Source organism: Pseudomonas sp. SDO55104_S430 (genome assembly GCF_054070595.1).
The window spans coordinates 1-57671 of sequence record NZ_JBSVXG010000007.1; the positions used below are offsets into that span (position 1 = coordinate 1).

The following is a 57671-nucleotide window of genomic DNA, read 5'->3' on the forward strand; positions in this document are numbered from 1 at the left end:
GTATGCACAATCCCGTAGGAGCGAGGCTTGCCCGCGAAGCTTTTAAAGGCTGATCGAGGTCGCCTCAAACCGCACTCGCGGATGAGCAATCCGGTCCTGCGCACGCACCAGCTCCAGCTCATAGCTCGCGCAGGCCTGGGTCTCCAGCAGCACCTCATGCACCGCCGACGCGGCAAACTCGAATGCCGCCAGCAGACTGTCACCCAGCAGCACCCGCGCCAGAAACAAACCGGACGTCAGATCCCCAACGCCAACCGGCTGCCGAGGAAACGCCAGCAACGGACGCTGGAGATGCCAGCTGCCTTCGGCCGTCACCAGCAACATCTCAAAGAACTCCGGGTTTTTCCCCGGATAATCCAGATGTTTGACCACCACCGCCTTCGGCCCACGGGCCAACAGCGCCCGTGCCATGGCCAAGCAATCGAACAGCGACTGCGGCTTGCGCCCGGCAAAGCTGTCGAGCTCCAGCTGATTCGGACACATGAAGTCGGCTACCGCGGCGGCCTCCTCGAGCAGGAAATCACTGACTTCCGCCGGCACGCTGCAACCTTTCTCCGGATGCCCCATCACCGGGTCGCACAAATACAGTGCCTTGGGATTCATCGATTTGATGCGCGCCACACCTGTCAGGATGGCGCGGCCTTGGGCGGCGCTGCCCAGATAACCCGACAACACCGCATCGCAGTTGCCCAGCTCGCCGATCGCCGCGATGCCATCCACCAGATCGGGGATCTGCTGCGGGGACAGCACCTCGCCTGTCCACTGCCCGTACTGGGTGTGGTTGGAGAACTGCACTGTGTTCAGCGGCCAGACATTGACCCCGACCCGCTGCATCGGGAAAACCGCGGCACTGTTGCCAGCGTGGCCGAACACCACGTGGGACTGGATAGCGAGCAGATGGGGCGTGCGTTTCATGCGGTGAGTTTCCGTAAAACGATTGAAATTCGAGCGGGGCAGTATGCGACGAAACGCAGCCTGTACGACAGACCGGCGACGCAGTTAAGCTGACACTCTCATGTTGGAGCACCCTGTTGATGTTGACCCTTGGAAATATTTTCGTGCTGATGCTGTTCGCCACTGCCGGCGCCTGGCTGTGGCACAACCACGGTTTGCGCGAACGCGCACTGGAGCGGGTCAAGCAGCACTGCAGCAACCTGGGAGTGGAGTTGCTGGACGGCAACGTGGCGCTGAAAAAAATCGCCTTCATCAAGGACGGACGCGGCAAGCGGCGCCTGGCTCGCGTATACAACTTCGAATTCACCGTGACCGGCGAGACCCGTCATAACGGCACCATCACCCAGTTCGGCGCCCACAGCGCACAGATCGAACTGGCGCCCTACCCGATGCCTTTCGACGATACGCCGCCGGTGGTGGATGTGGTCAAGCACAGCGCCAATGTGGTCGAACTGAGCCATTGGCGGCAAGAACACAGCAAGTGGCGCCCTTGAATTGAAAGATCGCTGCCAGCGATCTTTTGATTTCACCCCAACCGACAGTCGTCCAACCCTTTCTGCAATGTTTCTACCTCCTGCGGCTCACTGAAAATCAGCTCGATTCGTGAATCCTGCCGCCACTCGCTGGCCTTCCATTCCAGCCCCGAGTTATCCACTGCATTCACAGACTGCCATTCCGCGTCGCTGTGGATAACCAGCTTCGCCCGCCGCCAGGCAAGGCTGGAAAGCCATTGAGCAACCCGCGCTGTATCGAACCGCTGGCTCGGATGCCAGCGCCAGCCAATGCTCCAGCCGCCCTCCTGCACCTGACTCAGGCAAATCGGCTGCGTCGGATCGGTCCACACCGCTGGCAACTGCGCCAGGCCTTTGGGCAGCGCAACGTTATCCACGCCCGCGACAGCCTGAGCAGCCAGACCGGGCAACTGGCTCAATGGCATCGCCGCCTGCTGCGTCCAGTACACCGGCCGTACAGGTAGCTGTTTGATCAGGTGCTGGCGATCTGCCTCGCTGAGGTTTTCCGATTTGTTCATCAAAAGCAGGCCAGCGCTGACCAGCGCATCCTGTTGCGCCTGTGGTAGCGACTTGCCCGAAATGAGAGCCTGAGCATCCAAAACCAGTACACTTGGCAGTACGTTTAGTACACCTTTCCACGGTTTTTCACTCAGTTGCCGGAGCAACTGCACCGGATGCCCAAGCCCGGACGGCTCGATAAACAGCCGATCCGGCCGCGCCTTGCGCAGCAACCGACCAAGCCCGATCTGAAACGGCGCGCCGTTGACGCAACACAAACAGCCCCCGGCCACTTCACCCAGTGCGATACCATCGGCGTCGCTGGTGAGCAATGCTGCGTCGATACCTATCTGGCCGAATTCGTTGATCAGCACCGCCCAGCGCTCACCGTCCGGGCGTTGCGCCAGCAGGTGCCTGATCAGGCTGGTCTTGCCGGCCCCCAAGGGACCTGCGATGACGTGGGTGGGGATGTTCTGCAGCATGATTGAAGGATTCTGAGGAGGTGAAGATGCGGTGGATGGGATTGTCGTTGTTGCTCACGCTGGCGTCCGGCGAAGCACTGGCCCAGGCCTGCGTGGTCCACAGCCAGGCGGAACGGCTCGACGTGAAAGTCTGTCAGCAGAACCGCAACATTCCGGAAAAACTGTTCGCCGACGGCTTCTGCCAGCCCACCCTGGCCGGGCAGAAAGTCGAGGTGCAGTACGTCGATCAGTGCCCAAGCAGCGCGTTCGGTGTGTGCAGCAACGCTCAAGTCGCCAATATGCCTTACCGGCAGGATATTCACTATTACGGCGTCGCCACGGACGCGGCGTACCTCAAGCCCTTCTGTGAAGCTCAGAGCCAGGGAACCTGGCTCAAGCCCTGAGTCCCTCAGGCCGCCTCATCGAACCAGGGACCGAACGGATCCGGCAACAACCGCCAGGCCTCGGCCCCCAGCGCCAATTCCTCGTCGGTCAGCAGGCAATCGTCCAGCTCGGCGGTGAGCTGTTCGAAATCGATGTCCTGGCCGATGAACACCAGTTCCTGGCGGCAATCACCGGCGTCGGCCGTCCAGTTATTCATGATGGTTGCGGTGCTTTCCTCGTCCTGTGGCCACTGCTCCTTCGGCACGAAACGCCACCAGCGCCCGGCATACCCATGGCGCATCATCCCACCGGCCTGGGACCAGCTGCCGGCGTGCTGGGGTTTGCTCGCCAGCCAGAAGAATCCCTTGGAGCGCAGCAGATTGCCGTTGAGCCACGGGCCGTCGATGAAGTTGAAGAAGCGCTGCGGATGGAAGGGACGGCGCGCACGGTAAGCGCGGGAGGCAATGCCGTATTCCTGGGTTTCCGGTACGTGTTCGCCGCGTAGCTCCTGCAGCCAGCCCGGCGCCTGCGCGGCTTTCTCGAAGTTGAAGCGACCGGTATTGAGGATCTTCTCCAGCGGCACTTCGCCCATGACCATGGGGATGACCTCGGCCTGCGGATTGAGTCGTTCGAGGATCGCCATCAGCTCCTCTCGCTGCTGGCTGCCGATCATGTCGATCTTGCTGATCAGGATGACGTCGGCGAATTCGATTTGCTCGATCAGCAGTTCGGTGATGGCGCGCTCATCCTCTTCGCCCAGGGTTTCACCCCGGGACGCCAGGCTTTCCGCTGCCTGGTAATCGGGCAGGAAATTCAGGCCGTCCACCACTGTAACCAGCGTGTCCAGGCGGGCGATATCACTGAGGCTCTGACCCTTTTCATCACGAAAGGTGAAGGTCTCCGCCACCGGCAACGGCTCGGAAATGCCGGTGGATTCGATCAGCAGATAATCAAAGCGACCTTCCCGCGCGAGGTTGCTCACTTCCTCCAGCAAATCTTCGCGCAAGGTGCAGCAAATACAGCCGTTGCTCATCTCTACCAGCTTCTCTTCAGCACGGTTGAGGCTGACATCGCGCTGGACCTCGGTGCCGTCGATGTTGATTTCACTCATATCATTGACGATTACAGCAACACGCAAGTTAGTACGGTTACGTAGTACGTAATTAAGAAGTGTACTTTTCCCTGCTCCAAGAAAGCCCGACAGGACCGTAACGGGCAAACGATTAGGCATTTGGATGTTCCTCACAGGCTCCCGGTCGAAATGTCGGGCTCGCACAATGTTATAGTGTAACTACATATTGTTATAGTGTTACATTGAGTGACCTACATTGTGGACCTGCCATGAACGCACTCACTCTCCCGGACATCGCCGCTCAAGCCACACACCAAATCCTGCCTCTGGAATGGGTTGGCATGTGCGGCATTGCGCTTCCTGTGTTGTTTGACGGCGAGCGTCTGCCCGCCAAAATCGACGCGGGGGTGAGTCTTGATAACGGTGAAGCGCGGGGCATTCACATGTCGCGGATTTATCTGGCGCTGGAAATGCTTGAACACGAGAGCCTTTCGCCGGCTCTGCTGCGACGACTTCTGGAGCAATTCCTCAGCAGCCATGAGGGTCTGTCGAGCAGCGCCTTCCTGAAAATCCACAGCCAATTACTGTTGAAAAGGCCGGCGCTGATCAGCGATCTGTCAGGGTGGAAAACCTATCCCGTGAGCGTCGAAGCCCGTTTGGAAAACGCGATGTTCCACGTGGAACTAAAAATAGAGGTCGCTTATTCCTCGACGTGCCCCTGCTCCGCGGCCTTGTCCCGGCAGCTGATCCAACGGCAATTCGCCGAGGATTTTCCCAACCGAACACTGAATCACGCCGAAGTCCTGGCCTGGCTTGGCTCGCCCAAAGGCATCGTCGCCACGCCCCACAGTCAACGCAGCACCGCACATTTGAATCTGCGCCTGGACGACTATCTGGATAACCTGCCGTTAATCCCGCTGATCAATGATGCCGAAGCGGCCTTCGGCACCGCAGTGCAAACCGCTGTGAAGCGTGCGGATGAACAGGCCTTCGCATTGGCCAACGGCCAGAACCTGATGTTTTGCGAAGACGCCGCGCGACGTTTGAATCAGGCCATGAAACGCTCGCCGGGCATCAGCAGTTTCCACATTCGGGTCGTACACGCCGAAAGCCTCCACGCCCACGACGCGGTCGCTGAGAGTCGCTGGAATCGCGAGATAGGTTCATGATGGCTACCGGCTGCGTTCCGACAAACGTCTAGATGACACCAGCTACCAAATACCTCTAAGGTTTATGGGCATGTGATCGAAGCAGAGAACAATAACCATGATCCAGATCACCCTGCCAGATGGTTCATTGCGTGAATACGATCAGCCGCTGAGCGTGCATGAGATTGCGGCAAGCATTGGCTCGGGACTGGCCAATGCGGCGGTCGCAGGTCGGGTGGATGGCGTGCTGGTGGATTGCGGGTACCTGATTAACGCCAATGCCCGGGTCTCCATCGTGACACCACAGGAGCCCGATGGACTGGAGATACTGCGCCGCTCCTGCGCACTGATGCTGGCGATGGCCGTCAAGCAATTGCATACCCATACGCAATGGCGAACCGGTTCGGAACTGGGGGACGGGTTCTATTGCGAGTTCACGGTCGAGCGACCTCTGACCACGACAGATCTGCTGCCTATCGAGCGGCGCATGCAATCGCTGTCGGCAACCAATCATTCCATTCGCCGACGCCAATCCTCCTTCCCCTCTGCCGACGATCCATCCCTGTACCGCCTCGGCGACACGGATTACCTGACGAAGGGCCCACACGTCCCCACCACCCGTGTCTTGCAGGCATTCGCCCTGGATCACACCAGCGGCACCCTGCAACAACGCATCTATGGCACTTGCTGGTCTAGCCATCAGGAGCTGCAGCAATGGCGTCTGCCACCCCACGTGATGGTGGTCAGCATGGACGACCGTCAGACCCACTACGCCCACAGAATTACCGAACGCCTGCGCCGCAGCGGCGTGCGTGCCCTGGCCGATCTGCGCAACGAGAAGGTCCATCACAAGATCCGTCAGCACAGTCAGACGGTGCCGTATCTGGTGGTGGTCGGAGAGAAGGAAAAGGAAGGCGGGTTTGTCAGTGTCCGCAGTCGTAGCGGGGAGGATCTGGGCAGGATGGAGGTCGAGGCGGTGTGTGAGTGGCTGGGGCAGCCGGGGGTTGGTGGTGTCTGAGATGACGTCTTCGCGGGCAAGCCTCGCTCCTACACGGATACGCTGAACCTGTAGGAGCGAGGCTTGCCCGCGAAGCTCTTAAGCCCGCGGTTTAACGGTCCCGCAATCCTGCCCCAACCACACCGCCCGGCTCTCAAGGCTACCCTTCTGCTGAATCCCCGTGGCATTGAACGTGCCGTTGACCTTGGTGGTGAACTCACGGTCACTGAGGAACGTCGCCACACCCGCACCCTGCGCCTTCGGACAGCTGAAGCGGAATTTCCACTGGTTGCCCGTGCGCTCGGTGATCTGCTGCGTGCAGCCCGATTGCGGGTCGGTCAGCGGGATGTCGTCACTCTTGACCTGTTCCGGCGTCAGGCAGGCGCGAATGCCTTTGCCGCCCATGGTGATGCCCTGCTTCTCCAGTTGTGCGCGCTGTTCAGGGGTCATCTGACTCTGTATCTGACCCAGGATCAGTTGCAGATCCGGCAGGTTCTGGTCATCGACCTTCATGTTGCTGGTGGTCAATTCCCACAACCCCGGCTGCAGCATCTGCGCCTGAGCAGCCACAGGAAGTGCCAAACCCAGCGTAATGGCCAAACCCAGCAGACGAACGTTCATCGTGTAACTCCTGATCAGTAGTGGCCGTTAGACGCCGGCCACGGGCTTCGGTTCATGGGCCAATTAAATAGCGACATTCTGCCCGGAACATGGTCTGTTACGCATTGAATCTTCAGGAGCAAGGCTGCCCCATGGATTATTTCGGACCGCATATTTTCGGTTACACCATCGCGTTGCTGCACACGCTCGGGACCATTGCGGCGATCCATGCCGTGCTGACCGTTCGGACCGCCCAGGGCTCGATCGCCTGGGCCCTGTCACTGATCTTCATGCCCTACCTCACGCTCATTCCCTACCTGGTGTTCGGCCGCAGCACCTTCGACGGCTACATCAAGGCTCGTCGCCAGGCCAATGAACAGATGCGCAAAGCCGTCTCGGAGCTCAACTGGCGGCCCTGGGTGGAAGAAGCGCTCACTGCCCGCGCCTCCAATGCCTACGCGTCGCTACGGGCCATGCCGAAGCTTGGGCGTATGCCGTGCCTGGCCAATAACGAAGTGAAATTGCTGATCAATGGCCGCGCCACTTTCGATGCGATCTTCAATGCCATCAGCCAGGCAAAGGAAGCGGTGCTGGTCCAGTTCTTCATTATTCACGATGACCGCCTCGGCCAGCGCCTGCAAAAACTCCTGCTGGAGAAAGCCGCCCAAGGCGTGACGATCCACCTGCTCTACGACCGCATCGGCAGCCACTCCCTGCCCCACAGTTATGTCCAGGCGCTGCGCGATGGGGGCGTCGAGGTCAAAGCCTTCGCCACACGCAGCGGCTGGCTGAACCGCTTCCAGGTCAACTTCCGCAATCACCGCAAGATCGTGGTCGTCGACGGCATTCTCGGCTTCGTGGGCGGACACAATGTCGGCGACGAATACGTGGGTGAAAAACCGCCTCTGGCGCCGTGGCGCGATACCCATGTGCAGGTCCGCGGTCCGGTGGTCGCCAGCATGCAGGAATCCTTCGCCGAAGACTGGTTCTGGGCCGCCCGCTCCTTGCCGCCGCTGATCCTGCCGGAGGTGTATCCGGACGACGGCGTGCTGTGCCAAATGCTTGCCAGCGGCCCGGCAGACCCCTATGAAACCTGCTCGCTGTTCTTCGTCGAGTCCATTCACGCCGCCACCGAACGGGTGTGGATCACCAGCCCGTATTTCATCCCCGACGAAGCGGTATTCGCCGCCCTGCGCCTGGCCGTGCTGCGTGGGGTGGATGTGCGGATCCTGCTGCCCTCCCGCCCCGATCACAGGATCGTCTACGCCGCCTCCAGCCTCTATGCCTTCGAAGCAGTGCGAGCAGGTGTGCGGGTGTTCCGCTACGAACCCGGCTTCCTGCATCAGAAAGTGGTGTTGATCGACAATGAGATCAGCGCGATCGGCAGTGCCAACATGGACAATCGCTCGTTCCGGTTGAATTTCGAGGTGATGTTGCTGACCGTCGACAGCGGGTTTGCCGCCAAGGTGGAGCAGATGCTCAACGACGATTTCGCTCAGGCCCACGAGATCGCCAAGGAAGAAAGCCGGGAGACCCACCGCCTGCAACAGGTCGGCATGCGGATCGCCCGGCTTATCTCGCCCATTCTCTAACGCGACCTAAGGGTTATAGATGTCGTCCCGAGACCATGGCAGTTCATGGCTGCCATCGGCGTGGGCCTTCACCGCCAGAATCTGGTGCAGGTTGATCCAGCCCTTGGCGAACGCGTACGCGCAACCGGCCAGATACAGCCGCCAGATGCGCAACGCCTGTTCCGGCACCATTTTGGCAGCCGCTTCCAGGTTGTCTTCCAGACGTTCGCTCCAGTGATCCAGGGTGCGTGCGTAATGGAGGCGCAGGCTCTCGACGTCGACAATCTCTAGCCCCGCTTCGCTGATACTGGCGGAGATCATTGACAGATGCGGCAGTTCGCCGTTGGGGAACACGTACTTCTCGATGAATTCACCGGCGCCTCGCCCCACCGGGCGACCATCGGTGTGCTTGGCGGTGATCCCGTGGTTCATAACCAGGCCGCCCTCTTTCACCGCACCGAACAGAATGTTGCAGTACTCCTGCAGGTTGGCGTGGCCGACATGCTCGAACATACCCACGCTGACCACTTTATCGAAACGTCCGTCCTGAGGCAGATCGCGGTAATCGAGCAGCTGCAATTCGACCAGATCTTCCAGGCCTTCTTTTTTGACCCGCTCGCGGGCCAGGGCCAGTTGCTCCTTGCTCAGAGTAATACCGAATACTTTCGCGCCAAACTCACGGGCCGCATACCGTGCCAATCCGCCCCAACCGCAACCCACATCCAGCAGGTACTCACCCGGCTGCAGGCGCAATTTGCGACACAGATGGCGAAACTTGGCTTGCTGGGCTTGTTCGAGGCTTTCGCTGCCGGTCTCGAAATACGCACAGGAATAGGCCATGTCGCTGTCGAGCCACAGCTGATAGAAATCGTTGGAAAGGTCGTAGTGATAGGAAATCGCTGCGGCGTCGGTAGCCTTGTCATGGGCGGTACGAATGGTGTCCGTACCATCGTCCTCATCCAGCAGTGCCTGGCTGAGCTCATCACAGACGCGGATCACGTCACTGATGGAGCCTTCCAGCTCGAGCTTGCCTTCGACAAATGCAGCTCCCAGCGAGTCCAGGCTTGGATGGGTGAACTCGGTCACCATCCTGGGATCCTTCACCACTATCGTAACGCTGGGCGTGGGCCCCAAATTGAACTCGTGGCCGTCCCAGAGTCGCAGGCGAAGCGGAAGCTGCAGATTCTGTAAGGCCGGTGGAAGTTGCGCGAGCATGGAATATCCCCCTGGGTTCAGACGTCTGCTGAGAGGTTAGACCATCCTTGAAAAATAGCTCCCTATCGAATTAATAGCGCATTTCTATGGGTCTGGCGCTACCGTTGGACCCGCGTGAACTCACAAAAATGATCACTCTTACGGTAGATGACTACGGGCGTTATTAACAGTTCGGTAAATTTTTCTTCATTCAAGACTCGTCGTTAAGCTTGAGCAGCGGCTCCTGAAAACGCAGCAAGCGGCCGGCGTTGCCCAGCACCAGCAGCGTGCTGAGGTTATGCAGCACCGCGGCGATCATCGCCCCGGCCGCACCAAGCCAGCCGAACGCGGCGAAAGCAACGATGGCCAGGGTCCATCCCAGACCGATGATCACGTTGACCTGCAGGGTTTTCCGGCACTGGCGGCTCAAGCGCACGCAGGTGCCGAGACGGCGCAGATCACTGCCGATCAGCACGACGTCAGCCGATGCCAGGGCAATGTCCGCGCCGCCTGCTCCCATCGCCACACCGACCACACCAGCCTTGAGGGCCAGCGAATCGTTGATGCCATCCCCCACCACCATAGGCCGAAAACCGTTACCGATTTCTTTCAGCACGCGGTTTAGTTTGTCTTCGGGCAACGCCTGGGCCTCGACATCGCTGATCGCCACCTCCCGCGCCAGCGTGTGCGCCACGCTGTGCCGGTCACCGGTGAGCAACAGTTGCCGGCCCAGGCCAAGCTCGCGCAGCTCGTTCAGAGCAAATCGGGCTTCGGGTTTCACGCTGTCGGCCAGCAACAGCCAGGCGAGGAATTCGCCATTGAGCGCCAGCCCGGCAATCGGGCCGTCGTGTTCGGGAATCGCCGAGGTCGCAATCTTCAATTGGCTGAACAGCTCGGGCCGTCCAAGCGCCGCCTCACCTTGCGGGGTCTTAGCCACCACACCGAGACCTTGGCGCTCGTGAATATCCGTCAGCGGCAGAAACTGCTGCGGAGTCGCCAGCCCAGCGAGCGCCCGGCTGACCGGATGACTGCTGGCCGAACCGAGGCTGGCGGCGAGCCTGAGCACTGGCCCGTGGTCTTTCAGTGGGCTGTCGATAGATTGCAGGCGCAAGGTGCCGTAGGTCAGCGTGCCGGTCTTGTCGACCACCAGAGATGTGAGGTCAGCCAGCTCTTCGAGGAACGCCGAGCTGCGGATCAGGATCCCGTGGCGCGCGGCCACCGCCACCCCGGCGATTGCCGTGGCCGGCGCCGACAACACCAATGCGCAAGGACAGGCCGCCACCAGCACCGCCAGCATCGCCTGGGCGTTGTTGGTGATGAACCAGGTCACTGCGGCCAGCAACAGCACGAGCACCATGTAGCTGCCGGCATATCGTTCCAGCAAACGGGTGATCGGTGGCTTGGAGCGCTCGGCGTTCTGCATCAGGGCGATGACTTTACCGAGGGTCGATTCGCGCCCGGTGCGGGTTACCTCGATGTGCAAAACGCCATCGAGATTGATCGCCCCACCGAACACCGTCGTCCCCGCGTGCGCCTCCACCGGCACCGATTCGCCGGTGATGGAGGCGGTGTCCAGACTCGCCTGGCCGGACAGCACCAAGCCATCGGCCGGCACCCGATCGCCGGCACGCACTTCCACCCGATCGCCAGCCTTCAACGTGCCGTTGTCGACTTCAAAGATGGAGCCATCGGCCTTAACCTTGCGCGCGTGGCTGCGGGTCAATTTGCCGAGCGCGTGAATGGCTTCCTGGGAGCCGATGACACTGCGCTCCTCCAGCACGTGGCCGAAGATCATGATGATCGGCAGCAACGCTGCGGTCAGCAGATCGCCGGTCGCCCAGGCACCCAGCATGGCCAGCGCAATCAGTTGATCGGTGATGCCATGCAGGCTTGGATAACGCAGGCTGAACCACGCCGAACGCATCACCGGCACGGCCACCAGCACGGAGGCAAAACCCAGCAGCAACTGGCTAACGCCGTTCTGCTCGGGCGCCAGCCAGCGCCAGATCAGACCAAGTGCGAGCAGCCCCAGTGCCAGCATGGCCAAGGTCAGTTGACGAGCGGCGCTGCGTTGTTCGGCCGAGGACAACAGGCTCGGTGCAGCGGCGGTTTGCGCAGTCATTGTGCAGCTCCCTGAATGATCAGGCGGGAATCGTCTTTGGGATCGACAGTGGTGACCGAGCCTGCCTGACCGAGAATTTTCGGCATCCGCTCGCGGTAGATTCGCAGCAACATCTGCGGGTCGGTGCCCTGCTGCTGAGCCTTCGCCAGGCTCAGCACGGTGGCAGTGTCGGCGGAGGCTTTGGCCAATCGTTCACTGGCTTGGGCATGGGCGACTTGCAGCGTGCGATCCGCTTGCTCGTTGGCAGACTGGGTGAGTTTCTCGGCCTCCGTTCGCGCGTTGGCCACCGCCTTGTCCGCTTGCTGACTGGCCGTCAGGACCGCGTTGAAAGCGTTCACCGCAGGGCCGGGCAAACTCGATTGCACATCCACCCGCGCCACTTCGATGCCCAGCCCCTGCCCCGTCGCCGACAACTCGGCAAGACGCTGGTTGATGCCTCGCACCAAATCGCCACGCAAACGCTCACGCCTTTGCGCCGCCTGATTGTCCGATCCGATCAGCTCCGGGCGTGCCACGAGGATGGTGTCCAGATCCCGCGCTGCCGTCAGAGCCACGGTGCTACGGGTGACGAGCCGATCCAGTGCCGGCAGCACGTGTTCACCCTGCAACACGAATGCATAGGGATCGGTGACTTTGTAGAAGACCCGCACATCGAGTTGAACCACACCCGCGTCACCTGTCAGCAGATACCCGGAGCCCGCCAGCGCATCGCTGATCGGGGTGGCGAAACTGGCGGCGCGATCGGCTTGTAATGCCGCATCGCTGCGCAGCAGATTGTCCACTCGACGCTCGATCACCCGATCCGCCGCAGGCAGCAAGATGACCTGCTCGAAGGGTCGCGGCCACGCCAACAGCAGGCCGGCATTCTGGATGCGATCGAGCGCACCAAAGTGCAGGACCACCGCGCGATCCTGTGGATCGATCTGCCTTACATTGGAGAAGGCCCATGCCAAGGCGGCCAACGCCGTCACGGCGTACAAGGCAAAAAACGCCAGACGTCCGGCCTGAATCCAGGGGCTGCTCAACTCATGTGTTCCACGTGGAACGCTACTCATGGTTGCGATCCGGACTTGTTGTCGAGGCTCGGCGGGCCATCCACCAGAACGCGGAACGGCGCGGCGTCGGTACGCAGAATCAATTTGGCGCCCGGCGTGACCACCGTGCCCAGGGTATCGAGGGCGCGCAGCAAGTTATAAAGCTGAGGCGAACTGGCGTAGGCGCGACCGTAAATCTGCGCCGCTTCCACCCGGGATTGCGCTTCGATGTCCGCCGCTTTCACTGTGGCATCGGCTTGCACGATTCGGGCATCACGCTCGGCGGCTGAACGGATTTGCGCCGCTTCTCGTTTGCCAATGGCGGTGCGTTCGGTGGCGATGGTTTCACGCTCCGCGCGCATGCGGTCCACCGTTGCGGTGAGGGTCACTGAGGGCAGGGTCAGACGCTCGACGCCCACTTGCAACACACGCACGCCATAGGTGGTCAGCAACTGTTGATCGATCTGCTGGCGAAGCTGCGCTTCGAAGTCGGCGATGCGTACCTGACTGGCATCGGTGTTGACCAGATTGGCCAGGTCGAAACTGCTGGCCGTGGTTTCCAGCGCCGAGCCGACGAAGGTGCGAATCTGCCGCGCCGCTTCATCCGGCTGGTTCTGCACGGCGCGCATGAAGCGCTGCACGTTGTCCGCATCACCCTGAACCTGCCAGGCCACATAAGCCTGAACGATAATGCGCAGACCGTCCCGGGTACCGACATCCTGCAAGCCACTGGAGGTGGTTCGCAGGCGCAGATCGACCGGAATCGCCGCTTCAAAGGGTGCCGGCCAGCGCCAGCCCAGACCGGGCTCGAGCAACACCCGCGACGGGTTACCGAAACGCGTGATCACCGTCGCCTCCCCCGATCTCACCTGTACCAGGCTGGCAGCGGAGACGGCGAATGCCACCAGCAACGCGGCCCAACCCATGCGTCGCCAAGGGAAGGGACCGGCCTCTTGCGGGTCGCCGTGATGATGGTGGTGACCGTGATGGTGGTGATGTCCACCGTGGCCGTGATCATGACCACTGTGGTCGTCGTGATCGTGGCCGTGATCTGAACTGTGCGACTGGCTCAATTGGAGGCTCCTGGCTGAGCGGTTTTACGCGACGATGCTGGGTCAGCCGGCAACGTGAAATTTCGCAGGTCGATGGTCGGCGCATTGCTGCTGCCGCCCAGACGGTGATCGAGTACCAGCAGTTTGGCGTTGGCCAGTCCCTGGGAGAGTTGGCTGAGGTACTGCTCCAGCACGAAGGCCTGGCCCGCATTGGCGTAGGCTTTTTGTTCGGCGCTGAACTTAAGGTCGGCGGTCTGCGCACCAGCATTGATTTCACGCGCGCTGGCCGCGGCCTGATCGCGGGCGATGCTGGCCTGCAATTGCGCCTGATTGGTGGCTTCGGCGGCGGCGCCACGTTCGCGGGCGATCAACGCCTGGGCTCCGATCTGTGCAGCTTGAACACCGTGATAGGCATTGGCGGCGCCGGCCGGTGGATGAATCGCCTCGACGACCGTAGCGAGGATTTCCACACCGCTGTCGAGCTTCTCCAGATCGGCCTGCACCGCGCGGCCGATCTCCTGGGCGAGCCCTACCCGGTCTTCACCGAGCAAACCGTCCAAGGTGCGCGAAGCAAAGTCGTGGACCAGAACGCGACTGGCGGTGCTGCGAATCAGCGTCGGCACATCTGCACTGTTGTAGGTGGCCGCCAGTGCAGCCTGATCGCTCAGGCCGATGCGATAGACGAAACGCACATCCATGTTGACGATCTGAAAACTCTGCTGCTCGCCACGACTGCTCGCGATCACCTGGGATTTGTCGTTCACATGGCTTGCGTCCCACAAGCGATTGGCCGTGATCGGCGCCGGACCTTCCGCAGGTTCGGCCATCACCGGCGCCGTTGTTTCGCCCACGCTGGTGGCCAGTTCGTGGACCACACCGTTTTCGACACTCAGCACCCGGCCCAGCGGCCAGGGCAAACCGGCGTGCAGACCAGGACCGAAGACCATGACCGGTTTGCCGAAACGCTCGTAGATGCCCCGCCCTTGCAGCGGGATTTCGTGAATGCCCGTCAGGGACCAACCGACCACAGCCACCACGCTCATCACCGGAAAAAAAGCGCGGCGCATGTAGGTGAAGGCCCAGATCTGTCGCAGGTCGATGCCGAAGCGGTTGTGCAATTCGTGCTGCAACGCCAGCAACGGCTGGGGCGGCCAACGCAGCATGTCGGCGACAAAACTGCGCGCCAGCAATGTCGGTTCCAATAGCTCACGACGGGGACTGAACAACGACAGTACCGCGCGCAACAACAATTCGGCGGCGACCAGGCCCGGCAACAGGCCGATCAGAACCGCAAGACGTACCGGCCAGATAGCGGATTCGCTGGCGAACAGCAGACACAATGCGCCCAGCACCAGGCTGATGATCGCCACGCGGACCATCTGCGCCAGGGCGCCGGCTTCAGGCCATTGCGCGGGGTTTTCCTGAGCCAGGTGACGTTCCAGCACCAGCAACGCGAACGCCAGCAGCAGCGCGAACGCCGCGCCGACAGCAGCCGACAGGCCCGTTGCCGCGGGCGGCAAGCCGAGGTTCCAGACCTGCTCGACGCTTGCCAGCGCCAGCAAGGCCCAGCCGCCGAGCCACAACGTCGGTGCACCGATCTGCCTGAGCAGGTGAATCCATCGCTGCCCCAGGCGGTCCAGCAGTTGCTCGTACCAACCCACGGGTTCGTCGGTCTCCTGTGGGTCGAGTACAGGCTCAACAGGATTCATCGCCCGCGCCCGCCACTGGCTGACAAACCTGGCTGATTGCAGGGCAGCCCCAACCGCCAGCAGCGCGGCGCTTTGATTGAACAGCAACGCAGGCCAAAGGGATTGCGGCGCAAACAGCCCGACAAAGAAACCCACCACCAGCCCCATGGCCACCATCACACCGCAGCCGATCAGCAGCTGACGCAATCGACGCCCTTGAAAAACCGCCTGCTGAAAACGCGGTAGCTCAGCTACCTGCGTTCCCTCCACTTCGAGATCGACTTGCATACCACCCCAGCGCCCGGACCGTTCACGTTCGGACTATCTAAAGACGGCAAAGCTGTCGCGTTGCTGAAGCTGCGAACGAAAAACGTGATTCAACGAAAAATGAAGAGGTGGCGATAGGAGGTGCGTTTTCCCCTTCTCCAAATGATGGTGATTTATCTGCCGTATTCGCGAGCAAGCCCGCTCCCACATTGGATGTGTGATCGACGCAAATCAAAGGTGGGAGCGGGCTTGCTCGTGAATGCAGGCGACGCGATCTAAATCGGCAAATGCTCCAGCGGCAGCACCCCCGGCGCCTTCACCGTATGGATCGCAAAATTGCTGCGGATATCGCTCACCCCCGGCAACTTGAGCAGGCTTCCGGTCAGAAACCGGTCATAGGCTCGCAGATCCGGCACCACGACCTGCAACAGGAAATCCGATTCTCCCGATACCAGGAACGCCGAAATCACCTCGGGCAATGCCGTCACAGCCTGGCGAAAGGCTTCGGCCTGTTCATCGTTATGGCGCTCGACCTTCACTCCGACGAACACCGTCAAACCCAGCCCCACTTCATCGCGATCCAGATTGGCCTGATAACCTCGAATCACGCCCGCCTCTTCCAGCATCCGCACGCGACGCAAACAGGGAGAGGCGGACAGACCGATCTCGTCAGCCAATTGCACGTTGCTCAGGCGTCCGTCACGTTGCAGCGCGGCGAGAATCTTGCGATCAAAAGCGTCGAGTTTCATGGTTTGGCAGATCCTGATGGTTTTATGTGGATTACGTAGCAGGTTATGCCAATCCACAACCCATTAGAAGCGAACTACGCAAGCACCTGCCCTACCCTTGCGGCATAGACTGCCTCTACCGAATCGACAACGAATGGGGTGCGACATGGCGGGTCTGTGGCTGTTTTTCATGGCGCTGGCGGTGGTTTATCTGCTGCCGGGGCCGGACATGATCCTGCTGCTGCAGACCGGTGCCCGGCAAGGTAAAGGCGCGGCACTGGCCACTGCCGCAGGTTTGGCGATTGCCCGGGGTTGCCATGTCGCACTGGCGGCCTTGGGACTGGCGGCGCTGTTCAAGGCGGCGCCCTGGACTTTCGATGTGGTGCGTCTGGCTGGTGCGGCTTACCTGTTATGGATCGGCATTCAGTGCCTGCGCACGTCCCTGCTGCCAAGCCTGGATAACGCAGACACAGTCAAAGAAAAACCGCGCTACCGGCAGGCGGTACAACGCGGTTTGCTCACCAACCTGCTCAACCCCAAAGCCCTGCTGTTCTGCTCGGTGCTGTTGCCACAATTCATCGATCCACAGGCGGGACCGGTATTAGGGCAATTCGCGGTGCTGGGTATCGTGCTGGTAGCGGTGGGTTTGCTGTTCGACAGCGCTTACGCTCTGGCCGGTGTCGCCCTTGGCCGATGGCTGCAACGCAGTCCATCGGCACAACGTGTGCAGCAGTGGTTATTCGGCAGCCTGTTGATCGGCTTCGCCGTGCGACTGAGCCTTTTTCAACAGGCGTGAGCCCTACCGGGACTTGCGGCGGCGATTGATGAACAACAGCGCCGCTGCGACCACCGCCAGCCCACCACCGATCTGCAAAGGTCTCTTGTAGGGTCGCAGCGCCGAGCGCGCCGCATCGATCGGCTCGGTCACATAGCGCTTGTCGGCATCCTGGAATTTAGGATCCTGGCACTGATGACCGAAATCACCGGCCCATACGACATAAGGACCGTTCTCGACGTAGCGCCGATAGAACGCGCTTTGCTCCTGAAGACTGGTCCCCCACATCGACGCCTTGCACAGCACCGCCGCAAACGCCTGACTGCTGTGGGGCAAATGATCCGCAGCCTTGTTCGCCAGCGCTGTGGCGACGTAGCGGTAATGAAAGCGCTCATCCGGTTTTGCCACGCTGGCGTTCTGTCGCTGCACTTCCCCCTCGGCGATGAAAGGCCCGACTTTCAACTCGGTGGTTTCCAGGCTGTAGTTGCCTTCGAAGGTCGCAAAGTCCGGCGCCATCTCGTAGCCCAGCAACTCCATGCCGTTGAAGCGAGCCAGATACCCGGCCTGGTAATAAGCGGACGCCCGCTTGCTCGGCCACCATTTGGATTCGGCGTCCTGACGCAGTTCTCCATACCACTTGGCCTTGGCCTGCAAATCGGCATTGTCGAAATACGCGGGCGCTTCTTCGTAACGTTCCTCGCGCAACAAACGCCGCCCGAGCAGGTTGCGCAGTTTCGCGGCGACCGGCAGCGGCACATAGTTGTCGCGATCCTGCTGGGTCAGCGCTGGCGGCGCAGGCACCTGAGTGTCGACGTAATGTTTGAGTTCGTCGGTGGTCAGCACCCGCTCGGCAACGGTAGCGGCATCGAACCAGTAGATGTCCTGGCTGCGATAAAGCTGATCGAACGCCTGCAGATAATCCCCGCGTTGCAGCGCAAGAATCGCGCTTTCGCCATCGACACGGCACTTGGGCTGCAAGGTTTCGAACGCCCAGTCCGGCGTGCGTCGTTCACCCCAGGATTCGTTCTGCGGAAAAGCCTGGGCCGCCTTTGCATACGCGGCGGCCGCGGCATTCTTGTCGCCGTCGCGTACTGCCAGTTTGGCGCGCAACCACCAGGCCAGCCCACCATCACCGGCGTGTTCGAGGAACGCCTTGGCACTGGCGTAATCGCCCTGTTGATAATTCATCGCCGCCAGGCGATCGGCATTATCGAGACTTCCTCGGGTGCTGTTTTGCAGGAGCTTGATGAGCTTTTGTTCGCCCGGCGGTTGATCGCCGAACGACCAGCCCAGGCGACTGATCAAACCGGCGGTCACCAACTGCTGTACGGGTTTGCCCTTGAGCAACTCGGCCAATTGATCCTCAGACATGGCTGCCAGATCCGCCATCAACAGCTTCAACGAGGTGTAGCCCACCGTCGAGCCGTAGCGGTTTTGCGTGGCATACAGTTCGATGGCGCTGTTCCAGTCACCTGCGGTGCGGGCCACTCGCGCCTCTTCACCGAGGCTGGCGACACCCAGGCCCAACGGATCACTGAATCCGTCGGCGCTCAGTTGCCGGGCTTGCTCGAAAGCCTTGCGCGATTGCGCGAGCAGGTCTGGCCCCGCCCCTGCTTGCGTACTCATGGCGAACAACGCCCGGCCCAGCGAGTAAGCGGCCCAGGTGCTGCGCAACGTGCGCTGGTCCGCCGGCAAATCCAGAACCTTGTGGAAATACTCCGCCGCCAGCCTGTGGTCACCGGCAGCAAAGGCCACAGCGCCGGCCAGATACAACCGCAGCTCGGCAGGCAGACTTTCTCCCTGAACCTCGACCTGATGTGCATCCATCAATGTGCGCAACTGTTTGACCGACGCCTGCTGTTCCGCGCTCAGACCTTCTTCCTCGGCCTGGCTGCGTTGTTCGACATAGTCAGCCGCTTCCAGGCCATAGGTCACTTCGGCGACTTCTTTCAGTCCGCTGATCGCCTGGCCCAGCCGATTGATCTCGAACCGGAAGTTGCCCTCGGGCAATTCCGCCAACGACTGATTGCGGTTGTCGAGCAAGCGCATCGGAAAGTCGGGGCCGCACGCCAACGCCGAACCCAGTGGCAGACTCAGGCTCAGGCACAGCAATTGGCGGGACCAGTTACGGGTGAACATTCGACTCTCCTTGATCTATGTTTGCGCAGCGCGCCCAGCCGATAGCGCGCTGTCCGCCGGCGCCAATCCGACCTTCGCGCTGGCGGGTGAAGGTAAGCAGATCCGCATCTTGTTGCAATGTATAACCGGCCAGCGCATCGGCGCCTTCGCAATCGCGCACTTTTAATGTGAGGCGTTCGGGCCAGGCGTTGTCCATGTTGCCCTCGTTGCGCAGACCGATGTCATAGAGTCCTTGTTGCGAAGACAGGTTCACCTTGAGTTGGCTTTGCAGCGCGTCACCACGGGCCACGGCGCGCAATGTGGTCAGACTCCAGGCACGGCGGTCGTTGGCCAGTGGCAGGCGAAACCAGATCAGGCCGGCAAGATGAGACGGAGGATCCGTGCGCAACTCGCTGGCGAGCTGGCTGAGTTGTTGAGGATCAGCCATCAGCTCTCGACGTTTACCATCGATTTCGAGGCTGACTTCGCTTTCCACAACAGGCGCACCATTGACGCTCGGCAACAGCGCGACGCCGTAGGCCGGCAGAGCCAGATAGAAAGGTTTCACCGTGATGCGGCTCCAGGCCTTTGCCCATCGACGGGCCTGATCCGGATCGAACAGACCACGACGCGGATCGTTCACCGCATGAACCTGCAGCACACTGCTATCGACTGTTGATAACACCGCGGGCAATTCCGGACTGTCGAGCCACGCTGGCAATGCGGTGATGCTCAGTGGCATCGAGGTGGGGAGCGACGCGCGCAAGTGCGTCAAAAATTCGCGGTAGGCCGGCAGCCGGGCGCTGCCTGCATCGTGGTCGATTTCCACGCCGGCAAGGTTCAGGCCCTGCCCTTGCCAATCGTTGATCAACTGCAAAATCTGCGTGGTGATGTCTTGTTGATCCAGCGCAGGGAGTTGTCCATCGAGGCGAATCACCGCGATCAGCGGGCGACCATCCTGCTTGAGCAGAGCCGGATCAATCCGCGCCCGCGTCCAGCCCACCTTGGGAAAAGCCTGCAAGGCCAACACGCGCAAGGTCGAAAAATCGGCACGGCTCTCGTTCAGTGCCGCGTCATGGTTTGCCGTCCATTGCCGCTGCCAAACGTAGAGTTGCTGGTCCAGCGGTGGTGCGTCTTTGCGCTCGCAACCGCCCAGCAATGCAAGCGCCATCAGCAATGCCGGCAGGCGCAGGTAAAAATGCATAGAACTCCCGATCCCTTCTGTTTGGCCGAGTCGCGAGTCTAACGTAGGTGGGGAATAGAAAGACGGCGCTGATGTGTTCCACGTGGAACGTTCATCAGCGCCGTTTTACATCAGGCTGTTTTTTGCAGGCCAGCCACTGTGCGAGGCATGCCGACAAAACCAGGCAAGTCTTCAACACGGGCCAGCCAGGCGCGGATATTGGTGTAGTCGTCCAGCGATACGTTGCCTTCAGGTGCGTGGGCGATGTAACTGTAGGCGGCAACATCGGCGATGGTCGGTTCGCTGCCCACCAGATACGGCGAGTTGGCCAGTTCGTGGTCGATGACTTTGAGCACGGTGTGGGCGTAGGCGATGACTTCTTCGGCGTTGTAAGGCGCGCCGAAAACCGTGATCAATCGAGCCCGCGCCGGGCCGAATGCGATGGGACCTGCAGCTGCAGACAACCAACGCTGCACTTTCGCTGCGCCAACCGGATCGGCAGGCAACCAGCGACCGTTGCCGTATTTCTGCGCCAGGTAAACCAGGATGGCGTTGGAGTCAGCGAGTACCACGCCTTGATCGTCCAGCACCGGCACTTGGCCGAAAGCATTGAGTGCCAGATATTCCGGCTTTTTGTGTTCGCCCTTGGCCAGGTCAACGAAGATCAATTCAGTCGGCAGTTTAAGGAGCGAGAGCATCAGTTCCACACGGTGGGCATGGCCGGAACGTGGGAAGTTGTAGAGTTTGATGGCTTGCATGGTCGACTCCGCAGTGAGTGGTGTTGTTCGGAAGGATCAGCACCGGATGGCAGCCATCTTCTACCAGCTCCGTGAACAACAGAATCACCAGGGAACGCAATCCATTATTTCAACAGGCGAAATAACCAATCACTCTCGTAAAGCTGGATCTTCCCTCAACGCCTTGACCGTGAAATCGACAAAGCTTCGAACCCGCGCCGGGGCTTTGCGCCCACCCTGATAGACAACATGGATTGGCAACGGTGGCAGTTCAAAGTCGGCCAGGACGATTTCCAATTCTCCGTCCGCGACTTTGCTGGCAACCTGATAAGAAAGTACTCGGGTGTAGCCCAGTCCAAGAGCTGCGGCGTTGATGGCCGCCCGATTTGCTGTCACCACCAACCGAGGATCAGCTCGCACAGAAAGCGGCTCGTCCCCTTCAAGAAACGGCCAGTTCTTGAGCTGGCCAATCGCGGAGGTGCCAATGATTGGCGCCTGAGCCAGATCTTGCGGATGCGTTGGACGGCCATGAGTTTTCAGAAACTCAGGCGAGGCAACGATCACCCGGCGGACCTGGCCCACCCGAATCGCATGTTGATTGCTGTCCGGCAGCTCACCGATGCGCACCGCCACATCGATCCCCTCCTCCACCACGCTGACCACTCGATCAACCAGCAATGCGTTGATCGTGACGTCCGGAAATTGAGTCAGAAATTTCACCATGAGCGGTGTGATGAATAACTCACCAAACAGCACCGGTGCCGTAATCGTCAGTTGTCCGCGAGGCAGGATATGACTGCCTGCCGCCGAATCCTCGGCTTCCTGCACCTCGGCGAGGATCCTGCGGCAGTCTTCGAGAAATCGCTGGCCCGCTTCGCTCAAATGCACACTGCGCGTGGTGCGTGTGAGTAACTGCGTACCAATGCGCTTCTCCAGCCCCGCCACAGCCCGGGTGACGCTGGCCGCCGACATTCCCAGGCGTCGCGCGGCAGCCGAAAAGCCCTGGTCCTGAGCAACGGCAGCGAAGACCTGCATTTCCTGAAAGCGGTCCATCGGCGATCCTCGATTCAGATAAAAAAATCGCAGCCGGTTGGCTGCGATTTTCAGGGTTCGATCAACTGTGGATAACTTATTCCACAGTCACCGATTTCGCCAGGTTGCGCGGCTGGTCAACGTCGGTGCCCTTGAGCACGGCCACGTAGTACGACAGCAGCTGCAGCGGAATGGTGTAGAGGATAGGCGACAGGATGTCGTGGATGTGCGGCATGTTCACCACATGCGTGCCTTCTCCATTGGTCATGCCGGCCTTCTCGTCGGCGAAGACGATCAGCTCGCCACCCCGGGCGCGGACTTCCTGAAGGTTGGACTTCAGTTTTTCCAGCAGCTCGTTGTTCGGCGCGACAGTTACGACCGGCATGTGGTTATCCACAAGTGCCAGCGGACCGTGCTTCAGCTCGCCCGCCGGATAGGCTTCGGCGTGGATGTAGGAGATTTCCTTGAGCTTGAGCGCACCTTCCATTGCCACCGGGAATTGCGCGCCGCGACCGAGGAACAGCGTGTGGTTTTTCTCGGCGAACAGCTCGGCGACTTTTTCCACAGTACCGTCCATGGCCAGCGCCTCGCCCAAGCGGCTCGGCAGGCGACGCAGCTCTTCAACCAGAGTGGCTTCGACGCCGCTGGCCAAGGTGCCGCGAACCTGACCCAGGGACAGGGTCAGCAGCAACAGACCTACCAGTTGAGTGGTGAAGGCTTTGGTCGATGCCACGCCGATTTCGCGACCGGCCTGGGTCAACAGGGTCAGATCGGATTCACGCACCAGAGAGCTGATGCCGACGTTGCAGATGGCCAGGCTGGCGAGGAAGCCCAGTTCCTTGGCATTGCGCAGCGCGGCCAGGGTGTCGGCGGTTTCGCCGGACTGAGAGATGGTGACGAACAGGGTGTCCGGTTGCACCACCACCTTGCGATAACGGAATTCGCTGGCGACTTCGACCTGGCACGGGATACCGGCCAGTTCTTCGAGCCAGTAACGCGCGACCATGCCGGCGTGGTAGCTGGTGCCGCACGCGACGATCTGTACATTGCGCACTTTGGCGAACAGCTCGGCAGCCTGTGGACCGAAAGCCTGCACCAGCACCTGGTTCGGGCTCAGGCGACCTTCCAGAGTACGTTGCACCACGGACGGCTGCTCGTGGATTTCCTTGAGCATGTAGTGACGGAACTCGCCTTTGTCAGCGGCTTCCGCACCGTCTGTGTACTGCACCATCTTGCGTTCAACCGCTTTGCCGGTCACGTCCCAGATCTGCACGCTGTGGCGGCGAATCTCGGCGATATCGCCCTCCTCCAGGTACATGAAGCGGTCGGTGACCTGACGCAGGGCCAGTTGGTCGGACGCCAGGAAGTTTTCACCCAGGCCCAGACCGATCACCAGCGGGCTGCCGCTACGGGCTGCAACCAGGCGATCGGGTTGGCTGGCGCTGATGACCGCCAGGCCGTAGGCACCATGCAGATCCTTGACGGTGGCCTTGAGGGCTTCGGTCAGATCAGGCTGATCCTTGAGTTTGTGGTTCAGCAGGTGTGCGATGACTTCGGTATCGGTGTCCGAGGTAAAGACGTAACCCAGCGCCTTGAGTTGCTCGCGCAGCGCTTCGTGGTTCTCGATGATGCCGTTGTGCACGACCGCCACGCCTTCGGAGAAATGCGGGTGCGCATTGCGCTCGCAAGGGGCGCCGTGGGTGGCCCAACGGGTGTGGGCGATGCCCAGGCGACCGACCAGCGGCGATTGCTCCAACGCTTGTTCCAGCTCGCTGACTTTGCCAGGGCGACGGGCGCGCTCGAGCTTTTCTTCATTGGTGTAAACGGCCACGCCGGCGCTGTCATAGCCGCGGTATTCAAGACGCTTCAGGCCTTCGACCAGGATGGCGGTGATGTTACGTTCTGCGACTGCACCAACAATTCCACACATGTTATTTCTCCTGACTGACAGCCGCGCAAATCAGATTGATGCCGCGGGCCTGTATTTGATCGCGGGCCTCGAGGGGCAGGCGATCGTCCGTAATGAGGGTATGGACACTGCTCCAGGGCAGCTCCAGGTTGGGAATCTTGCGGCCGATCTTGTCGGCCTCCACCATCACCACCACTTCCCGGGCAACTTCGGCCATGACGCGGCTCAGCCCCAGCAGTTCGTTGAAGGTGGTTGTACCGCGAACCAGATCGATGCCATCGGCACCGATGAACAATTGATCGAAGTCGTAGGAGCGTAGTACCTGCTCGGCAACCTGCCCTTGAAATGACTCGGAATGCGGATCCCAGGTTCCGCCAGTCATCAGCAGCACGGGCTCGTGTTCGAGCTCGCTCAACGCATTGGCGACATGCAGGGAATTGGTCATCACCACCAGGCCCGGTTGTTGACCGAGTTCGGGAATCATCGCGGCTGTCGTGCTGCCGCTGTCGATGATGATCCGAGCATGCTCGCGAATCCGCGTGACCGCAGCACGAGCGATGGCTTGCTTGTATCTGGAGACAGGCTGACCGATATCGGCCACCAGTTCCTGAGGCATGGTGATCGCGCCGCCATAACGACGGAGCAGCAAACCATTGCTTTCAAGCGCGGCCAAATCCTTGCGAATCGTAACTTCGGAAGTTTCGAAACGTTTGGCCAGTTCATCCACACTCACTTCACCCTGCTCGTTGAGCAAGGCAAGAATGTTGTGCCGACGTTGAGGTGTGTTGCGCTTGGACATGAGGAAGATAAGTTTCGTTTCGAAAGTTAACAGCACCAATCAAAACCTATCAGTGAAACTTCGTCAAGCGCGGTGCGATAAAAAGATCTGTGGATAAAACGTTCGCGAGCAAGGCTCACACCTACCTCTGACTGTAGGAGCGAGGCTTGCCCGCGAATCGCTTTGATCAGCCTGTGAATAACTTCAGCGATTTCACGGCTGTGGACAACTCAGCCCTTCTTGACCTTCTCAGGCCGTTTCCAGCCATCGATGTTCTTCTGCCGAGCACGACCCACCGCCAACTGATCTTTATCCACATTCTGCGTGATGGTCGAACCTGCCGCAGTGGTTGCACCGGACGAGATATCCACAGGCGCTACCAACGAGTTGTTGGAACCGATGAAAACGTCTTCACCCAGCACGGTTTTCCACTTGTTCACACCATCGTAGTTGCAGGTGATGGTGCCGGCGCCGATGTTGGTGCGTGCGCCAATTTCCGCATCGCCCAGATAGCTAAGGTGACCGGCTTTGGCGCCTTCACCCATGTGGGCGTTTTTCAGTTCGACGAAGTTACCCACATGGGCGCGAGCTTCCAGTACGGTGCCCGGACGCAGCCGCGCGAACGGACCGGCATCGCTGCTCTCGCCCAGGATCGCGCCTTCGATGTGGCTATTCGCCTTGATCACAACGCCTTTGCGCAGGGTGCTGTCCTTGATCACGCAGTTCGGGCCGATTACCACGTCGTCTTCGATGACCACTTTGCCTTCGAGGATCACGTTGATATCGATCAGCACGTCGCGGCCGACGGTCACTTCACCGCGGACGTCGAAGCGTGCCGGGTCGCGCAGGGTCACGCCCTGGGCCATCAGGCGGCGACCGGCGCGCAATTGATAGTGACGCTCCAGTTCGGAAAGCTGCTTGCGATCGTTGGCGCCCTGCACTTCCATAGCGTCGTGTGGTTGTTCGGTGGCCACCACCAGACCGTCCTTGACCGCCATTTCGATCACGTCGGTCAGGTAGTACTCGCCCTGCACGTTGTTGTTCGACAGGCGACCGGTCCATTCAGCCAGGCGATCGGCAGGTACCGCGAGGATACCGGTGTTGCCTTCCTTTATAGCGCGTTGAGCTTCGGTGGCGTCCTTGTGCTCGACGATGGCAGCAACCTTGCCGTCCGCGCCGCGAACGATTCGGCCGTAACCGGTGGCATCGTCCAGTTCGACGGTCAGCAGGCCCATCTGTGTTGGGGTGACCAGTTTGAGCAGGCGTTGCAGGGTTTCGACTTCGATCAGCGGAACGTCACCGTACAGCACCAACACAGTGTCGGCTTCGATGAAAGGAACCGCCTGGGCGACGGCGTGGCCGGTACCCAGTTGTTTGTCCTGAAGGACGAAATTCAGATCGTCCGCGGCCAGGCGTTCACGCACGGCGTCGGCACCGTGGCCGATCACTACGTGGATGCGCTGTGGATCAAGTTGCCGGGCGCTGTGGATAACATGACCGAGCATCGAATTGCCGGCAATCGGATGCAAAACCTTCGGCAAGGACGAACGCATGCGCGTGCCTTGGCCAGCAGCGAGAATTACGATTTCAAGAGACATGACTGGCTACCAATCCTGGGTGGTCAGCGGCTGCGACCAAAGTGAAGAAAACCGGAAAAGAAAAAGGGTAGCCGAGGCTACCCTTTTTAATCAATCACACAACAAGCACGACTTAGTGGCCGAACTTCTTGCGGATCTGCTGGACGGTGCGCAGCTGAGCTGCAGCCTCGGCCAGACGTGCGGATGCGGAGCCGTAATCGAATTCCGCGCCACGCTCATGCAAGGCCTTCTCGGCAGCCTTAACGGCTTCCTGAGCGGAGGCTTCGTCCAGGTCGGCAGCACGTTGCACGGTGTCGGCGAGAACCTTGACCATGTTCGGCTGGACCTCGAGGAAACCACCGGAGATGTAATACACCTCCTCTTCCCCGCCCTGCTTGACCAGGCGGATCGGACCTGGCTTCAGATTAGTGATCAGCGGCGCGTGACCCAGAGCGATACCAAGATCACCCAGTGCACCGTGCGCAATCACCATCTCGACCAGACCGGAGAAGATTTCTCCTTCCGCACTGACGATATCGCAATGGACTGTCATAGCCATCTGATTGCCTCAACCTAAATTAGCGCCCGTTGCCGGGCGCCGGGATTACAGTTTCTTGGCTTTCTCGATCGCTTCGTCGATGCCGCCAACCATGTAGAACGCTTGTTCTGGCAGGTGGTCGTAGTCACCGTTGAGGATGCCTTTGAAGCCAGCGATGGTGTCTTTCAGGGAAACGTATTTGCCTGGAGAACCAGTGAAGACTTCAGCCACGAAGAACGGCTGCGACAAGAAACGCTGGATCTTACGAGCACGGTTTACCAACTGCTTGTCGGCTTCCGACAGCTCGTCCATACCCAGGATCGCAATGATGTCCTTCAGTTCTTTGTAACGCTGCAGAACGTACTGTACACCGCGAGCGGTTTCGTAGTGCTCGTTGCCGATCACGTTCGGGTCCAGCTGACGCGAAGTCGAGTCCAGTGGGTCTACCGCTGGGTAGATACCCAGGGAAGCGATGTCACGGGACAGTACGACGGTGGCGTCCAAGTGGGCGAAGGTGGTCGCTGGCGACGGGTCAGTCAAGTCGTCCGCTGGTACGTATACGGCCTGGATCGAAGTAATCGAACCTTGCTTGGTCGAAGTGATGCGCTCTTGCAGCACGCCCATCTCTTCAGCCAGGGTCGGCTGGTAACCTACTGCCGAAGGCATACGGCCCAGCAGTGCGGATACTTCAGTACCGGCCAAGGTGTAACGATAGATGTTGTCGACGAACAGCAGAACGTCGTTACCTTCGTCACGGAACTTCTCGGCCATGGTCAGGCCGGTCAGAGCAACGCGCAGACGGTTTCCCGGCGGCTCGTTCATCTGGCCATAAACCAGTGCCACTTTGTCCAGAACGTTGGAATCCTTCATCTCGTGGTAGAAGTCGTTACCCTCACGAGTACGCTCACCCACACCGGCGAACACGGAATAACCGCTGTGCTCGATGGCGATGTTACGGATCAGTTCCATCATGTTTACGGTTTTGCCTACACCGGCACCACCGAACAGACCAACCTTACCACCCTTGGCGAACGGGCAAACCAGGTCGATAACCTTGATGCCGGTTTCCAGCAGGTCGTTGCCGCCTGCCTGCTCTGCGAACGACGGCGCAGCGCGGTGGATGCCCCAACGCTCTTCGGTGTCGATCGGGCCAGCTTCGTCGATCGGGTTGCCCAGTACGTCCATGATCCGGCCCAGGGTCGCTTTACCGACCGGTACAGAGATGGCTGCGCCAGTGTTGTTGACGTCCAGACCGCGCTTCAAGCCTTCGGTGGAGCCCATCGCAATGGTACGAACCACGCCGTCACCCAGCTGCTGCTGAACTTCGAGGGTGGTTTCGGCGCCTTGAACCTTCAAGGCGTCGTAGATGCTCGGTACGCTGTCGCGTGGGAATTCCACGTCGATAACGGCGCCGATGATTTGAACGATACGTCCGCTACTCATAGCTGGATCCTCTGAATATTTGAACCGTTAAACCGCGGCAGCGCCGCCGACGATTTCCGAGATCTCTTGGGTGATCGCAGCCTGACGCGCCTTGTTGTAGACCAGCTGCAATTCGCTGATCAAATCACCGGCGTTGTCGGTAGCGTTCTTCATCGCGATCATCCGCGCAGCTTGTTCAGCCGCGTTGTTCTCGACCACCGCCTGGTAGACCTGCGACTCCACGTAACGCACCATCAGGCCGTCAAGCAGCTCTTTGGCGTCCGGTTCGTAGAGATAGTCCCAGTGGTGCTTGAGTTCTTGATCCGGGGTTGCCACCAGTGGAATCAACTGCTCCACGGTTGGCGTTTGCGTCATGGTGTTGACGAACTTGTTGGACACCACGGACAGGCGGTCAATACGGCCGTCCAGATAAGCATCCAGCATCACCTTGACGCTGCCGATCAAATCGTTGATCGACGGCTCTTCACCCAGGTGACTGATAGCCGCGACGACGTTACCGCCGAAGTTGCGGAAGAAAGCCGCACCCTTGCTACCAACCACACACAGATCGATCTCGACGCCGTTTTCACGGTTTACCGCCATGTCCTTGACCAGAGCCTTGAACAGGTTGGTGTTCAAGCCACCACACAGACCACGGTCACTGCTCACTACGACATAACCGACGCGCTTTACTTCGCGGTCGATCATGAACGGGTGACGATATTCCGGGTTGGCGTTGGCCAGATGACCAATAACCTGGCGGATGCGCTCCGCATAAGGACGGCTAGCAGCCATGCGCATTTGTGCCTTGCGCATTTTGCTGACCGCCACTTTTTCCATGGCGCTGGTAATTTTTTGCGTGCTTTTGATGCTCGCAATCTTACTGCGAATCTCTTTTGCGCCTGCCATGTAACACCTATCAGGTTAGCAAGCGGGGGCCTTGCGGCCCCCGCTGCGGCTTACCAGGTTTGGGTGGCCTTGAACTTCTCGATACCGGCTTTGAGGCCAGCGTCGATTTCGTCGTTGAAATCACCCTTCACGTTGATCTTCGCCATCAAATCGGCGTGATCGCGGTTGAAGTAAGCAATCAGCGCTTGTTCAAAGCTGCCGACTTTGGCGTTTTCAACGTCAGTCAGGAACCCACGCTCAGCGGCATACAGCGACAGCGACATGTCGGCGATCGACATTGGCGCGTATTGCTTCTGCTTCATCAGCTCGGTTACGCGCTGACCATGCTCAAGTTGCTTACGGGTCGCTTCGTCCAGGTCAGAAGCGAACTGGGCGAATGCCGCCAGTTCACGGTACTGAGCCAGAGCGGTACGGATACCACCGGAGAGCTTCTTGATGATCTTGGTCTGAGCGGCACCACCCACACGGGATACCGAAACACCGGCGTTCACTGCAGGGCGGATGCCCGAGTTGAACATGGCCGATTCCAGGAAGATCTGACCGTCGGTGATGGAAATCACGTTGGTCGGAACGAACGCGGAAACGTCGCCAGCCTGGGTTTCGATGATCGGCAGTGCAGTCAGGGAACCGGTTTTGCCAGTCACTGCGCCGTTGGTGAACTTCTCTACGTACTCTTCCGAAACGCGGGATGCGCGCTCCAGCAGACGGGAGTGGAGATAGAACACGTCGCCTGGGTAAGCTTCACGTCCTGGTGGACGGCGCAGCAGCAGGGAAATCTGGCGGTACGCCACTGCTTGCTTGGACAGATCGTCATAAACGATCAGCGCGTCTTCACCGCGGTCGCGGAAGTATTCGCCCATGGTGCAACCGGAGTACGGTGCCAGGTATTGCAGTGCAGGAGATTCCGAAGCACTGGCAGCCACGATGATCGTGTTGGCCAGAGCGCCGTTTTCTTCCAGCTTGCGAACAACGTTGGCGATGGTCGATTGCTTCTGACCGATTGCAACGTATACGCAGAAAATGCCGCTGTCTTTCTGGTTGATGATCGCGTCGATCGCCAGAGCGGTTTTACCGATCTGACGGTCACCGATGATCAGCTCACGCTGGCCACGGCCGACAGGGATCATGGCATCGACAGCCTTGTAGCCAGTCTGTACAGGCTGGTCTACCGACTTACGCCAGATCACGCCTGGAGCAACTTTCTCGACCGCGTCGGTCTCGGTGTTGTTCAGCGGACCTTTGCCGTCAACTGGGTTACCCAGTGCGTCGACTACGCGACCCAGCAGTTCCTTACCAACCGGAACCTGCAGGATGCGGCCTGTGCACTTGGCGCTCATGCCTTCAGCCAGACTGGTGTATGCGCCCAATACAACGGCACCTACGGAGTCTTGCTCCAGGTTGAGGGCCATACCGTAGACGCCGCCCGGAAACTCGATCATCTCGCCGTACATTACGTCGGCCAGACCGTGAATCCGCACGATGCCGTCAGATACGCTGACGACAGTGCCTTCGTTACGGGCTTGGGAGGTCACATCGAGCTTGTCGATGCGGCCCTTGATAATTTCACTTATTTCGGAAGGATTGAGTTGCTGCATTGCTCTGCTGCCCCTTCAAACTCAAGATTTCAATGCTTCGGCAAGTTTCGCGATTTTGCCGCGAATCGAGCCATCGATAACCAGGTCGCCGGCGCGGATGACAACACCACCAATAAGGGAGCTGTCTTCCTCGACTTGCAGGCGCACTTCCCGGTTGAGTCGTGCACTGAGAACCTTGGCGAGTTTGTCTTGCTGTTCTTGGTTCAATGCAAAAGCACTGGTCACTTCAACGTCTACCGACTTCTCTTGCTCGGCCTTGTACAGGTCGAACTGAGCGGCAATCTCCGGCAACAGCGAGAGACGGTCGTTTTCGGCAACGACGTGAATGAAGTTCTGCACTTTTACATCAAACTTGTCGCCGCACACGTCAATGAACGTGGCGGCCTTTTCTGCGCTCGTCAGTCGCGGGGCCTTGAGCACACGCTGCATGGTGTCGTCTTGCGACACCGCTGCTGCCAGGCCGAGCATGGCTGACCAATTGGCCAGTTGCTGGTGGGCCTGAGCGTGCTCGAAGGCCGCCTTAGCGTAAGGTCGGGCCAACGTGGTCAGTTCTGCCATGATCGCCCTCGCTTAGATTTCAGCAGCCAGTTTGTTAACCAGCTCTGCGTGCGCGTTTTGATCGATTGTGGCACCCAGGATCTTCTCAGCACCGCCAACGGCCAGGCTACCCACTTGGGCGCGCAGCGCGTCTTTGACACTGTTCAGTTCCTGTTCGATCTCGGCCTGAGCCTGAGCCTTCACACGGTCAGCTTCGACGCGAGCCTGTTCACGGGCTTCGTCGACAATCTGGCTACCGCGTTTCTTGGCTTGCTCGATGATTTCAGCTGCCTGAGCTTTCGCTTCGCGCAGTTGCTGACCCGCTTTTTCTTGGGCCAACTCCAGGTCGCGAGCTGCTCGGCTGGCAGCGTCCAGACCATCAGCGATCTTCTTCTGACGTTCGTGCAGAGCCGCGATGACCGGAGGCCATACGAACTTCATGCAGAACAGTACAAAAATCAGGAACGCAACGGACTGGCCAATCAGGGTCGCATTAATGTTCACGCCAACACCTCGCAGTTACGTTGTCCATCACACCAAATTACCCGGAAGATCCGAGTAATTAGCCAGCGATTTGACCAACGAACGGGTTCGCAAAGGTGAAGAACAGAGCGATACCAACACCGATCATGGTTACGGCGTCGAGCAGACCGGCAACGATGAACATTTTAACTTGCAGCATTGGAACCATTTCTGGCTGACGCGCTGCGCCTTCCAGGAACTTGCCGCCCAGCAGGCCGAAACCAATTGCGGTACCCAGTGCGCCCAGGCCGATCAACAGTGCAACAGCGATAGCGGTTAGACCAACTACAGTTTCCATCTTTCCTCCCGACTTTTACGTCGTATGGTTTAGGTTTTTTTAATTTAAAGCGGTAAAACAAATCGTTTCAGAGGCCTCGTTAAAGGCCCCCTCTCGTTTGACCGAGAGGGACATCAGACTAGTCGAAACTGGTCTTAATGGTTTTCTTCGTGCGCCATCGACAGATAGACGATGGTCAGCATCATGAAGATGAATGCCTGCAGGGTGATGATCAGGATGTGGAACACAGCCCACGCCCACTGCAGAACAACGCCCAGGCCGCTGAGCCAGAGCAGACCGCTGCCGAACATCACAGCAATCAGGATGAACACCAGTTCGCCGGCATACATGTTGCCGAACAGACGCAGAGCCAGAGAGATCGGTTTGGCGATCAGGGTCACGAATTCCAGCAGGAAGTTCACCGGGATCAGCAGGGCCTGAACGAGGATGTTCTTGCTGCCGAACGGGTGCAGGGTCAGCTCGCCGATGAAGCCGCCGAGGCCCTTGACCTTGATGCTATAGAAGATGATCAGTGCGAAAACCGAGAACGCCATGCCCAGGGTCGCGTTCGGGTCGGTGGTCGACACGGCGCGGAACGGGATGTGGGGGTCACCGGAGATCAGGATGGCCAGCTGAGGAATCCAGTCGACCGGTACCAGGTCGACGGCGTTCATCAGGAAGACCCAGACGAAGATGGTCAGTGCCAGCGGTGCAATCACCGGGCTACGGCCGTGGAAGCTGTCTTTCACGCTGCCATCGACGAATTCGACCAGTACTTCAACGAAGTTCTGCAGAGCGCCTGGTTGACCGGAAGTCGCTTTCTTCGCCGCCATGCGGAAAAGAAGAACGAAGATCAGACCCAGTGCGACCGACCAGCCGAGGGTATCGACGTGGAAAGCCCAGAAGCCCATTTCCTTGGCTTCTGCTGCGGTGTGGGCAAAGCCCCAGCCGCCGGTAGGGTGCTGACCGAAAGTCAGGTTCTGCAAGTGGTGCTGGATATAGCCCGAAGCCGTTGTTTCTGCCATGGTTGCCTCAAACGCCCTAAGGTCTCGAAAGTCTTGTTCTCATCAACAGGGGAGCGAACCAGCTGACCGACTGGGTCAGCACGAAGGCACCGAAGACTGCAATCGGCGCCAATGGCTTCACACCTGCAAACACCAGTGCAAACAGCACTGCCGTCAAAATCAATTTCCCTGCCTCGCCGGCATAAAACGACCGGACGATGGACTGGGCTGCTCTGGCGCCGGAAAACCGAAATGCCTTGTGAGCGAAATAAACATTGGGCAGCAAGGCTATCAGGCCTCCGCAAAGTCCCGAATATCCGGCGACGACTCCGTACCATTTCCAAAGCGCCAAAGCGGCGATGAGCAAAACGATAAACTGGGCCATCAACACCGGAAAAACTGCCAGGCGATGGAACGGCAAGCGGTTTGGCGTGCGGGTTTCCATCACTATTGCTCTCCAATGGTCGGCTGCCAGAATTCAATAACTTGGCATAATTTGTGCCGACAAAATGCGCGCAGAGTATAGGGGCGGTTTTGCCCCTATTCAACTGTCAGGTAGTGATTTCCGACTGCGCGCTACATGAGGAAATGTTTCAGCGGATATGAGCAAGTACGCCTTGAAGCTCATCCAGAGAGTTGTAGCCAATCACCAACTGACCCTTTCCCTTCTTACCGTGGCGAATCTGCACCGCAGAGCCTAGGCGCTCGGCCAGACGCTGCTCCAGACGAGCGATATCCGGGTCGGTTTTGGTGGGTTCGACGGGCTCCGGTTTGCCACTCAACCACTGGCGAACCAGTGCTTCAGTCTGGCGCACTGTCAGTCCGCGTGCGACAACATGTCGCGCCCCTTCAACCTGTTGAATGTCCGGCAAACCGAGCAATGCACGGGCATGACCCATTTCCAGATCGCCATGGGACAACATGGTCTTGATGACTTCCGGCAGCGAGATCAGGCGCAGCAGGTTGGCCACGGTCACCCGCGACTTGCCGACCGCTTCAGCAACCTGTTGCTGAGTCAGCTGGAATTCCTGCTGCAGACGCTGCAGGGCAATGGCTTCCTCGATCGGATTGAGGTCTTCGCGCTGGATGTTCTCGATCAGCGCCATGGCGATCGCGGTTTCATCCGGCACATCACGCACCATGGCCGGAATGGTTTCCTGCCCGGCTTGCTGGCTGGCGCGCCAGCGGCGCTCACCGGCGATGATTTCATAGCGACCGCTGCCGATCGGGCGGACCACGATCGGTTGCATGACGCCCTGGGCCTTGATCGACTGCGCCAACTCTTCCAGCGCCTGCGAATCCATGTCGCGTCGCGGTTGATATTTGCCACGCTGGAGCAGATCCAGCGGCAAATGCTGCAACTCGCGGTGATCGGCTTGCGAGGCCTGTTCTTCCAGCGAGCTGATGGTCGGACCACTCAGCAGTGCATCCAGTCCTCGTCCGAGACCTCGTTTCTTGACGGCCATGGGGATTCCTTAAGTTGCCTGAGCGGCGGCGATGCGTGAGTTTTTGCGCTGACGGCGCACCATTTCGCCGGCCAGAGCCAGGTAGGCGACTGCACCGCGGGAGGCCTTGTCATAGGCCAGCGCCGGCATGCCATAGCTTGGGGCTTCGGCCAATCGGATGTTGCGCGGAATGACGGTGTCGTAAAGCTGGTCACCGAAGTGTTCCTTGAGCTGCGCCGACACATCGTTCATCAGGCTCAGGCGCGGGTCGTACATCGTACGCAGCAGGCCTTCGACCTTCAGGTCCGGATTGAGCAGTTCAGAGATGCGCTTGATGTTATCCACAAGGTCGCTCAGACCTTCGAGTGCAAAGTATTCACACTGCATGGGGATAATCACCCCGTCGGACGCGACCAGGGCGTTCAGCGTCAGCATCGACAGCGACGGCGGGCAGTCGATCAAAATGTAATCGTAGTTTTCACGGATCGGCGCCAACGCACTGCGCAGGCGGCTCTCCTTCATCTGCATTTCCAGCAGAACCACTTCGGCCGCGGTCAGGTCACGGTTGGCCGGCAGCAGTTGATAACCGCCGTGTTCGGAAAAATGCATGGCCTGAGCCAGATCGCATTCGCCGATCAGCAGGTCATAGACCGAGTTTTCCAGGCCATGTTTATCCACACCGCTACCCATGGTGGCGTTGCCCTGTGGATCGAGATCGATCAACAACACCCGGCGCTTGGTGGCGACGAGCGATGCTGCGAGGTTGATGCAGGTGGTGGTCTTGCCCACACCACCCTTCTGGTTCGCAATCGCGAATACCTTAGCCATTCTTGCTTGTGTTCCCAATCATGCCGTGCGGCGCAGTATCAGCAGATGGCGTTGGCCTTGGCAACCGGGTACGGCCAGGGCGTGTTCGCTATCGAGGTGGAAATCTGTCGGCAATGCTACCAGTTCATCGGCTGGATGAACGCCCTTCATTGCCAGCCAGCGTGTATCGGCGTCGCCGAGGTGACGAGTCCAGTTGGTGAAGTTTTCCATGCTGCTGAAAGCGCGGGAAATGATCCCGTTGAATGGCTGGGCAGGCTGGAACGCTTCGACGCGACTGTGGATAACTTGCAGGTTATCCAGCTTGAGCTCGAGTTTGACCTGGGTCAGGAACCTGGTTTTCTTGCCGTTGCTGTCGAGGCAGGTCACTTGCGACTCGGGAAACAGGATGGCCAACGGGATGCCCGGCATGCCGCCGCCACTGCCCACGTCCAGCCAGCGACCGTTTTCGATGAATGACATCACGCTCAGGCTGTCGAGCAAATGCCGCGACACCATTTCGTCCGGATCACGCACCGCGGTCAGGTTGTAGGCCTTGTTCCATTTGATCAACAGGGCCAGATAACCCAGCAGCTGCCTGTGCTGGGCTTCCGTCAGCGTGACACCCAGTTGGCGAGCGCCTGTGGATAACTCTTCGGCATGTTGCGAGGTGACCAACGAACTCAAGCGCTTTGCTCCAACTGACGGCCAGCGCCGCGTTTTTTCAAATGAATCATCAACAGCGAAATGGCTGCCGGGGTAACGCCCGGGATACGCGACGCCTGGCCCAGAGTCTCGGGACGAGTCGCACCGAGCTTGCTCTGGATCTCTTTGGAAAGACCGGAGATGCTCGTGTAATCGATATCCACAGGCAGTTTCGTGTCTTCGCTGGCGCGCAGACGGGCGATTTCATCCTGTTGACGGTCGATGTAACCGGCGTATTTGGTCTTGATTTCGACCTGCTCGGCGACCTGTGGATCTTCTGCGCCGTCACCGGTGACGGAGATGAGACCAGCGTAGTCGATTTCCGGACGGCTCAAGAGATTGAGCAAGTTGTATTCGTGGGTCAGCGGCGTGCCGAATTTTTCGGCGATCGCGTCGCCCTGTTCGGTGCCAGGTCGAACCCAGGTACTTTTCAGGCGCTGTTCTTCCAGCGTGATGCTTTCGCGTTTTTTGCTGAATGCAGCCCAACGCTCATCATCGACCAGACCCAACTCACGGCCTTTTTCGGTCAAGCGCAGGTCGGCGTTGTCTTCGCGAAGAATCAGACGGTATTCGGCACGCGAGGTGAACATGCGGTACGGCTCTTGAGTACCAAGGGTAATCAGGTCGTCGACCAGTACGCCGATGTACGCTTCATCGCGACGCGGACACCAGGCGTCTTTGCCCTGTGCACGCAGCGCGGCGTTGGCTCCGGCCAGCAAACCCTGGGCGCCAGCTTCTTCGTAACCGGTTGTGCCATTGATCTGACCGGCGAAAAACAGGCCGCCGATCACTTTGGTTTCCAGGCTGTACTTCAGATCCCGCGGATCGAAGTAATCGTATTCGATGGCATAGCCTGGACGCACGATGTGCGCGTTTTCCATGCCGCGGATCGACTGAACGATCTGCAATTGCACGTCGAACGGCAGCGATGTGGATATCCCGTTCGGATACAGCTCGTTGGTCGTCAAACCTTCCGGCTCGATGAAGACCTGATGGCTTTCCTTGTCGGCAAAGCGATGGATCTTATCTTCGATCGACGGGCAGTAACGCGGGCCGATACCTTCGATCACACCGGAATACATCGGCGACCGATCAAGGTTGGCCGCAATGATTTCATGGGTGCGTGCGTTGGTATGGGTGATCCAGCAGCTGATCTGTTGTGGATGCAACTCTTTGGAGCCCATGAAAGACATCACCGGAATCGGTGTATCGCCCGCTTGCTCGGTCATTACCGAGAAATCCACAGAGCGAGCGTCGATACGCGGTGGCGTACCGGTTTTCAGGCGACCGACGCGCAGAGGCAGTTCACGCAGACGGTGTGCGAGGGCGATCGAGGGTGGATCACCGGCGCGACCACCGGAAAAATTCTGCATGCCGATGTGGATAAGTCCACCGAGGAAAGTGCCTGTGGTCAAAACCACAGAATCGGCCATGAAACGCAGGCCCATTTGCGTGACCACACCACGGACCTGGTCCTGCTCGACGATCAGGTCGTCGGCGGCCTGTTGAAATATCCACAGGTTCGGCTGGTTTTCCAGGATTTCGCGGATAGCAGCCTTGTAGAGAGCACGGTCCGCCTGCGCACGGGTTGCTCGTACGGCCGGGCCTTTGCGGCTGTTCAATACGCGGAACTGGATACCACCTTTATCGGTGGCCAAGGCCATCGCACCACCCAGGGCGTCGATTTCCTTTACCAGGTGGCTTTTGCCAATCCCGCCAATCGCGGGGTTGCAGCTCATGGCACCGAGGGTTTCCACGTTATGCGTCAGCAACAGGGTTTTTACCCCCATACGTGCTGAGGCCAGTGCTGCCTCGGTACCGGCATGACCGCCGCCGATGACGATCACTTCAAAACGGGAAGGGAAATCCACCACGCACCTCGTGCCTGCTTAAGTAGGTAATTCAGGAATAGTTTGGGCTCAGGTTTCTGGACCTGGTCGGCAAGTATAGGGACTTCGCCCTTCCTAAAGAACCCTTTGCACAAAATTTAACCAGTTGTGGAGAAGTCGGAGTTATAGAAATTAAAAAGAGAGAAATTTATAGAATCTTTGTTTTTATGTTTATTTCTAGTGCACCTCATATCTGTGGATAGATTGATGTACGCCTTTATATCCGCTGTGTACAGAGATTCATAACCCTGTGCCCATGTGTCAATGAGGCCCTTGGATAACCGGTTTAAACCTGTGGATCAAAGTGATGGTTATCCACAGAGGCGGTTATGTTCAGTTTTCACGCCCTGTTATCAACCGTCCTCAGCTGCGGTTATTCACAGGGCTTAATCCACAGAAATTCGCTCGAATCATTGAAATCCGAGGCAAAAAAATTTCTCGTACAGGGGAAAAATCGTCGGCTATCGCAAAGAAAGCCATCGAGTCGTCGTCCGAAGGTACGCAGGAGGCTATTGTGGGGATCTGTAACAAAAGCTAATAATATCTATTATCATTAACCAACCCTTCCCTCCTTATGCCCATGCGATCCCACACCTCAGCAATCGAGCGAATTTACGTTCAGCACCATTCGTGGCTGTTTGGATGGTTGAGGGGAAGACTGAATAACCCCTGCGATGCGGCGGACGTTGCCCACGATACGTTCGTGCGAATTCTCGGTTCGCGGGATGCGAGCCAGATTCGGGAGCCGCGGGATTATCTGACGACGGTGGCAAGGGGATTGGTGATCGACCGCTATCGCCGGCGCGCGATCGAGGTGGCTTATCTGGAAACCCTCGCAGCACGCCCCGAGGCCACCCAGATCAGTGAAGAAGACAGGGCGTTGATCATCGAAACCCTGATCGCTGTGGATAAGGCACTGTCCGATCTCGGCGCCCGGGCACGACAAATCTTCATGTTGTCGCAGATCGAGGGGCTGACTTATCAACAGATCGCCACTCAACTGAAGATTTCGCTGACCACCGTGAAGAAACACATGATTCGCGCACTGACCGAATGTTCGATGATCATGGCGGGGCTTTGATGTCTGCCGCACCGGATCGCAAAATCTTCGAAGCCGCTGCCAGCTGGTATGTGCAGTTTCAGGCCGAGCCGCCGACAGCCGCGCAACGTCAGGCGTGGCAGCACTGGCTCGACAGCAGTCCTGCGCATCTGGCGGCGTGGAATCAGATGGAAAGAATCCAGCGCCATATCGGCGGATCTCGCGATCTCTCCCGGCGGGCATTGTCCTCAACCCAACAACGTCGCCAGGTACTCAAACTGCTTCTGATTCTTGCCGGCACCGGTTATCTGGGCTGGAACGTTCAGCAGCACACTTCATTGGGCAATGTCTGGGCGGATTACCGGACCAAAGTCGGCCAGCGACGCAGGATCGAGTTCGCCGATGGCACCCGGATTCATCTCAATACCGGTACCGCCATCGATGTGCTGTTCGATGGCGAGCAGCGATTGATCCGTTTGCGAGAAGGGGAAATTCTCGTCAGCACCGGCAAGCTCGGTGATCAGCGGCCGTTTTTCGTCGAAACCCGCCAAGGGCGAATCAGGGCCTTGGGCACGCGTTTCTCGGTTCGACAGTTATCCGGATCATCGCGAATCGGCGTCCTTGAAGATCGTGTCAGCGTTCAACCAGGCGATCAGCCTGAACAGGCACGCCTGCTGGTGGCCGGCGAAGGTGCGGATTTCGACAGTCTCGGCGTGGGCGCAACCCATCCTTATCGATCAACCGAAGCGGCCTGGATCAACGGGCAACTGATCGTCCTCGATGCCCGCCTGGGGGATGTGATCGCTGAGCTGGGCCGGTACCGCTCCGGAATTCTGCACTGTGACGAAAGCGCGGCGCGTCTGCGTGTATCCGGAACCTTTCGGCTGGACTCGACGGATGCAGTCCTGGCCAACCTTCAAGCCTCATTGCCCGTCAGCGTCAGCTACTTCACCCGTTACTGGGTGTCGATCAAACGAGTCAGCTAACCGACCCGGAAAAAAATCCGCCACAGGGTTATCTTTTTTTCCTGTAACGGCCCTACAGGTAATCGCGATCCACGCGGCTTTTGCCACCTTCAGGGCTTTCCTACTCATGCGACTCCCGATCTTGCGTAAGCGTTTCACTCCCCACTGCATTGCCTACAGTTTGCTGCTGACCAGCGCTGCGAGTTATCCACTGATCATTCCTCACGCCATGGCCGCCGATGCCATGCAGCGCTACGCCATTGCGGCCGGCCCGCTGGATAACGCCCTGAGTCAATTCGCTTCCGCGGCCAATGTGATCCTGTCGTTCTCCCCCCAACAGACTGCGAATCTGCGCACTCAGGGTGTGGTCGGCAGTTACTCGATCGAACAGGGCTTTGCGATTCTGTTGCAAGGCTCAGGATTGCAGGCCGTCCCGCAGGGGCCCGACAGTTACATTCTGCAGCCGCTGCCGGAAGCCGGCTCGCTGGTACTCGGTGCGACCAACATTAATGGTCAGCAACCGAATGACATGAATCTGGATTACTCCGAAGACAAGGGCTACAAGGCGAACGACAGCCGGATCGGCACCAAAACCAGCACGCCGCTGTCGGAAACCCCGCGGTCGATTTCGGTCGTCACCGCTCAACGCATGAAGGATCAGAAATCCCAGACCCTGACTGATGTCCTGGGCTATGTGCCGGGTATCTTCGCGCCGCCGTTTGCCGCGGGGGATAGCCTGGCCGGCGACCTGTTCTACATTCGCGGTTTCAACGCAACGGATTACGGTTATGGCCTGCTGCGCGATGGCTTGCGAGTCCAGGGCAATCGGTACGACACCACCACCGAGCCCTATGGTCTTGAACGGGTTGAAGTGTTCCGCGGACCGTCTTCGCTGCTCTATGGTGAGAACGCGCCGGGCGGACTGGTCAATCTGGTAAGCAAGCGCCCCACCGCTGCACCTCAGGGCGAGATTCAACTCAGCTATGGTTCGAACAACCGCCGGCAGCTGGGCGTCGATGTTTCCGGACCGCTGAACGACAACGAAAACGTGCTCGGTCGGGTGGTGATGCTGGGGCGCAACGCTGACACCCAGACCAAACATGTGCCGGACGATCGCATCTACATCGCCCCTTCCCTGACCCTGAATTTCGATGACTTCAATACCTTGACCCTGCTGGCCAGCTACCAGAAGGATCACACCAATATGGAGCTCGGCCTGCCGGCCGCCGGCACCTTGCTGAAGAACCCCAACGGCAAGTTATCCAAGGACACCATGCTTGGCGATCCGGACTGGAATACCTTCGAGCGTGAAACCTGGAGTACCGGTTACGAATTCAGTCACAGCTTCAATGATGACTGGCAGTTCCGGCAGAACTCGCGCTACATGCAGTCACGCATCACCCGCCATGAGACCTGGCCAGGCAACTTGAACAACGCGGGTTTCGGCACGCGTGTGAACATGACCGCCTACGATCGCTTCAACAAATCGATGGTGTACTCGCTGGATAACCAGCTGGAAGGCAAATTCCAGCTGGGAGGGCTGGAAAACACCGTGCTGTTTGGTGGCAGCTTTGACCGCACCTCATTCAATCAGGACTGGAATGCCGGGCTGGTGGGGCCGATCGATATCTACAACCCGGTGTACCTGCGTGATCCGACGACGCCGATTGCTGTGCAGAACACCTTGCTGGAACAGCAGATGAAGGGCGTTTATGCACAGCTTCAGAGCAAGTATGACCACTGGCTGTTCCTGCTCGGTGGCCGTCAGGACTGGGTCGACAGTGATTTCCGCGACAAGGTGGCCAGCGCCGGTAACATCAGCTCCGAGGACAAGAAGTTCACTTACCAGGGCGGCGTGATGTACCAGTTCGACAACGGCCTGACCCCGTATGTCAGCTATTCCACAGCCTTTGTCCCGGTTCAGCAGATCTCCAATGCCGGCCAACCATTGGACCCGATCACCAGCAGCCAATATGAAGTAGGGCTCAAATACGAACCTGTCGGTTGGGACACCGCCTTCACCGCGTCTGTGTATGACCTGCGCAAGAAAGACGACACCTATTTCGACGCGACCACATCCACCTATCGCCAGGTCGGCGAAAGCCGTTCCAAGGGTGTCGAACTTGAACTCAACAGCAACCTGACGCCGAACCTCAATGTGACGGCAGCCTACACCTACACCGATGCGCGGATTACCAAGGATTCGCCAACCTCACTGGTCAAGGATCATCAAATGACCGGCGTGCCGCGCAACCAGGCTTCGGTGTGGGCCAAGTATCGTTTTCTTGAGAGCAGCCTCAAGGGACTGTATGTGGGCGGCGGGATTCGCTACTTCGACAGCGCATTCGCCTACACCTCGCCTTCCCTGTACGGAAAACTCGATGCTGGCGATGTCACTTTGGTGGATGCGGCCATCGGTTATCAGATCGATCGCCATTGGACCGTGGACCTGAATGCGAAAAACCTCTTCGACAAAGAATACGTGTCAGGTTGTAACGATGCGGGCCGCTGTTACTGGGGTGAAGACCGTACCTTCCTGGGATCAGTCTCTTACAACTGGTAAGTCGCAAAAAGCGAGCTGTGGATAACTTCTCCACAGCTCGCTCTGTCATTTGCCAATGCAGAAACTGGAAAAGATTCGCCCGAGCAAATCATCGGAGCTGAATGCACCGGTGATTTCTCCCAGAAATTGCTGCGCCTGGCGCAAATCTTCGGCCAACAACTCTCCGGCACCTGCCAGGGTCAGCTGGGAACGGCCGTGCTCAAGCGAATCGCTGGCGTGGCGCAATGCCTCGAGGTGACGCCGACGGGCACTGAAGCTGCTTTCCGAAGTCTGTTCATAACCCATGCAGGCCTTGAGGTGATCGCGCAGCAGTTCCAGACCGTCCCCTGCAGATTTAGCGCTCAGACTGATGGTGACATGGCCATCGTCGCTGACATCCAGGGCAATGGCTTCCCCGGTCAGATCGGCTTTGTTGCGGATCAGTGTGACTTTCGCAGGGTCCGGACGGGTTTCGAGAAACTCTGGCCACAGCGCAAAAGGATCGAGTGCTTCGGGCGCCGTCGCATCGACGACCAGCAAGACGCGATCTGCCTCGCCAATGGCTTTCAATGCCCGCTCTACACCGATCTTTTCCACATGATCATCGGTATCGCGCAAGCCTGCCGTATCAACAACGTGCAGCGGCATGCCGTCGATGTGGATATGTTCGCGAAGAACGTCTCGTGTCGTGCCTGCAATTTCGGTGACGATCGCAGCTTCGCGGCCGGCCAATGCGTTGAGCAGACTCGATTTGCCGGCATTCGGTCGACCGGCGATCACCACCGTCATGCCATCACGGAGCAACGCGCCCTGTCCTGCTTCACGGATCACTGTGGACAACTCGCCACGTACCTTGTCGAGCATGCTCAACACATGGCCATCGGCAAGGAAGTCAATTTCTTCTTCCGGGAAGTCGATTGCCGCCTCAACGTAGATGCGCAAGCCGATCAACTGTTCTGTGAGGTTATGCACACGCGCTGAAAAAGCGCCTTGCAGCGAACGCAGAGCATTACGCGCAGCCTGTGCAGAACTGGCTTCGATCAGGTCGGCGATGGCTTCAGCCTGGGCCAGGTCGAGTTTGTCATTGAGGAATGCGCGTTCGCTGAATTCGCCGGGGCGGGCCAGACGGCAACCCAGTTCGAGGCAGCGAGTGAGCAGCATATCCAGAACAATCGGCCCGCCATGGCCCTGCAGTTCCAGCACGTCTTCGCCGGTAAACGAGTTCGGCCCCGGGAAATACAGCGCGATTCCCTCGTCCAGCACTTCGTCGTTTTCACCCAGGAACGGACCATAGTGGGCAAATCGCGGCTTGAGTTCGCGGCCGGTGAAGGCTTGGGCCGCAACGCTGGCCAGCGGCCCGGAAATACGGACGATACCGACACCGCCACGGCCTTGAGCGGTGGCGACAGCGGCGATGGTTTCGCGGGGAGCACTCATAAACCGGTATCCAGACAAAAAAGACAGATAGCAAAACGCCCCACTAGGGGGCGTTTTGAGTGGTTATCCACAGTGTAAATCAGGCAGCTGCTTTGGTAGCCGCTTCGATCTTACGAGTGATGTACCACTGTTGGGCGATCGACAGGCAGTTGTTCACTACCCAGTACAGCACCAGACCGGCCGGGAACCACAGGAAGAAGAAGGTGAAGATGATTGGCATCAGCTTCATCACCTTGGCCTGCATCGGATCCGGTGGAGTCGGGTTCAACTGCTGCTGGATGAACATGGTTGCACCCATGATGATCGGCAGAATGAAGAACGGATCCTTGATCGACAGGTCAGTAATCCACAGCATGAACGGCGCCTGGCGCATTTCCACGCTTTCCAGCAGAACCCAGTAAAGCGAGAGGAAAACCGGCATCTGCACGAGGATTGGCAAGCAACCACCCAGCGGATTGATCTTCTCTTTCTTGTACAGCTCCATCATGGCTTGCGACATTTTCTGCCGGTCGTCGCCATGTTGCTCTTTCAGCGCAGCCAGTTTCGGGGCCACTGCACGCATGCGCGCCATGGATTTGTAGCTGGCAGCCGACAGAGGGAAGAAAAGCCCTTTGATCAGCATGGTCAGGAAGATGATCGACCAGCCCCAGTTACCCACAATGGCGTGGATGTGTTGCAGCAACCAGAAGATCGGTTGAGCGATAAACCACAGAATGCCGTAGTCGACGGTCAGTTCCAGACCTGGGGACAACTCTTTCAACACGGCTTGGCTTTTCGGACCGGCGTACAGAATGGCGCTGGTTTCGGCCTTGGCACCGGGTGCAACGGTCAAAGATGGACCGGTGTAACCGATGATGTAGTTGCCGCGGCTGTCTTTACGGGTCTGGACGATATTGTTTTCGCCCTTCTCCGGAATCCATGCGGTCACGAAGTAGTGTTGCAGCCAGGCAACCCAGCCACCGGTGACGTTTTCTTTTAGCGCGCCCTTGTCCATGTCCTTCATGGACACTTTCTTGTACGGCTCGGAACTTGTCCACAGGGCGGCGCCCAGGTAAGTCGCAGTGCCGGTGGCGGTGCTGGAAGAAGGATCGGAACTGGCGTCGCGCTTGAGTTGCGCGAACATCGCACCCGACCAGGGTTGGGCGCTTTCGTTGTCGATCAGGTAAGTAACGGTCACGTCATACAGGCCACGTTTCAGGGTGAAACGCTTGATGTAGTTGACGCCGTCCTTGCTGAACTTCAGGTCCACGACCAATTGGTCCTGACCATCAGCCAGTTGATAAACCTTCTTCTCCGAGGAGTAAACCGGACGACCGGCAGGACTTGCGTCCGGGCCGTTGGTGCCGATCAGACCGCTCTGAGCCAGATAAGTACGCTCGTTGCCATTGTCGAACAGCTGGAAAGGAATTTCCGGATGGTCCTGGCGACGTGGATACAGCGGCAGTTTCAGCTGGGCGACATCACCACCTTGTGGATCGATGGCGAGATCCAGCACATCCGTTTTGACCTGGATCAGATCGGTGCTTGCAGCGACCGGAGTCTCGGCAGGTGCACTGGTATCGTTTGCGGCGTGTGGAATGTCGTCACTGACGGACGCTTTATTGCCAGTTGCCGTGTCCGGGAGGCCCGGGGCGGTCGTACTGGAAGCAACATTCTGAGTCGGCAGGGCAGCCTGGCCATAATCCTGGTTCCATTTAAGAACCATGACGTAGGACACGATTGCCAGGGCGACGATCAGGATCGTGCGTTTGATATCCATGATTACTCGGCCATCGAAGAAGAACGGGAGGTAGGGATAGGTGGAACCGGGTCATAACCACCGGGATTCCACGGATGACAGCGACCTAGACGACGAAAGGTCAGCCAGCCACCGCGCAGAAGGCCATGATTTTCGATGGCTTCCAACGCGTAGCAGGAACAGCTGGGGTAGAAACGACAGTGACTGGCCATCAAGGGACTAATGGCGTAGCGGTAAAACTGGATCGGAACGAGTGCCAGTTTACGCATCCGGACTGTCTACCCCTACATCTTCGGTTTTGACTGCTGGTACTGGCTTGCTGCGTGCCAGACGTTTCCAGAGCTTGCCGAAATGCTGAATTAATTCAGGGTTTTCTACATCGCCCAAACCTTTGCGCGCGACGATAACGATGTCCCAGCCGACCAGTGAATCCTGGTTCAGGCGAAACGATTCGCGCATCAGACGTTTGAGGCGATTGCGCTCAACGGAGAGCTTTACGCTCTTTTTCCCGATTACCAGCCCGAGACGGGGGTGATCGAGATCGTTGTTGCGCGCAAGGAGCAGGAGATTTTTCCCCGGAACCTTGCCGGTAGGGGAGTCAAAGACTGCCTTGAAATGCCGGGGAGTAAGCAGACGCTTTTCCCGACTGAAGTCCTGACTCACCTCCAGTGCCGGATTATCAAACTGCCAGACGTGCGCGACCTTTGGCGCGACGACGCGACAGGACGGCACGACCGTTCTTGGTAGCCATGCGAGCACGGAAACCGTGGGTACGAGCGCGTTTGATAGTGCTTGGTTGGAAAGTACGTTTCATGTCGTGTTACCTGGTTCGTCCACAACGGGCCGGAATGGCCCCCGTTTTAAGAGACCGGGGATTCTAGAGAAAGCAAGTCCTCAGGTCAATTTCCAACCAACATTTCCTTATAGGCAGTTCGTGACCGGTCTGTTCGTGCTCAATCCGCACATTAGACATAAAAATAAAGAAGGAAAGTATTTAAAGCTTTTCTGTAAAGCTTATAAAAGCTAAGGACGTGTTCATCTGTGGATAACTGGCTCAATACCTTATTATTCAAGCTGTACAGAGAATGACAACTACAGTGGAAAACCGTGACAAGCCTGTGCTGCGCTGTCGGAAAACCTGTGTGTGAAAGACGGGTTTATCCACAGGGTGGTTATCCACCGAGTTTCGCCCCCAGTTGTGCAACGATCTCAGCCTCGGTTATCCACAGAGCTTATGCATAGACCATTGGTCGTCTTTTTGGCGTATAAAGCGTTGATTCTTCTTGGCCGATCACCCACCTTCGTGTGGATAAGTCCGCGTCTGGTCGTTACAATGGCCGCTTGTTTTTGCCTCACCGGCTTTCAACTTAGGGGATGTCCGTGTCAGTGGAACTTTGGCAGCAGTGCGTGGAGCTTCTGCGCGATGAGCTGCCTGCCCAACAATTCAACACTTGGATCCGTCCACTACAGGTCGAAGCCGAAGGCGACGAGTTGCGCGTCTATGCGCCCAACCGTTTTGTCCTGGACTGGGTCAACGAAAAGTATCTGGGCCGTGTCCTGGAACTGCTTGATGAACATGGCAACGGATCGACGCCTGCGCTTTCCTTATTAATAGGAAGCAAACGTAGCTCGGCTCCACGTGCTGCGCCGAATGCGCCACTGGCCGCCGCTGCCGTTGCAGCCCAGGCTCAGGCGGCTTCGGCCCCTGCCGCTCCAGCGCCAGTCGCTGCACCGGCCAAGCGTGCGACGCAAAAGGTTGCCGAGGTCATTGAAGAAGAGCCTTCCCGGGAAAGCTTCGATCCAATGGCTGGCGCCAGCTCGCAACAGGCGCCGGTTCGTGCCGAACAACGCACCGTCCAGGTTGAAGGTGCGCTCAAGCACACCAGCTACCTGAACCGCACCTTCACCTTCGAGAACTTCGTTGAGGGCAAGTCCAACCAACTGGCCCGGGCGGCTGCGTGGCAGGTGGCGGACAATCCCAAGCACGGCTACAACCCGCTCTTCCTTTATGGCGGCGTAGGCTTGGGTAAAACGCACTTGATGCACGCTGTGGGTAACCACCTGTTAAAGAAGAACCCGAATGCCAAGGTTGTCTACTTGCATTCCGAGCGATTCGTGGCGGACATGGTCAAGGCGTTGCAACTGAACGCCATCAACGAGTTCAAGCGTTTCTATCGTTCCGTGGATGCCCTGCTGATCGACGACATTCAGTTCTTCGCTCGCAAGGAACGTTCCCAGGAAGAGTTTTTCCACACCTTCAACGCCCTGCTTGAAGGTGGCCAGCAGGTCATTCTCACCAGTGACCGCTATCCGAAAGAAATCGAAGGCCTGGAAGAGCGCCTCAAATCCCGTTTCGGCTGGGGGCTGACGGTCGCCGTCGAGCCGCCGGAACTGGAAACCCGTGTCGCGATTCTGATGAAGAAGGCCGACCAGGCCAAAGTCGAGTTGCCCCATGACGCGGCGTTCTTCATTGCCCAGCGCATTCGCTCCAACGTCCGAGAACTGGAAGGCGCGCTCAAGCGCGTGATCGCCCACTCGCACTTCATGGGCCGCGATATCACCATCGAGCTGATTCGCGAATCCCTCAAGGATCTGTTGGCGCTGCAAGACAAACTGGTCTCTGTGGATAACATTCAGCGCACCGTCGCCGAGTACTACAAGATCAAGATCTCCGACTTGCTGTCCAAACGCCGGTCGCGTTCGGTCGCCCGTCCCCGTCAGGTCGCCATGGCGTTGTCCAAGGAATTGACCAACCACAGCTTGCCGGAAATCGGCGATGTGTTCGGCGGCCGTGACCACACCACCGTTTTGCACGCCTGCCGCAAGATCAACGAACTTAAGGAATCCGACGCGGACATCCGCGAGGACTACAAGAACCTGCTGCGTACATTGACTACGTGATGACACCAGCGCAGCTAATTAAGGCAAGGGACTAGACCATGCATTTCACCATTCAACGCGAAGCCCTGTTGAAACCCCTGCAACTGGTCGCAGGTGTCGTCGAGCGCCGTCAGACCTTGCCGGTGCTCTCCAATGTGCTGCTGGTTGTCGAAGGCCAGCAACTGTCGTTGACCGGTACCGACCTGGAAGTCGAACTGGTCGGTCGTGTTCAACTCGAAGAACCGGCAGAATCCGGTTCCATCACCGTGCCTGCGCGCAAGCTAATGGACATCTGCAAAAGCTTGCCGAACGATGCGCTGATCGACATCAAGGTCGACGAGCAGAAGCTGGTCGTGAAGGCCGGTCGCAGCCGTTTCACCCTGTCGACCCTGCCTTCCGATGACTTCCCGACTGTGGAAGAAGGCCCGGGTTCGCTGACCTGCAGCCTGGAGCAAAGCAAACTGCGTCGTCTGATCGAACGCACCAGCTTCGCCATGGCCCAGCAGGACGTGCGCTACTACCTCAACGGCATGCTGCTGGAAGTGTCCGCCGGCGTGATTCGCGCCGTGGCCACCGACGGTCACCGTCTGGCGATGTGCTCCATGCAGGCCGATATCGGTCAGCCGGATCGCCACCAGGTTATCGTGCCGCGCAAAGGTATCCTTGAGCTGGCCCGTTTGCTGACCGAGCCGGAAGGCATCGTCAGCATCGTTCTGGGTCAGCACCACATTCGCGCCACCACCGGTGAGTTCACCTTCACCTCGAAACTGGTCGACGGCAAATTCCCGGATTACGAGCGTGTGCTGCCTAAAGGTGGTGACAAGCTGGTACTGGGCGATCGTCAGGCGCTGCGTGAAGCTTTCAGCCGTACTGCGATTCTGTCCAACGAGAAGTACCGCGGTATCCGTCTGCAACTGGCCAATGGTCAGCTGAAGATCCAGGCGAACAACCCGGAGCAGGAAGAAGCGGAAGAAGAAGTGGGCGTTGAGTACAACGGCGGCTCCCTGGAAATCGGCTTCAACGTGAGCTACCTGCTCGACGTACTTGGCGTGATGACCACCGAGCAGGTTCGCCTGATTCTGTCCGACTCCAACAGCAGTGCGCTGGTGCAAGAGTCCGACAACGACGATTCGGCTTACGTTGTCATGCCGATGCGTCTGTGATCGCACTCAGCAGAAGTTAGATGTCCTTAAGTCGCGTCTCGGTCACCGCGGTGCGCAATCTGCACCCGGTGACCTTCTCCCCCTCTCCCCGAATCAACATTCTTTACGGCGCCAACGGCAGCGGCAAAACCAGTGTTCTGGAAGCCATTCACCTGCTGGGGCTTGCCCGTTCGTTTCGCAGCACCCGCCTGTTACCGGTTATTCAATATGAACAGCTGGCATGCACGGTTTTCGGCCAGGTGGAGTTGGCTGAAGGCGGACACAGCGCACTGGGGATTTCCCGGGATCGCCAGGGGGAGTTCCAGATCCGCATCGATGGGCAGAACGCTCGCAGCGCTGCGCAACTGGCGGAAATGCTGCCGCTGCAGCTGATCAACCCTGACAGTTTCCGCTTGCTCGAAGGCGCACCAAAGATTCGCCGACAGTTTCTCGACTGGGGAGTGTTCCACGTGGAACCTCGCTTCATGTCAACCTGGCAGCGGCTGCAGAAGGCGTTGCGTCAGAGAAACTCCTGGCTGCGGCATGGTACACTTGACGCCGTTTCGCAAGCGGTTTGGGACAGGGAACTGTGCCAGGCCAGCGCTGAAATCGATGAATACCGCCGCGCTTACATCAAAGCCTTGAAACCAGTCTTTGAACAAACTTTGAGCGAATTGGTTGAGCTTGAGGGCTTAACGCTCAGCTATTACCGAGGTTGGGATAAAGACCGTGAATTGAGCGAAGTGCTCGCCGGCTCCCTTCACCGGGACCAGCAAATGGGTCATACCCAAGCCGGACCACAACGTGCAGATTTGCGCCTCAGATTGGGCGCTCACAATGCTGCGGACATCTTGTCCCGTGGACAGCAGAAGTTGGTGGTGTGTGCATTGCGGATTGCCCAGGGGCATCTGGTTAGCCAGGCCCGACGCGGTCAGTGTATTTATCTGGTGGATGACTTGCCGTCCGAGCTGGACGAGCACCACCGTCGCGCGCTTTGCCGCTTGCTGGAAGACTTACGCTGCCAGGTATTTATCACCTGTGTAGATCACGAATTACTGAGGGAAGGCTGGCAGACGGAAACGCCAGTCGCTCTGTTCCACGTGGAACAGGGTCGTATCACCCAGACCCACGACCATCGGGAGTGAAGGCATTGAGCGAAGAAAATACGTACGACTCAACGAGCATTAAAGTGCTGAAAGGCCTGGATGCCGTACGCAAACGTCCCGGTATGTACATTGGCGACACCGATGATGGTAGCGGCCTGCACCACATGGTGTTCGAGGTGGTCGACAACTCGATCGACGAAGCACTCGCCGGCTATTGCGACGACATCAGCATCATCATTCACCCGGATGAATCCATCACCGTTCGCGACAACGGCCGTGGCATCCCGGTAGACGTGCATAAAGAGGAAGGCGTTTCCGCCGCCGAGGTCATCATGACCGTCCTCCACGCTGGCGGTAAGTTCGACGACAACTCCTACAAGGTATCCGGCGGTCTGCACGGCGTAGGTGTTTCGGTAGTGAACGCCCTGTCCGAAGAGCTGGTCCTCACCGTTCGCCGCAGCGGCAAGATCTGGGAACAGACTTACGTTCACGGTGTTCCACAGGCGCCCATGGCCATCGTTGGCGACAGCGAAACCACCGGTACCCAGATTCACTTCAAGGCTTCCAAGGAAACCTTCAAGAACATTCACTTCAGCTGGGACATCCTGGCCAAGCGCATTCGTGAACTGTCCTTCCTCAACTCCGGCGTCGGCATCGTTCTCAAAGATGAGCGCACTGGCAAGGAAGAGCTGTTCAAGTACGAAGGCGGCCTGCGTGCATTCGTTGAATACCTGAACACCAACAAGACTGCGGTCAACCAGGTGTTCCACTTCAACATCCAGCGTGAAGACGGCATCGGCGTGGAAATCGCCCTGCAGTGGAACGACAGCTTCAACGAGAACCTGTTGTGCTTCACCAACAACATTCCTCAGCGTGATGGCGGCACCCACCTGGTGGGCTTCCGTTCCGCACTGACGCGTAACCTGAACAACTACATCGAGCAGGAAGGCTTGGCCAAGAAGCACAAGGTCGCGACCACCGGCGACGATGCCCGTGAAGGCCTGACCGCGATCATCTCGGTGAAGGTGCCGGATCCTAAGTTCAGCTCCCAGACCAAAGACAAGCTGGTGTCTTCCGAAGTGAAGACCGCGGTCGAACAGGAAATGGGCAAGTACTTCTCGGACTTCCTGCTGGAGAACCCGAACGAAGCCAAGCTGGTTGTCGGCAAGATGATCGACGCCGCCCGTGCCCGTGAAGCGGCGCGCAAGGCCCGTGAGATGACCCGCCGCAAAGGCGCGTTGGACATCGCCGGCCTGCCGGGCAAACTGGCTGACTGCCAGGAAAAGGACCCTGCCCTGTCCGAACTGTACCTCGTGGAAGGTGACTCTGCTGGCGGCTCCGCCAAGCAGGGACGCAACCGTCGCACCCAAGCGATCCTGCCTCTGAAGGGCAAGATCCTGAACGTCGAGAAAGCACGCTTCGACAAGATGATCTCTTCCCAGGAAGTGGGCACCCTGATCACTGCGTTGGGCTGCGGTATCGGTCGCGAAGAGTACAACATCGACAAGCTGCGTTATCACAACATCATCATCATGACCGATGCTGACGTCGACGGTTCGCACATCCGTACCCTGCTGCTGACCTTCTTCTTCCGTCAGTTGCCGGAGCTGATCGAGCGCGGCTACATCTACATCGCCCAGCCGCCGCTGTACAAGGTCAAGAAAGGCAAGCAAGAGCAATACATCAAAGACGACGACGCCATGGAAGAGTACATGACGCAGTCGGCCCTGGAAGATGCGAGCCTGCACCTGAATGAAGACGCACCGGGCATTTCCGGCGAAGCGCTGGAGCGTCTGGTGAATGACTTCCGCATGGTGATGAAGACCCTCAAGCGTCTGTCGCGCCTGTACCCGCAGGAGCTGACCGAACACTTCATCTACCTGCCGGCCGTGAGCCTGGAAAAACTCGGCGACCACGCAGCGATGCAAGACTGGCTGGCCCAGTACGAAACTCGCCTGCGCGGCGTAGAGAAGTCCGGTCTGGTCTACAAGGCCAGCCTGCGTGAAGACCGTGAGCGTGGCGTGTGGCTGCCGGAAGTCGAACTGACCTCCCACGGTCTGTCCAGCTACGTCACCTTCAACCGCGACTTCTTCGGCAGCAACGACTACAAGACCGTCGTTTCCCTGGGCGCCCAACTGAGCACCCTGCTGGACGAAGGTGCCTACGTTCAGCGTGGCGAGCGCAAGAAAGCAGTCACAGAGTTCAAGGAAGCACTGGACTGGCTGATGGCTGAAAGCACCAAGCGTCACACCATCCAGCGATACAAAGGCCTGGGCGAAATGAACCCGGATCAGCTGTGGGAAACCACAATGGATCCAAGCGTACGCCGGATGCTCAAAGTGACCATCGAAGACGCCATCGGCGCCGACCAGATCTTCAACACCCTGATGGGTGACGCGGTCGAACCTCGCCGTGACTTCATCGAAAGCAATGCCTTGGCGGTTTCCAACCTGGATTTCTGATTCGGTACAGGTAACGGTCAATTGAAAAGCCCGCGCAAGCGGGCTTTTCTTTGCACGCTATCTAATATCGCTGAACGCTAATCTGGTAATCGCTGCGGCGGTGCTTCACCTTGTCTAGGTCCCTAATTCCAAATCTCGATCTTTCGATAACGAATGTTTTTCTGTGGGTTGAGTTGGCGGCGGGAGATGGTGAATTGGTTCTGACGGGTGGAGGTGAATAGTTGTGACAGACGCCAGTCAACTAGCGAAATTGAAAGCCGAAAACGCAAGGCTGATTGGGTTGCTCGAGGCTCACGGTATTGATTGGCACATTCCGATTGAGTCGGTTGAAACTCATGTTGTGCCCATTGTCCCTTCGAAGCAACTCAGTACTGACCGCAAGATTGCACTGTTCAGAAGCCTGTTCCGCGGAAGAAACGACGTCTACCCAATCCGCTGGGATAGCAAAGCAGGCAAGTCGGGATACGCACCGGCCTGTGCTAATGAGTGGCGGCCAGGGGTTTGTGAGAAACCGAAAATCAAGTGTGGCGATTGTGGCAACCGTCAGTTACTGCCGTTGACCGATGAGGTAATTTTTCGTCATCTGGCTGGGGAGGTAGTTGTTGGCATTTATCCTTTGCTACAGGACGACACCTGCTACTTTCTCGCCGTGGATTTTGATGAGGCCGAATGGCGTGATGATGCTCGAGCCTTCGTTCAGTCTTGTCATGAGTTGAATGTCCCGGCGTCGCTGGAGATTTCGCGATCAGGTAATGGGGCTCATGCATGGATATTCTTCGACAGTAAGGTTTCTGCCTACGATGCACGTCGTCTGGGGGCCGCGATCATCAGTCATGCTTGTGATCGTACCCGGCAATTGGCGCTGCGTTCATACGATCGATTGTTTCCAAACCAGGACTTTATGCCCAATGGTGGATTTGGGAACCTCATTGCATTGCCTCTGCAAAAGCGCGCCAGAGCCAATAACAACAGCGTATTTGTAGACGACTCGCTTCAACCTTATTCAGATCAATGGGCCTACCTGGCTTCCATCCAGCGAATGAGCCTGGCGAGTATCGAGCCGGTCATTATTCTGGCGATGGGGAATCGTGATCCGGTAGGTGTAGCGTACCTCAACGATGAGGGAGAGGCTGAACCTTGGAAAACTCCTGAGTTGAGGTCACGTAAGTTAGCTTGCCCTTTGCCGACGTCTATCACGATCACACTGGCTAATCTCGTGTATTTCGAAAAGTCGAAATTGCCACAGCCTTTGACAAACTCACTCGTCAGGCTTGCGGCCTTTCAGAATCCTGAATTCTATAAAGCCCAGGCAATGCGCATGTCGGTCTGGAATAAGCCGAGAGTTATTGGATGCGCGCAAAACTTTCCACAACATATCGCTTTGCCACGTGGTTGCCTCGATGCAGTGTTGGAACTATTTGAGGAAAACGGCATTGTCCCTTTGTTGCAGGATGAACGCTTTGAAGGCGCATCCATTGATGTGGGGTTCCTCGGCACTTTGCGCGCTGACCAAGAAGTTGCAGTCAACGCGATGCTCAATCACGACGTCGGAATTTTGTGTGCACCGACTGCATTCGGAAAAACCGTGAGTGCTGCTGCGGTGATAGCTAAACGCAGCGTTAACACATTGGTACTTGTGCACAGAACTGAATTATTGAGGCAGTGGCAGGAGCGCCTGCAGGCATTTTTAGGTGTTGGCGACGATGTGGTGGGAACCATTGGAGGTGGAAAAGCGAAACCTACAAAAGTCATTGATATTGCTGTTATGCAGTCTTTATCCCGAAAGGGTGAAATCAGTGACACGGTGAAAGACTATGGTCAGATCATCGTAGACGAGTGCCATCACGTATCAGCTGTTTCGTTCGAGGCGTTGTTGAGGAGTGCTCCAGCGCGATATGTGATTGGGCTTACAGCAACGCCAGTGCGTCGAGATGGGCAACAGCCGATCATTTTCATGCAGTGTGGTCCTGTCCGGCACTCCGCCACCCGACCGGCGAATGCCCCACATGATCTGACTGTGCTCCCCCGTTTGCTTTCCAAACCTATTGTCGTACCTGACAACTCAAAGATTCAGGATGTGTTCCGAATTGTGGCGGAGGATATTGAACGCACTGCCAGAATCGCCTCCGAGGTTGATCGTGCCTTTGGTCAAGGCAGGAAGATCTTGGTGCTGACTGAGCGTACTGAGCATGTGGCTGCTATTGAGGCTGCATTGAGGGGGCGCGTACATAACCTTTTTACACTTCATGGGCGGGTACCTAAAAAGCAGCGAATCTCCATCCTGAGCGAGCTTGACTCGCTTCCAGCCGATGCTCCACGTGTACTGGTTGCAACTGGGAAGTTGATTGGCGAGGGGTTCGATCATCCGGCATTGGATACTTTGGTGTTGGCGATGCCCATCTCCTGGAAAGGAATTCTTCAGCAATACACTGGCCGACTGCATCGGGCGCATGCTGATAAGGTTGACGTGAGAGTGATCGACTTCGTTGATGTAGGTAATGCTGCGCTGCAGAGAATGTGGGATAAGCGCCAGGCGGGATACAAGGCGATGGGTTACCGAATGGCTGATTCGCTAGCCACTATGGAACTGCTCTAGTCGGGGTTTTCTGTAAAACAGCTGATTCGTGGTCTGCACGCTTGAGAATGGTTCCGGCGTTACCAGCAGTGTTCACGGGCATGGCCAAGCCGACAATCAAGATGCCAGGTCAGATTGCGATTTGCGGCCTATGAACTGGGTTCATCTTTGTTTATGGTTTTTAGCTAGTTTATCTGTTCAGATAAACTATGTTTATTGAATAAACAAGGCTGCGCTTTTCTTACCTTCCTGGACGATTGAGCTATGCGGCGCGAAACATCTGACCACGACCAGCAACCCCTGATCGAGGCCTTCGTCGAATCGCTACAGAACGCGACGGGGACACAAATTCTTGACAGGAAGTACAACGTTCCTGGACCAGACGGCGATATTGACTTGCTGTTGAGGATCAATTCGCCCGATGGTCCATGGGATGTAGCAGTTGAAATGAAGCGAGTGATGTATCCGCGGGATGTCCGAGAAGCGGTATGGATTCTGGACCGTTATCGCTGCAATGCCGAGCGCAAAAGCAACGAGGCTGCTGTCGTCCCCATGGTTTTAGCTGAACAATTGAGCAGCGGCGCCCGTGAAGACCTAAAACGACGAGGCGTGGGTTATTACGATTCCAGCGGCTCTTTGTACTTTCGACACAATCGCTGGCTGATAAATATTGAGCGCAAGCCAAGTACGACTTCACAGAAGCAGCGTCGAGTGCCTCTGTTTACCGGAGCGCGCGAAATGGTGGTTCACGCGTTGCTTCAGACAAGGGGGGAATGGTTCACAGGGTTGGAGCTTGCTGAGACCTCCCAGACTTCAGTTTTTTCCGTTTCATCCGTTTTGCGTGAACTGGAGTTGCGAGAGTGGATTGAGGCAGACGGGAAGGGTCGTCTCCAGCGCAGACGTCTTACAAAACCAGGGGAGTTGTTAGATGCTTGGGCTGACGCTTGGCAGAAGCGCAAGGAAAGCAGATCGCGCTGGTATGTTTTCAGCTCCAATCCCAACCAGCTGCTAGACAAACTCTCCTTGAATGCTAAGGAGGCTGGGGAAAAAGACTGGGCCTTTACCGGGGCGATCGCGGCAAACAACCTTTCACCCTTGCTAACCCAGGTGGACATCGCAGAGGTGGAAATCATGCCTGGAACCAAAGAGTCTTTCGCTTACGCACTTGGTCTGAAGCCGGCGGAAAAAGGGGCTAACGTTGTGTTGGTAGAGCGCTCTGGTTCGAGCATGCTTTTTCGGCGTCATCATCCCGAATTCGAGGGCTGGTTTGCCAGTGAGTTCATTCAATATCTCGACTTGCAAGACGGACGAGGCCGTAATGCTGAGTTGGCTGCTCAGCTTCGACAAGATATTTTGAAGGTCTGAATAAATGGCACTGGCTCCTAAACCAAAAACTGCTGATGGTTACTCTGCAGACAAGACGGACGCCTGCGAGCAGGTTCTAGTGACCCTCCTTGGCGCATTCGGAACACTTAAATCCACCCTGCGCCTGGTAGGTGGATTAGTGCCGAGATACCTCACCCCAGAGTCTCATCCCGATGTTCCAGCGCACTTTGGTACATCGGATGTCGATATGGTGTTGAATCTTCAGTTAATCGCTGAGGGTGAAGGCTATGCATCCCTCGCCGAACAGCTAGAGCAGAGAGGATTTCAGCGATTCATTGAGCCAAATGGCTGGTCGTCTGGATGGCGTTGGTTTCGGCATATCTCAGAGAAAGAGTATGTACTTGTAGAGTTTCTACAGGGC

51 protein-coding genes (1 of these 51 running past the window's edge) are annotated in these 57671 nt (G+C 58.2%); 16 read left to right on the forward strand and 35 right to left on the reverse strand.

The window, feature by feature from the left end:
* Positions 1-42: 42 nt before the first annotated feature.
* Positions 43-915, reverse strand: coding sequence for a pyridoxal kinase PdxY (pdxY, locus tag ACW9JE_RS02185; RefSeq protein WP_457431738.1), 873 nt, complete (start codon positions 913-915; stop codon positions 43-45).
* Positions 916-1034: 119 nt separating this feature from the next.
* Here pdxY and ACW9JE_RS02190 point away from each other — a divergent pair, with 119 nt between their 5' ends.
* Positions 1035-1448 carry a DUF3301 domain-containing protein gene (locus ACW9JE_RS02190; RefSeq protein ID WP_457431739.1) on the forward strand — a complete coding sequence of 138 codons (414 nt, stop codon included), beginning with the start codon at positions 1035-1037 and terminating at the stop codon, positions 1446-1448.
* Between the two features lie 32 nt (positions 1449-1480).
* On the opposite strand, the gene ACW9JE_RS02195 is transcribed toward ACW9JE_RS02190, so the two are convergent.
* The gene (locus ACW9JE_RS02195) at positions 1481-2446 is read right to left on the reverse strand and encodes a CobW family GTP-binding protein (RefSeq protein WP_457431740.1); all 966 of its coding nucleotides are present in this window, start codon (positions 2444-2446) and stop codon (positions 1481-1483) included.
* 26 nt (positions 2447-2472) lie between these two features.
* Between ACW9JE_RS02195 and ACW9JE_RS02200 the strand changes: the two genes are divergently transcribed.
* Positions 2473-2829 (forward strand): NADH:ubiquinone oxidoreductase, encoded by a 357-nt coding sequence (locus ACW9JE_RS02200; RefSeq protein WP_457431741.1) that lies wholly within the window; start codon positions 2473-2475, stop codon positions 2827-2829.
* A 5-nt stretch (positions 2830-2834) separates the two neighbouring features.
* On the opposite strand, the gene zigA is transcribed toward ACW9JE_RS02200, so the two are convergent.
* Complete coding sequence (zigA, locus tag ACW9JE_RS02205) at positions 2835-4040, reverse strand: zinc metallochaperone GTPase ZigA (RefSeq protein ID WP_457431742.1); 1206 nt, start codon at positions 4038-4040, stop codon at positions 2835-2837.
* A gap of 110 nt (positions 4041-4150) precedes the next feature.
* Between zigA and folE2 the strand changes: the two genes are divergently transcribed.
* The gene (folE2, locus tag ACW9JE_RS02210) at positions 4151-5050 is read left to right on the forward strand and encodes a GTP cyclohydrolase FolE2 (RefSeq protein ID WP_457431743.1); all 900 of its coding nucleotides are present in this window, start codon (positions 4151-4153) and stop codon (positions 5048-5050) included.
* A 97-nt stretch (positions 5051-5147) separates the two neighbouring features.
* Positions 5148-6047 (forward strand): His/Gly/Thr/Pro-type tRNA ligase C-terminal domain-containing protein, encoded by a 900-nt coding sequence (locus tag ACW9JE_RS02215; protein ID WP_457431744.1) that lies wholly within the window; start codon positions 5148-5150, stop codon positions 6045-6047.
* A gap of 78 nt (positions 6048-6125) precedes the next feature.
* On the opposite strand, the gene ACW9JE_RS02220 is transcribed toward ACW9JE_RS02215, so the two are convergent.
* Positions 6126-6647: a DUF3617 domain-containing protein gene (locus tag ACW9JE_RS02220; protein WP_224533971.1), complete on the reverse strand. Its 522-nt coding sequence runs from the start codon at positions 6645-6647 to the stop codon at positions 6126-6128.
* 131 nt (positions 6648-6778) lie between these two features.
* Between ACW9JE_RS02220 and cls the strand changes: the two genes are divergently transcribed.
* The gene (gene cls / locus ACW9JE_RS02225) at positions 6779-8218 is read left to right on the forward strand and encodes a cardiolipin synthase (protein WP_224533969.1); all 1440 of its coding nucleotides are present in this window, start codon (positions 6779-6781) and stop codon (positions 8216-8218) included.
* A 6-nt stretch (positions 8219-8224) separates the two neighbouring features.
* On the opposite strand, the gene cfaB is transcribed toward cls, so the two are convergent.
* From cfaB to ACW9JE_RS02255, 6 genes are all read right to left on the reverse strand, one after another.
* Complete coding sequence (gene cfaB / locus ACW9JE_RS02230; RefSeq protein ID WP_457431745.1) at positions 8225-9412, reverse strand: C17 cyclopropane fatty acid synthase CfaB; 1188 nt, start codon at positions 9410-9412, stop codon at positions 8225-8227.
* A gap of 190 nt (positions 9413-9602) precedes the next feature.
* Entirely contained in the window at positions 9603-11513 is a 1911-nt protein-coding gene (locus ACW9JE_RS02235) for a cation-translocating P-type ATPase (RefSeq protein ID WP_457431746.1), read from the reverse strand.
* Entirely contained in the window at positions 11510-12568 is a 1059-nt protein-coding gene (gene hflK, locus ACW9JE_RS02240; protein WP_457431747.1) for a protease modulator HflK, read from the reverse strand. Before hflK (ACW9JE_RS02240) ends, ACW9JE_RS02235 begins: the two co-directional genes overlap by 4 nt.
* Positions 12565-13620, reverse strand: a complete 1056-nt coding sequence (gene hflC, locus ACW9JE_RS02245; protein WP_457431748.1) for a protease modulator HflC — start codon at positions 13618-13620, stop codon at positions 12565-12567. Before hflC ends, hflK (ACW9JE_RS02240) begins: the two co-directional genes overlap by 4 nt.
* Positions 13617-15575 carry a protease modulator HflK gene (gene hflK, locus ACW9JE_RS02250; protein WP_457431749.1) on the reverse strand — a complete coding sequence of 653 codons (1959 nt, stop codon included), beginning with the start codon at positions 15573-15575 and terminating at the stop codon, positions 13617-13619. Before hflK (ACW9JE_RS02250) ends, hflC begins: the two co-directional genes overlap by 4 nt.
* A 254-nt stretch (positions 15576-15829) precedes the next feature.
* On the reverse strand, positions 15830-16303 hold the full coding sequence (locus ACW9JE_RS02255; RefSeq protein WP_457431750.1) for an Lrp/AsnC family transcriptional regulator: 474 nt from the start codon (positions 16301-16303) through the stop codon (positions 15830-15832).
* Between the two features lie 145 nt (positions 16304-16448).
* Between ACW9JE_RS02255 and ACW9JE_RS02260 the strand changes: the two genes are divergently transcribed.
* Positions 16449-17078, forward strand: a complete 630-nt coding sequence (locus ACW9JE_RS02260) for a LysE family translocator (RefSeq protein WP_457431751.1) — start codon at positions 16449-16451, stop codon at positions 17076-17078.
* Positions 17079-17081: 3 nt separating this feature from the next.
* Here the strand turns inward: ACW9JE_RS02260 and ACW9JE_RS02265 are convergent, their stop codons facing one another.
* The 20 genes from ACW9JE_RS02265 to mnmG form a co-directional block, all read right to left on the reverse strand.
* Entirely contained in the window at positions 17082-19196 is a 2115-nt protein-coding gene (locus ACW9JE_RS02265) for a hypothetical protein (RefSeq protein WP_457431752.1), read from the reverse strand.
* A complete protein-coding gene (locus ACW9JE_RS02270) occupies positions 19183-20379 on the reverse strand; it encodes a DUF3142 domain-containing protein (protein ID WP_457431753.1) in 1197 nt (398 codons plus the stop codon). The genes ACW9JE_RS02265 and ACW9JE_RS02270 overlap by 14 nt, the downstream gene beginning before the upstream one ends.
* A gap of 110 nt (positions 20380-20489) precedes the next feature.
* Positions 20490-21116, reverse strand: coding sequence for a glutathione S-transferase family protein (locus tag ACW9JE_RS02275; RefSeq protein ID WP_457431754.1), 627 nt, complete (start codon positions 21114-21116; stop codon positions 20490-20492).
* 129 nt (positions 21117-21245) lie between these two features.
* Complete coding sequence (locus tag ACW9JE_RS02280; RefSeq protein ID WP_224533953.1) at positions 21246-22148, reverse strand: LysR family transcriptional regulator; 903 nt, start codon at positions 22146-22148, stop codon at positions 21246-21248.
* Between the two features lie 76 nt (positions 22149-22224).
* Positions 22225-24057 carry a glutamine--fructose-6-phosphate transaminase (isomerizing) gene (glmS, locus tag ACW9JE_RS02285; protein ID WP_224533952.1) on the reverse strand — a complete coding sequence of 611 codons (1833 nt, stop codon included), beginning with the start codon at positions 24055-24057 and terminating at the stop codon, positions 22225-22227.
* A gap of 1 nt (position 24058) precedes the next feature.
* Positions 24059-24835 carry a DeoR/GlpR family DNA-binding transcription regulator gene (locus ACW9JE_RS02290; protein ID WP_224533951.1) on the reverse strand — a complete coding sequence of 259 codons (777 nt, stop codon included), beginning with the start codon at positions 24833-24835 and terminating at the stop codon, positions 24059-24061.
* A 209-nt stretch (positions 24836-25044) separates the two neighbouring features.
* Positions 25045-26412: a bifunctional UDP-N-acetylglucosamine diphosphorylase/glucosamine-1-phosphate N-acetyltransferase GlmU gene (glmU, locus tag ACW9JE_RS02295; protein ID WP_457431755.1), complete on the reverse strand. Its 1368-nt coding sequence runs from the start codon at positions 26410-26412 to the stop codon at positions 25045-25047.
* A gap of 112 nt (positions 26413-26524) precedes the next feature.
* Complete coding sequence (locus ACW9JE_RS02300) at positions 26525-26950, reverse strand: F0F1 ATP synthase subunit epsilon (RefSeq protein WP_075946957.1); 426 nt, start codon at positions 26948-26950, stop codon at positions 26525-26527.
* Positions 26951-26995: 45 nt separating this feature from the next.
* Positions 26996-28372, reverse strand: coding sequence for a F0F1 ATP synthase subunit beta (gene atpD / locus ACW9JE_RS02305; protein WP_224533949.1), 1377 nt, complete (start codon positions 28370-28372; stop codon positions 26996-26998).
* Positions 28373-28399: 27 nt separating this feature from the next.
* Positions 28400-29260, reverse strand: coding sequence for a F0F1 ATP synthase subunit gamma (gene atpG / locus ACW9JE_RS02310; RefSeq protein WP_085716116.1), 861 nt, complete (start codon positions 29258-29260; stop codon positions 28400-28402).
* Positions 29261-29310: 50 nt separating this feature from the next.
* Complete coding sequence (gene atpA, locus ACW9JE_RS02315; protein WP_217829078.1) at positions 29311-30855, reverse strand: F0F1 ATP synthase subunit alpha; 1545 nt, start codon at positions 30853-30855, stop codon at positions 29311-29313.
* 21 nt (positions 30856-30876) lie between these two features.
* Entirely contained in the window at positions 30877-31413 is a 537-nt protein-coding gene (locus ACW9JE_RS02320; RefSeq protein ID WP_175375685.1) for a F0F1 ATP synthase subunit delta, read from the reverse strand.
* Positions 31414-31425: 12 nt separating this feature from the next.
* The gene (locus ACW9JE_RS02325; protein WP_175375686.1) at positions 31426-31896 is read right to left on the reverse strand and encodes a F0F1 ATP synthase subunit B; all 471 of its coding nucleotides are present in this window, start codon (positions 31894-31896) and stop codon (positions 31426-31428) included.
* A 58-nt stretch (positions 31897-31954) separates the two neighbouring features.
* Positions 31955-32212 carry a F0F1 ATP synthase subunit C gene (atpE, locus tag ACW9JE_RS02330; RefSeq protein WP_003097235.1) on the reverse strand — a complete coding sequence of 86 codons (258 nt, stop codon included), beginning with the start codon at positions 32210-32212 and terminating at the stop codon, positions 31955-31957.
* Positions 32213-32346: 134 nt separating this feature from the next.
* The gene (gene atpB / locus ACW9JE_RS02335; protein ID WP_224533948.1) at positions 32347-33216 is read right to left on the reverse strand and encodes a F0F1 ATP synthase subunit A; all 870 of its coding nucleotides are present in this window, start codon (positions 33214-33216) and stop codon (positions 32347-32349) included.
* A 16-nt stretch (positions 33217-33232) separates the two neighbouring features.
* Positions 33233-33640, reverse strand: a complete 408-nt coding sequence (locus tag ACW9JE_RS02340; protein WP_110965648.1) for a F0F1 ATP synthase subunit I — start codon at positions 33638-33640, stop codon at positions 33233-33235.
* 148 nt (positions 33641-33788) lie between these two features.
* The gene (locus ACW9JE_RS02345; RefSeq protein WP_224533947.1) at positions 33789-34661 is read right to left on the reverse strand and encodes a ParB/RepB/Spo0J family partition protein; all 873 of its coding nucleotides are present in this window, start codon (positions 34659-34661) and stop codon (positions 33789-33791) included.
* Positions 34662-34670: 9 nt separating this feature from the next.
* On the reverse strand, positions 34671-35468 hold the full coding sequence (locus ACW9JE_RS02350; protein WP_110965646.1) for a ParA family protein: 798 nt from the start codon (positions 35466-35468) through the stop codon (positions 34671-34673).
* Positions 35469-35486: 18 nt separating this feature from the next.
* Positions 35487-36131 (reverse strand): 16S rRNA (guanine(527)-N(7))-methyltransferase RsmG, encoded by a 645-nt coding sequence (rsmG, locus tag ACW9JE_RS02355; protein WP_457431756.1) that lies wholly within the window; start codon positions 36129-36131, stop codon positions 35487-35489.
* Positions 36128-38020 carry a tRNA uridine-5-carboxymethylaminomethyl(34) synthesis enzyme MnmG gene (gene mnmG / locus ACW9JE_RS02360; RefSeq protein WP_457431757.1) on the reverse strand — a complete coding sequence of 631 codons (1893 nt, stop codon included), beginning with the start codon at positions 38018-38020 and terminating at the stop codon, positions 36128-36130. Before mnmG ends, rsmG begins: the two co-directional genes overlap by 4 nt.
* Before the next feature lie 592 nt (positions 38021-38612).
* Here mnmG and ACW9JE_RS02365 point away from each other — a divergent pair.
* From ACW9JE_RS02365 to ACW9JE_RS02375, 3 genes are all read left to right on the forward strand, one after another.
* The gene (locus ACW9JE_RS02365) at positions 38613-39119 is read left to right on the forward strand and encodes a sigma-70 family RNA polymerase sigma factor (protein WP_457431758.1); all 507 of its coding nucleotides are present in this window, start codon (positions 38613-38615) and stop codon (positions 39117-39119) included.
* On the forward strand, positions 39119-40063 hold the full coding sequence (locus tag ACW9JE_RS02370) for a FecR domain-containing protein (RefSeq protein ID WP_224533940.1): 945 nt from the start codon (positions 39119-39121) through the stop codon (positions 40061-40063). Before ACW9JE_RS02365 ends, ACW9JE_RS02370 begins: the two co-directional genes overlap by 1 nt.
* A 106-nt stretch (positions 40064-40169) precedes the next feature.
* The gene (locus ACW9JE_RS02375; RefSeq protein ID WP_224533938.1) at positions 40170-42605 is read left to right on the forward strand and encodes a TonB-dependent siderophore receptor; all 2436 of its coding nucleotides are present in this window, start codon (positions 40170-40172) and stop codon (positions 42603-42605) included.
* A 45-nt stretch (positions 42606-42650) separates the two neighbouring features.
* Here ACW9JE_RS02375 and mnmE read toward each other — a convergent pair whose 3' ends face one another.
* The 5 genes from mnmE to rpmH all read right to left on the reverse strand — a co-directional run bounded on the left by mnmE (position 42651) and on the right by rpmH (position 46573).
* On the reverse strand, positions 42651-44021 hold the full coding sequence (mnmE, locus tag ACW9JE_RS02380; protein ID WP_224533937.1) for a tRNA uridine-5-carboxymethylaminomethyl(34) synthesis GTPase MnmE: 1371 nt from the start codon (positions 44019-44021) through the stop codon (positions 42651-42653).
* A 79-nt stretch (positions 44022-44100) separates the two neighbouring features.
* A complete protein-coding gene (yidC, locus tag ACW9JE_RS02385; RefSeq protein ID WP_224533936.1) occupies positions 44101-45780 on the reverse strand; it encodes a membrane protein insertase YidC in 1680 nt (559 codons plus the stop codon).
* Between the two features lie 2 nt (positions 45781-45782).
* Positions 45783-46028, reverse strand: coding sequence for a membrane protein insertion efficiency factor YidD (gene yidD, locus ACW9JE_RS02390; RefSeq protein ID WP_010207715.1), 246 nt, complete (start codon positions 46026-46028; stop codon positions 45783-45785).
* Positions 46021-46422 (reverse strand): ribonuclease P protein component, encoded by a 402-nt coding sequence (gene rnpA / locus ACW9JE_RS02395; RefSeq protein ID WP_224533935.1) that lies wholly within the window; start codon positions 46420-46422, stop codon positions 46021-46023. The genes yidD and rnpA overlap by 8 nt, the downstream gene beginning before the upstream one ends.
* A 16-nt stretch (positions 46423-46438) precedes the next feature.
* A complete protein-coding gene (gene rpmH, locus ACW9JE_RS02400; protein ID WP_003213577.1) occupies positions 46439-46573 on the reverse strand; it encodes a 50S ribosomal protein L34 in 135 nt (44 codons plus the stop codon).
* A 566-nt stretch (positions 46574-47139) separates the two neighbouring features.
* Between rpmH and dnaA the strand changes: the two genes are divergently transcribed.
* The 7 genes from dnaA to ACW9JE_RS02435 form a co-directional block, all read left to right on the forward strand.
* Positions 47140-48660: a chromosomal replication initiator protein DnaA gene (gene dnaA, locus ACW9JE_RS02405; protein ID WP_224533934.1), complete on the forward strand. Its 1521-nt coding sequence runs from the start codon at positions 47140-47142 to the stop codon at positions 48658-48660.
* Positions 48661-48698: 38 nt separating this feature from the next.
* Positions 48699-49802 (forward strand): DNA polymerase III subunit beta, encoded by a 1104-nt coding sequence (gene dnaN / locus ACW9JE_RS02410; RefSeq protein WP_175375696.1) that lies wholly within the window; start codon positions 48699-48701, stop codon positions 49800-49802.
* A 20-nt stretch (positions 49803-49822) separates the two neighbouring features.
* Positions 49823-50926, forward strand: a complete 1104-nt coding sequence (gene recF / locus ACW9JE_RS02415) for a DNA replication/repair protein RecF (RefSeq protein ID WP_457431759.1) — start codon at positions 49823-49825, stop codon at positions 50924-50926.
* A gap of 5 nt (positions 50927-50931) precedes the next feature.
* Positions 50932-53349: a DNA topoisomerase (ATP-hydrolyzing) subunit B gene (gene gyrB, locus ACW9JE_RS02420; protein ID WP_457431760.1), complete on the forward strand. Its 2418-nt coding sequence runs from the start codon at positions 50932-50934 to the stop codon at positions 53347-53349.
* Between the two features lie 223 nt (positions 53350-53572).
* Positions 53573-55945, forward strand: a complete 2373-nt coding sequence (locus ACW9JE_RS02425; RefSeq protein ID WP_457431761.1) for a TOTE conflict system archaeo-eukaryotic primase domain-containing protein — start codon at positions 53573-53575, stop codon at positions 55943-55945.
* 243 nt (positions 55946-56188) lie between these two features.
* A complete protein-coding gene (locus ACW9JE_RS02430; RefSeq protein WP_224533929.1) occupies positions 56189-57289 on the forward strand; it encodes a type IV toxin-antitoxin system AbiEi family antitoxin in 1101 nt (366 codons plus the stop codon).
* A gap of 4 nt (positions 57290-57293) precedes the next feature.
* Positions 57294-57671, forward strand: partial view of a hypothetical protein gene (locus ACW9JE_RS02435; protein ID WP_224533928.1) — the start only. It continues 534 nt past the right edge of the window; 378 of the gene's 912 nt are visible here — the first part of the coding sequence; it begins with the start codon at positions 57294-57296; its stop codon lies beyond the right edge, outside the window.

Coding starts and splice junctions, on each gene's coding strand:
- ACW9JE_RS02365 (WP_457431758.1), top strand. CDS start 38,613: ATGCCCATGCGATCCCACACCTCAGCAATCGAGCGAATTTACGTTCAG.
- hflK (WP_457431749.1), bottom strand. CDS start 15,575: ATGCAAGTCGATCTCGAAGTGGAGGGAACGCAGGTAGCTGAGCTACCG.
- glmU (WP_457431755.1), bottom strand. CDS start 26,412: ATGTCTCTTGAAATCGTAATTCTCGCTGCTGGCCAAGGCACGCGCATG.
- ACW9JE_RS02260 (WP_457431751.1), top strand. CDS start 16,449: ATGGCGGGTCTGTGGCTGTTTTTCATGGCGCTGGCGGTGGTTTATCTG.
- ACW9JE_RS02430 (WP_224533929.1), top strand. CDS start 56,189: ATGCGGCGCGAAACATCTGACCACGACCAGCAACCCCTGATCGAGGCC.
- pdxY (WP_457431738.1), bottom strand. CDS start 915: ATGAAACGCACGCCCCATCTGCTCGCTATCCAGTCCCACGTGGTGTTC.
- ACW9JE_RS02265 (WP_457431752.1), bottom strand. CDS start 19,196: ATGTTCACCCGTAACTGGTCCCGCCAATTGCTGTGCCTGAGCCTGAGT.
- folE2 (WP_457431743.1), top strand. CDS start 4,151: ATGAACGCACTCACTCTCCCGGACATCGCCGCTCAAGCCACACACCAA.
- ACW9JE_RS02200 (WP_457431741.1), top strand. CDS start 2,473: ATGCGGTGGATGGGATTGTCGTTGTTGCTCACGCTGGCGTCCGGCGAA.
- rpmH (WP_003213577.1), bottom strand. CDS start 46,573: ATGAAACGTACTTTCCAACCAAGCACTATCAAACGCGCTCGTACCCAC.
- ACW9JE_RS02270 (WP_457431753.1), bottom strand. CDS start 20,379: ATGCATTTTTACCTGCGCCTGCCGGCATTGCTGATGGCGCTTGCATTG.
- glmS (WP_224533952.1), bottom strand. CDS start 24,057: ATGTGTGGAATTGTTGGTGCAGTCGCAGAACGTAACATCACCGCCATC.
- atpD (WP_224533949.1), bottom strand. CDS start 28,372: ATGAGTAGCGGACGTATCGTTCAAATCATCGGCGCCGTTATCGACGTG.
- atpE (WP_003097235.1), bottom strand. CDS start 32,212: ATGGAAACTGTAGTTGGTCTAACCGCTATCGCTGTTGCACTGTTGATC.
- ACW9JE_RS02195 (WP_457431740.1), bottom strand. CDS start 2,446: ATGCTGCAGAACATCCCCACCCACGTCATCGCAGGTCCCTTGGGGGCC.
- ACW9JE_RS02280 (WP_224533953.1), bottom strand. CDS start 22,148: ATGGACCGCTTTCAGGAAATGCAGGTCTTCGCTGCCGTTGCTCAGGAC.
- ACW9JE_RS02190 (WP_457431739.1), top strand. CDS start 1,035: ATGTTGACCCTTGGAAATATTTTCGTGCTGATGCTGTTCGCCACTGCC.
- ACW9JE_RS02350 (WP_110965646.1), bottom strand. CDS start 35,468: ATGGCTAAGGTATTCGCGATTGCGAACCAGAAGGGTGGTGTGGGCAAG.
- cls (WP_224533969.1), top strand. CDS start 6,779: ATGGATTATTTCGGACCGCATATTTTCGGTTACACCATCGCGTTGCTG.
- ACW9JE_RS02370 (WP_224533940.1), top strand. CDS start 39,119: ATGTCTGCCGCACCGGATCGCAAAATCTTCGAAGCCGCTGCCAGCTGG.
- zigA (WP_457431742.1), bottom strand. CDS start 4,040: ATGCCTAATCGTTTGCCCGTTACGGTCCTGTCGGGCTTTCTTGGAGCA.
- ACW9JE_RS02375 (WP_224533938.1), top strand. CDS start 40,170: ATGCGACTCCCGATCTTGCGTAAGCGTTTCACTCCCCACTGCATTGCC.
- ACW9JE_RS02255 (WP_457431750.1), bottom strand. CDS start 16,303: ATGAAACTCGACGCTTTTGATCGCAAGATTCTCGCCGCGCTGCAACGT.
- ACW9JE_RS02220 (WP_224533971.1), bottom strand. CDS start 6,647: ATGAACGTTCGTCTGCTGGGTTTGGCCATTACGCTGGGTTTGGCACTT.
- ACW9JE_RS02290 (WP_224533951.1), bottom strand. CDS start 24,835: ATGTCCAAGCGCAACACACCTCAACGTCGGCACAACATTCTTGCCTTG.
- ACW9JE_RS02300 (WP_075946957.1), bottom strand. CDS start 26,950: ATGGCTATGACAGTCCATTGCGATATCGTCAGTGCGGAAGGAGAAATC.
- cfaB (WP_457431745.1), bottom strand. CDS start 9,412: ATGCTCGCGCAACTTCCACCGGCCTTACAGAATCTGCAGCTTCCGCTT.
- atpA (WP_217829078.1), bottom strand. CDS start 30,855: ATGCAGCAACTCAATCCTTCCGAAATAAGTGAAATTATCAAGGGCCGC.
- ACW9JE_RS02320 (WP_175375685.1), bottom strand. CDS start 31,413: ATGGCAGAACTGACCACGTTGGCCCGACCTTACGCTAAGGCGGCCTTC.
- hflK (WP_457431747.1), bottom strand. CDS start 12,568: ATGAGTAGCGTTCCACGTGGAACACATGAGTTGAGCAGCCCCTGGATT.
- ACW9JE_RS02340 (WP_110965648.1), bottom strand. CDS start 33,640: ATGGAAACCCGCACGCCAAACCGCTTGCCGTTCCATCGCCTGGCAGTT.
- ACW9JE_RS02275 (WP_457431754.1), bottom strand. CDS start 21,116: ATGCAAGCCATCAAACTCTACAACTTCCCACGTTCCGGCCATGCCCAC.
- atpG (WP_085716116.1), bottom strand. CDS start 29,260: ATGGCAGGCGCAAAAGAGATTCGCAGTAAGATTGCGAGCATCAAAAGC.
- ACW9JE_RS02235 (WP_457431746.1), bottom strand. CDS start 11,513: ATGACTGCGCAAACCGCCGCTGCACCGAGCCTGTTGTCCTCGGCCGAA.
- ACW9JE_RS02215 (WP_457431744.1), top strand. CDS start 5,148: ATGATCCAGATCACCCTGCCAGATGGTTCATTGCGTGAATACGATCAG.
- yidD (WP_010207715.1), bottom strand. CDS start 46,028: ATGCGTAAACTGGCACTCGTTCCGATCCAGTTTTACCGCTACGCCATT.
- mnmE (WP_224533937.1), bottom strand. CDS start 44,021: ATGAGTGCTCCCCGCGAAACCATCGCCGCTGTCGCCACCGCTCAAGGC.
- yidC (WP_224533936.1), bottom strand. CDS start 45,780: ATGGATATCAAACGCACGATCCTGATCGTCGCCCTGGCAATCGTGTCC.
- recF (WP_457431759.1), top strand. CDS start 49,823: ATGTCCTTAAGTCGCGTCTCGGTCACCGCGGTGCGCAATCTGCACCCG.
- atpB (WP_224533948.1), bottom strand. CDS start 33,216: ATGGCAGAAACAACGGCTTCGGGCTATATCCAGCACCACTTGCAGAAC.
- dnaN (WP_175375696.1), top strand. CDS start 48,699: ATGCATTTCACCATTCAACGCGAAGCCCTGTTGAAACCCCTGCAACTG.
- ACW9JE_RS02345 (WP_224533947.1), bottom strand. CDS start 34,661: ATGGCCGTCAAGAAACGAGGTCTCGGACGAGGACTGGATGCACTGCTG.